The 55,138-nt window shown below is 67.2% G+C and carries 56 protein-coding genes (2 of these 56 running past the window's edge); 36 read left to right on the top strand and 20 right to left on the bottom strand.

Going from position 1 to position 55,138, the window contains the following annotated elements; genetic code table 11:
• From RDCOP1_RS13505 to RDCOP1_RS13470, 8 genes are all read left to right on the top strand, one after another.
• Window positions 1–96: the 3' portion of a DUF2470 domain-containing protein gene (locus RDCOP1_RS13505; RefSeq protein ID WP_072701289.1), read on the top strand. It extends 672 nt beyond the left edge of the window; only the last 96 of its 768 coding nucleotides appear in the window; the start codon falls outside the window, past its left edge; the stop codon is at window positions 94–96.
• 153 nt (window positions 97–249) lie between these two features.
• Complete coding sequence (locus RDCOP1_RS13500; RefSeq protein WP_072701287.1) at window positions 250–1,302, top strand: ABC transporter substrate-binding protein; 1,053 nt, start codon at window positions 250–252, stop codon at window positions 1,300–1,302.
• Between the two features lie 20 nt (window positions 1,303–1,322).
• The gene (locus RDCOP1_RS13495; RefSeq protein WP_072701285.1) at window positions 1,323–2,675 is read left to right on the top strand and encodes an LLM class flavin-dependent oxidoreductase; all 1,353 of its coding nucleotides are present in this window, start codon (window positions 1,323–1,325) and stop codon (window positions 2,673–2,675) included.
• A 25-nt stretch (window positions 2,676–2,700) separates the two neighbouring features.
• The gene (locus RDCOP1_RS13490; protein WP_072701283.1) at window positions 2,701–3,591 is read left to right on the top strand and encodes an ABC transporter permease; all 891 of its coding nucleotides are present in this window, start codon (window positions 2,701–2,703) and stop codon (window positions 3,589–3,591) included.
• Window positions 3,567–4,289 (top strand): ABC transporter ATP-binding protein, encoded by a 723-nt coding sequence (locus tag RDCOP1_RS13485; RefSeq protein WP_072701281.1) that lies wholly within the window; start codon window positions 3,567–3,569, stop codon window positions 4,287–4,289. The genes RDCOP1_RS13490 and RDCOP1_RS13485 overlap by 25 nt, the downstream gene beginning before the upstream one ends.
• Window positions 4,290–4,326: 37 nt before the next feature.
• The gene (locus RDCOP1_RS13480; RefSeq protein ID WP_072701279.1) at window positions 4,327–5,142 is read left to right on the top strand and encodes a CPBP family intramembrane glutamic endopeptidase; all 816 of its coding nucleotides are present in this window, start codon (window positions 4,327–4,329) and stop codon (window positions 5,140–5,142) included.
• A gap of 160 nt (window positions 5,143–5,302) precedes the next feature.
• On the top strand, window positions 5,303–6,547 hold the full coding sequence (locus RDCOP1_RS13475; RefSeq protein WP_231922859.1) for an LCP family protein: 1,245 nt from the start codon (window positions 5,303–5,305) through the stop codon (window positions 6,545–6,547).
• A gap of 157 nt (window positions 6,548–6,704) precedes the next feature.
• The gene (locus RDCOP1_RS13470; protein WP_072701275.1) at window positions 6,705–7,259 is read left to right on the top strand and encodes a ferritin; all 555 of its coding nucleotides are present in this window, start codon (window positions 6,705–6,707) and stop codon (window positions 7,257–7,259) included.
• Between the two features lie 94 nt (window positions 7,260–7,353).
• Here RDCOP1_RS13470 and RDCOP1_RS13465 read toward each other — a convergent pair whose 3' ends face one another.
• From RDCOP1_RS13465 to RDCOP1_RS13450, 4 genes are read right to left on the bottom strand one after another with little or no spacing between them, the layout of a single operon-like run.
• On the bottom strand, window positions 7,354–8,271 hold the full coding sequence (locus tag RDCOP1_RS13465) for a DUF5926 family protein (protein WP_072701273.1): 918 nt from the start codon (window positions 8,269–8,271) through the stop codon (window positions 7,354–7,356).
• Window positions 8,272–8,306: 35 nt separating this feature from the next.
• Window positions 8,307–9,080 (bottom strand): glycerophosphodiester phosphodiesterase family protein, encoded by a 774-nt coding sequence (locus RDCOP1_RS13460; protein ID WP_072701510.1) that lies wholly within the window; start codon window positions 9,078–9,080, stop codon window positions 8,307–8,309.
• Complete coding sequence (locus RDCOP1_RS13455) at window positions 9,077–10,126, bottom strand: DUF4328 domain-containing protein (RefSeq protein ID WP_072701271.1); 1,050 nt, start codon at window positions 10,124–10,126, stop codon at window positions 9,077–9,079. The genes RDCOP1_RS13460 and RDCOP1_RS13455 overlap by 4 nt, the downstream gene beginning before the upstream one ends.
• On the bottom strand, window positions 10,126–10,473 hold the full coding sequence (locus tag RDCOP1_RS13450; protein ID WP_072701269.1) for a rhodanese-like domain-containing protein: 348 nt from the start codon (window positions 10,471–10,473) through the stop codon (window positions 10,126–10,128). The genes RDCOP1_RS13455 and RDCOP1_RS13450 overlap by 1 nt, the downstream gene beginning before the upstream one ends.
• Before the next feature lie 218 nt (window positions 10,474–10,691).
• On the opposite strand from RDCOP1_RS13450, the gene RDCOP1_RS13445 reads away from it, so the two are divergent.
• Entirely contained in the window at window positions 10,692–11,627 is a 936-nt protein-coding gene (locus tag RDCOP1_RS13445) for an LLM class F420-dependent oxidoreductase (RefSeq protein ID WP_072701267.1), read from the top strand.
• A gap of 87 nt (window positions 11,628–11,714) precedes the next feature.
• On the opposite strand, the gene msrA is transcribed toward RDCOP1_RS13445, so the two are convergent.
• Complete coding sequence (gene msrA, locus RDCOP1_RS13440; RefSeq protein ID WP_072701265.1) at window positions 11,715–12,383, bottom strand: peptide-methionine (S)-S-oxide reductase MsrA; 669 nt, start codon at window positions 12,381–12,383, stop codon at window positions 11,715–11,717.
• Between the two features lie 9 nt (window positions 12,384–12,392).
• Window positions 12,393–13,487: an acyltransferase family protein gene (locus RDCOP1_RS13435; protein WP_072701508.1), complete on the bottom strand. Its 1,095-nt coding sequence runs from the start codon at window positions 13,485–13,487 to the stop codon at window positions 12,393–12,395.
• A 349-nt stretch (window positions 13,488–13,836) separates the two neighbouring features.
• Here RDCOP1_RS13435 and RDCOP1_RS13430 point away from each other — a divergent pair, with 349 nt between their 5' ends.
• From RDCOP1_RS13430 to RDCOP1_RS13405, 6 genes are all read left to right on the top strand, one after another.
• Window positions 13,837–14,460, top strand: coding sequence for a superoxide dismutase (locus tag RDCOP1_RS13430; protein ID WP_072701263.1), 624 nt, complete (start codon window positions 13,837–13,839; stop codon window positions 14,458–14,460).
• Window positions 14,461–14,684: 224 nt separating this feature from the next.
• Window positions 14,685–15,218: a peptidase gene (locus RDCOP1_RS13425; RefSeq protein ID WP_072701506.1), complete on the top strand. Its 534-nt coding sequence runs from the start codon at window positions 14,685–14,687 to the stop codon at window positions 15,216–15,218.
• Window positions 15,219–15,481: 263 nt separating this feature from the next.
• Window positions 15,482–16,180, top strand: coding sequence for a TMEM165/GDT1 family protein (locus RDCOP1_RS13420; RefSeq protein ID WP_072701504.1), 699 nt, complete (start codon window positions 15,482–15,484; stop codon window positions 16,178–16,180).
• Between the two features lie 96 nt (window positions 16,181–16,276).
• Window positions 16,277–16,747, top strand: coding sequence for a MarR family winged helix-turn-helix transcriptional regulator (locus RDCOP1_RS13415; protein WP_174555811.1), 471 nt, complete (start codon window positions 16,277–16,279; stop codon window positions 16,745–16,747).
• Window positions 16,744–17,982 carry an MFS transporter gene (locus tag RDCOP1_RS13410; RefSeq protein WP_072701261.1) on the top strand — a complete coding sequence of 413 codons (1,239 nt, stop codon included), beginning with the start codon at window positions 16,744–16,746 and terminating at the stop codon, window positions 17,980–17,982. Before RDCOP1_RS13415 ends, RDCOP1_RS13410 begins: the two co-directional genes overlap by 4 nt.
• A gap of 56 nt (window positions 17,983–18,038) precedes the next feature.
• Window positions 18,039–18,806, top strand: coding sequence for an SDR family NAD(P)-dependent oxidoreductase (locus tag RDCOP1_RS13405; protein ID WP_072701259.1), 768 nt, complete (start codon window positions 18,039–18,041; stop codon window positions 18,804–18,806).
• 75 nt (window positions 18,807–18,881) lie between these two features.
• Here RDCOP1_RS13405 and RDCOP1_RS13400 read toward each other — a convergent pair whose 3' ends face one another.
• Window positions 18,882–20,474 (bottom strand): TM0106 family RecB-like putative nuclease, encoded by a 1,593-nt coding sequence (locus tag RDCOP1_RS13400; protein ID WP_072701257.1) that lies wholly within the window; start codon window positions 20,472–20,474, stop codon window positions 18,882–18,884.
• 110 nt (window positions 20,475–20,584) lie between these two features.
• On the opposite strand from RDCOP1_RS13400, the gene RDCOP1_RS13395 reads away from it, so the two are divergent.
• From RDCOP1_RS13395 to RDCOP1_RS13380, 4 genes are all read left to right on the top strand, one after another.
• Complete coding sequence (locus tag RDCOP1_RS13395; RefSeq protein WP_072701255.1) at window positions 20,585–21,268, top strand: DUF6474 family protein; 684 nt, start codon at window positions 20,585–20,587, stop codon at window positions 21,266–21,268.
• A gap of 7 nt (window positions 21,269–21,275) precedes the next feature.
• Window positions 21,276–21,758 (top strand): hypothetical protein, encoded by a 483-nt coding sequence (locus RDCOP1_RS13390; protein WP_072701254.1) that lies wholly within the window; start codon window positions 21,276–21,278, stop codon window positions 21,756–21,758.
• Window positions 21,759–21,848: 90 nt separating this feature from the next.
• Window positions 21,849–22,430: a copper resistance CopC family protein gene (locus RDCOP1_RS13385; protein ID WP_072701500.1), complete on the top strand. Its 582-nt coding sequence runs from the start codon at window positions 21,849–21,851 to the stop codon at window positions 22,428–22,430.
• 4 nt (window positions 22,431–22,434) lie between these two features.
• Window positions 22,435–23,376: a CopD family protein gene (locus RDCOP1_RS13380; protein ID WP_072701253.1), complete on the top strand. Its 942-nt coding sequence runs from the start codon at window positions 22,435–22,437 to the stop codon at window positions 23,374–23,376.
• Between the two features lie 38 nt (window positions 23,377–23,414).
• On the opposite strand, the gene RDCOP1_RS13375 is transcribed toward RDCOP1_RS13380, so the two are convergent.
• Entirely contained in the window at window positions 23,415–24,065 is a 651-nt protein-coding gene (locus RDCOP1_RS13375) for a UdgX family uracil-DNA binding protein (RefSeq protein WP_072701252.1), read from the bottom strand.
• 88 nt (window positions 24,066–24,153) lie between these two features.
• Window positions 24,154–24,909, bottom strand: a complete 756-nt coding sequence (locus RDCOP1_RS13370; protein WP_072701251.1) for an ABC transporter permease — start codon at window positions 24,907–24,909, stop codon at window positions 24,154–24,156.
• A 61-nt stretch (window positions 24,910–24,970) separates the two neighbouring features.
• On the opposite strand from RDCOP1_RS13370, the gene RDCOP1_RS13365 reads away from it, so the two are divergent.
• From RDCOP1_RS13365 to RDCOP1_RS13355, 3 genes are all read left to right on the top strand, one after another.
• Window positions 24,971–25,741 carry a DUF427 domain-containing protein gene (locus RDCOP1_RS13365; RefSeq protein ID WP_072701250.1) on the top strand — a complete coding sequence of 257 codons (771 nt, stop codon included), beginning with the start codon at window positions 24,971–24,973 and terminating at the stop codon, window positions 25,739–25,741.
• A gap of 80 nt (window positions 25,742–25,821) precedes the next feature.
• Window positions 25,822–26,487, top strand: coding sequence for a TetR/AcrR family transcriptional regulator (locus tag RDCOP1_RS13360; RefSeq protein WP_084722604.1), 666 nt, complete (start codon window positions 25,822–25,824; stop codon window positions 26,485–26,487).
• Window positions 26,484–28,055, top strand: coding sequence for an MDR family MFS transporter (locus RDCOP1_RS13355; protein WP_072701248.1), 1,572 nt, complete (start codon window positions 26,484–26,486; stop codon window positions 28,053–28,055). Before RDCOP1_RS13360 ends, RDCOP1_RS13355 begins: the two co-directional genes overlap by 4 nt.
• Here RDCOP1_RS13355 and RDCOP1_RS13350 read toward each other — a convergent pair.
• Window positions 28,024–29,577 (bottom strand): succinic semialdehyde dehydrogenase, encoded by a 1,554-nt coding sequence (locus RDCOP1_RS13350; RefSeq protein WP_072701246.1) that lies wholly within the window; start codon window positions 29,575–29,577, stop codon window positions 28,024–28,026. The two genes, RDCOP1_RS13355 and RDCOP1_RS13350, sit on opposite strands and share 32 nt — an antisense overlap.
• A gap of 151 nt (window positions 29,578–29,728) precedes the next feature.
• Here RDCOP1_RS13350 and RDCOP1_RS13345 point away from each other — a divergent pair, with 151 nt between their 5' ends.
• Complete coding sequence (locus RDCOP1_RS13345; RefSeq protein WP_072701498.1) at window positions 29,729–31,570, top strand: AMP-dependent synthetase/ligase; 1,842 nt, start codon at window positions 29,729–29,731, stop codon at window positions 31,568–31,570.
• Window positions 31,571–31,587: 17 nt separating this feature from the next.
• The gene (locus RDCOP1_RS13340; RefSeq protein WP_072701244.1) at window positions 31,588–31,968 is read left to right on the top strand and encodes a DUF5313 family protein; all 381 of its coding nucleotides are present in this window, start codon (window positions 31,588–31,590) and stop codon (window positions 31,966–31,968) included.
• Between the two features lie 30 nt (window positions 31,969–31,998).
• Here RDCOP1_RS13340 and RDCOP1_RS13335 read toward each other — a convergent pair whose 3' ends face one another.
• Window positions 31,999–32,748: a FadR/GntR family transcriptional regulator gene (locus tag RDCOP1_RS13335; protein WP_072701242.1), complete on the bottom strand. Its 750-nt coding sequence runs from the start codon at window positions 32,746–32,748 to the stop codon at window positions 31,999–32,001.
• A gap of 170 nt (window positions 32,749–32,918) precedes the next feature.
• Here RDCOP1_RS13335 and rraA point away from each other — a divergent pair, with 170 nt between their 5' ends.
• Window positions 32,919–33,413 (top strand): ribonuclease E activity regulator RraA, encoded by a 495-nt coding sequence (rraA, locus tag RDCOP1_RS13330; RefSeq protein WP_072701496.1) that lies wholly within the window; start codon window positions 32,919–32,921, stop codon window positions 33,411–33,413.
• Window positions 33,414–33,430: 17 nt separating this feature from the next.
• Here the strand turns inward: rraA and RDCOP1_RS13325 are convergent, their stop codons facing one another.
• Entirely contained in the window at window positions 33,431–33,655 is a 225-nt protein-coding gene (locus tag RDCOP1_RS13325) for an RNA-binding S4 domain-containing protein (RefSeq protein ID WP_072701494.1), read from the bottom strand.
• Window positions 33,656–33,683: 28 nt separating this feature from the next.
• Here RDCOP1_RS13325 and RDCOP1_RS13320 point away from each other — a divergent pair, with 28 nt between their 5' ends.
• From RDCOP1_RS13320 to RDCOP1_RS13310, 3 genes are all read left to right on the top strand, one after another.
• Window positions 33,684–35,069 carry a cryptochrome/photolyase family protein gene (locus RDCOP1_RS13320; protein WP_072701240.1) on the top strand — a complete coding sequence of 462 codons (1,386 nt, stop codon included), beginning with the start codon at window positions 33,684–33,686 and terminating at the stop codon, window positions 35,067–35,069.
• Window positions 35,070–35,310: 241 nt separating this feature from the next.
• The gene (locus RDCOP1_RS13315) at window positions 35,311–36,693 is read left to right on the top strand and encodes a TIGR01777 family oxidoreductase (protein ID WP_072701238.1); all 1,383 of its coding nucleotides are present in this window, start codon (window positions 35,311–35,313) and stop codon (window positions 36,691–36,693) included.
• An 8-nt stretch (window positions 36,694–36,701) separates the two neighbouring features.
• Entirely contained in the window at window positions 36,702–38,174 is a 1,473-nt protein-coding gene (locus RDCOP1_RS13310) for an SDR family oxidoreductase (protein WP_072701236.1), read from the top strand.
• Between the two features lie 86 nt (window positions 38,175–38,260).
• Here the strand turns inward: RDCOP1_RS13310 and RDCOP1_RS13305 are convergent, their stop codons facing one another.
• Both RDCOP1_RS13305 and RDCOP1_RS13300 read right to left on the bottom strand, forming a co-directional pair.
• On the bottom strand, window positions 38,261–38,851 hold the full coding sequence (locus tag RDCOP1_RS13305) for a lipocalin family protein (protein WP_072701234.1): 591 nt from the start codon (window positions 38,849–38,851) through the stop codon (window positions 38,261–38,263).
• Between the two features lie 39 nt (window positions 38,852–38,890).
• Window positions 38,891–39,559 carry a fasciclin domain-containing protein gene (locus RDCOP1_RS13300; RefSeq protein ID WP_072701232.1) on the bottom strand — a complete coding sequence of 223 codons (669 nt, stop codon included), beginning with the start codon at window positions 39,557–39,559 and terminating at the stop codon, window positions 38,891–38,893.
• A gap of 159 nt (window positions 39,560–39,718) precedes the next feature.
• Between RDCOP1_RS13300 and RDCOP1_RS13295 the strand changes: the two genes are divergently transcribed.
• From RDCOP1_RS13295 to RDCOP1_RS13285, 3 genes are all read left to right on the top strand, one after another.
• The gene (locus tag RDCOP1_RS13295) at window positions 39,719–40,351 is read left to right on the top strand and encodes an alpha/beta hydrolase (protein WP_072701230.1); all 633 of its coding nucleotides are present in this window, start codon (window positions 39,719–39,721) and stop codon (window positions 40,349–40,351) included.
• A gap of 171 nt (window positions 40,352–40,522) precedes the next feature.
• Window positions 40,523–41,098 carry a sigma-70 family RNA polymerase sigma factor gene (locus RDCOP1_RS13290; RefSeq protein ID WP_072701228.1) on the top strand — a complete coding sequence of 192 codons (576 nt, stop codon included), beginning with the start codon at window positions 40,523–40,525 and terminating at the stop codon, window positions 41,096–41,098.
• The gene (locus RDCOP1_RS13285; RefSeq protein WP_072701226.1) at window positions 41,088–41,873 is read left to right on the top strand and encodes an anti-sigma factor; all 786 of its coding nucleotides are present in this window, start codon (window positions 41,088–41,090) and stop codon (window positions 41,871–41,873) included. Before RDCOP1_RS13290 ends, RDCOP1_RS13285 begins: the two co-directional genes overlap by 11 nt.
• A 7-nt stretch (window positions 41,874–41,880) precedes the next feature.
• On the opposite strand, the gene RDCOP1_RS13280 is transcribed toward RDCOP1_RS13285, so the two are convergent.
• Together RDCOP1_RS13280 and RDCOP1_RS13275 are read right to left on the bottom strand one after the other, a co-directional pair.
• The gene (locus RDCOP1_RS13280; RefSeq protein WP_084722603.1) at window positions 41,881–42,690 is read right to left on the bottom strand and encodes a putative protein N(5)-glutamine methyltransferase; all 810 of its coding nucleotides are present in this window, start codon (window positions 42,688–42,690) and stop codon (window positions 41,881–41,883) included.
• Window positions 42,691–42,711: 21 nt separating this feature from the next.
• Window positions 42,712–43,221: a MarR family winged helix-turn-helix transcriptional regulator gene (locus RDCOP1_RS13275; protein ID WP_072701224.1), complete on the bottom strand. Its 510-nt coding sequence runs from the start codon at window positions 43,219–43,221 to the stop codon at window positions 42,712–42,714.
• Between the two features lie 46 nt (window positions 43,222–43,267).
• Between RDCOP1_RS13275 and RDCOP1_RS13270 the strand changes: the two genes are divergently transcribed.
• The 4 genes from RDCOP1_RS13270 (at window position 43,268) to RDCOP1_RS13255 (ending at window position 50,253) form a co-directional block, all read left to right on the top strand.
• Window positions 43,268–45,400 (top strand): MMPL family transporter, encoded by a 2,133-nt coding sequence (locus tag RDCOP1_RS13270; protein WP_084722602.1) that lies wholly within the window; start codon window positions 43,268–43,270, stop codon window positions 45,398–45,400.
• Between the two features lie 86 nt (window positions 45,401–45,486).
• Window positions 45,487–48,822, top strand: coding sequence for a bifunctional lysylphosphatidylglycerol synthetase/lysine--tRNA ligase LysX (lysX, locus tag RDCOP1_RS13265; RefSeq protein ID WP_072701222.1), 3,336 nt, complete (start codon window positions 45,487–45,489; stop codon window positions 48,820–48,822).
• Window positions 48,823–48,866: 44 nt separating this feature from the next.
• Entirely contained in the window at window positions 48,867–49,469 is a 603-nt protein-coding gene (locus tag RDCOP1_RS13260) for a histidine phosphatase family protein (protein ID WP_072701488.1), read from the top strand.
• Between the two features lie 142 nt (window positions 49,470–49,611).
• The gene (locus RDCOP1_RS13255) at window positions 49,612–50,253 is read left to right on the top strand and encodes an MSMEG_1061 family FMN-dependent PPOX-type flavoprotein (RefSeq protein WP_072701220.1); all 642 of its coding nucleotides are present in this window, start codon (window positions 49,612–49,614) and stop codon (window positions 50,251–50,253) included.
• A gap of 23 nt (window positions 50,254–50,276) precedes the next feature.
• Here RDCOP1_RS13255 and RDCOP1_RS13250 read toward each other — a convergent pair whose 3' ends face one another.
• The 4 genes from RDCOP1_RS13250 to RDCOP1_RS13235 all read right to left on the bottom strand — a co-directional run bounded on the left by RDCOP1_RS13250 (window position 50,277) and on the right by RDCOP1_RS13235 (window position 54,877).
• Window positions 50,277–51,188, bottom strand: coding sequence for a cutinase family protein (locus RDCOP1_RS13250; RefSeq protein ID WP_072701218.1), 912 nt, complete (start codon window positions 51,186–51,188; stop codon window positions 50,277–50,279).
• 121 nt (window positions 51,189–51,309) lie between these two features.
• Window positions 51,310–52,071: a hypothetical protein gene (locus tag RDCOP1_RS13245; protein WP_072701216.1), complete on the bottom strand. Its 762-nt coding sequence runs from the start codon at window positions 52,069–52,071 to the stop codon at window positions 51,310–51,312.
• Window positions 52,072–52,123: 52 nt separating this feature from the next.
• Window positions 52,124–53,641: a carotenoid oxygenase family protein gene (locus RDCOP1_RS13240; protein WP_072701214.1), complete on the bottom strand. Its 1,518-nt coding sequence runs from the start codon at window positions 53,639–53,641 to the stop codon at window positions 52,124–52,126.
• Window positions 53,642–53,656: 15 nt separating this feature from the next.
• A complete protein-coding gene (locus RDCOP1_RS13235) occupies window positions 53,657–54,877 on the bottom strand; it encodes an acetyl-CoA acetyltransferase (RefSeq protein ID WP_072701212.1) in 1,221 nt (406 codons plus the stop codon).
• A 156-nt stretch (window positions 54,878–55,033) separates the two neighbouring features.
• Here RDCOP1_RS13235 and RDCOP1_RS13230 point away from each other — a divergent pair, with 156 nt between their 5' ends.
• Window positions 55,034–55,138 carry the 5' end (the start) of a winged helix-turn-helix transcriptional regulator gene (locus RDCOP1_RS13230; RefSeq protein ID WP_072701486.1) on the top strand. It continues 834 nt past the right edge of the window, so only the first 105 of its 939 coding nucleotides appear in the window; the start codon lies at window positions 55,034–55,036; its stop codon lies off the right edge, out of view.

Below are 55,138 nucleotides of genomic sequence, written 5' to 3'. Positions count from 1 at the left end.
TTCGGCGAACCCGTCGCCGACCCGTCCGCGCTGAGCCGGGCATTGCGCCTGCTTGCCGGATGCCCGTTCCGGAACGGACTGCACATGCGGTCCTGAACGAAGAAACCCGCCCGGGAACTCCGGCGGAGGACTTCCGATCACGCTGACGCAAACTGTGGTTACCCACGCGCCCGAACTCGATGATGATCCACAGCCCCCGGCACCGGCCGGCCGGCATCAGCATCGATTCTCCGAGCCCGAGGGAAGTACATGTTCCGCCTACGTCACGCCGGATTCACCACCGCCGCCGCATTCGTCCTGACAGCGGTCGTTGCGTGTGGGTCGGGGCCCACGGGCGGCGGCCTCACCGCAGACAGCCCGCTTCCGACCGGCATCCCGGCCGGGACGAAGATCGTCATCGCCGACCAGAGCGAACGGCAACAGGTCGCACTGGCTGCGGCCGGACAACTCGACTCGCTTCCGTTCGACTACGAGTTCGCGACCTTCCAGGGCGCACCGTCGATTCTCGAGGCGTTTCGTGCCGACGCCGTCGACGTCGCCTGGGCCGGCGAGATCATGGCCGTGCAGTCGCTCGTCGCGGGAGACGACGTGCGGGTCGTCGCCGCGGTGCAGACCGACAACAGCCTCAACCTGGGTATCGCGCCGGGCGCCGACATCGCGTCGCTCGCAGACCTGTCGGGCAAGCGGATCGGTTACGCCGAGGGCACCTCCCAGCAGGCCTTCGTCCTGCGCGCGCTCGACAAGGCGGGCCTCGAGGTCGACGACGTGGAACTCACGCCGATGGCATTGGCCGACTTCCCCGACGCACTGCGATCCGACCAGATCGACGCCGCCCCGATGAGCGAACCGGTGTTCTCCCGGTACATGCAGACCGACGGCGCCACCGCACTGCCCCGCGAGGAAATCGCCGACCTCAGTGACGGCATCTCCTACCTGTACTCGAGCGTGAGGGCACTCTCCGATCCCGCGACGGCAGCCGCGATCCGCGCCTATGTCGGTGCCTACATCACCTCGGTGGACTGGGCGAACGACAACCGCGACGCCTGGATCGACGAATACTTCGTCAAAAGCCAGGGCCTCACAGCCGAAGACGGGCACCGGATCCTGGACGCCAACGGGCCGACGACCTTTCCGCGACTCGACGAGAACCTCGTCGCCACCCAGCAGCACACCATCGACGTGATCGACGCCGCCGGCGAACTGCCGCGCCCCGTCGAAGCCGCCGAAGCGTTCGACCTGCGCTTCGACGAAGTCGTCCAGGCCGCGGTAGCCGAAGCCGGCGCCGGACACGTTCGCAACTGATCTCTCGAGGGGACCTTCTCATGACGCACCGCCAGCTCAATCTCAACGCCTTCATCTACCCGACCGGCCACCACGAAGCGTCGTGGCGGCACCGCGACAGCACACCCGAACGCATCTACGACGTGCGCTACTTCCAGGAACTCGCCCGTGCCGCCGAAGCCGCCAAACTCGATGCGGTGTTCTTCGCCGACGGCCCCGCGCTGCGCACGGAAGTGCGGTACCGGCCGGACTACGGCCTCGAACCGATCACCACGCTCGTCGCGATGGCCACGGTCACCACGCATCTCGGCCTGATCGCCACAGCCTCGACCACGTACTACGAGCCCTACAATCTCGCCCGGCTCTTCTCGTCGCTCGACCACATCTCCACCGGTCGCGCCGGATGGAACATCGTCACCACCGCATCGGACGCCGCAGCCGCGAACTTCGGTCTCACCGACCATCCCGACGTACAGCAGCGGTATGCACGCGCACGTGAATTCGTCGACGCCACAGTGAAACTGTGGGATTCGTGGGAGGACGATGCCGTGGTCGCAGACAAGGCCGCGGGAGTGTATGCCGACCCGGACAAGATCCACCGCGTCGACGTGGAGGGTGAATACGTCAGCGTACGCGGCCCGTTCAACTCCGCACGCTCCCCTCAGGGTCGTCCCGTCCTGGTCCAGGCCGGATCGTCGAACGACGGACGCGATTTCGCAGCGCACTACGCCGAGGCCATTTTCACCGCGCACCAGAGGATCTCGGACGCGCAGACGTTCTACACCGATATCAAGTCCCGTGCCGCCGACGCCGGACGCAACCCCGGCCATGTCAAGATCCTGCCCGGCCTGAGCCCGTTCCTCGGAGCGACCGAAGCCGAGGCGCGGGAACTGCAACAGGAATTCAACGAGCTCACCATCGTCGAGTACGGGCTCGGGCAACTGCAGAAGATGGGCCGGATCGACGTGTCCGGGCTCGACCTCGACACGCGAGTGCCGCCCGAACTGTTCGCGGGGGCCGGAGACATCACCGACAACGACAACAGCAGGCGTCTCGTGTTCGCCAAGATCGTCGAGCGTGAACAGCCGACACTGCGTCGACTACTGCACAAACTTGCCGGCGCGCGCGGGCACAACGTCGTGGCCGGAACGCCCGTGCAGGTGGCCGACATCATCGAAGAATGGTTCACCCGCGGCGCCGCCGACGGGTTCAACATCATGCCTCCGCAGTACCCGCAGGGACTCGAGGCGTTCACCACCACCGTCGTCCCGATCCTTCAGGAACGGGGCCTGTTCCGAACCGAATACACCGGAACCACCCTGCGCGATCACTACGGTCTGCCCCGGCCCGAGAGTCAGTACGCACGCACTCTCGCGACCGCCGGCACCGCCTGACCCCTTCCGACGAAAGGACAAGCTCATGAGCGTGCCCACCGTCGACGCGCGGCGATTCGGCAGCGGTCTCGCCGGGGACGGCGCCACCGACCAGAAACCGGACCGCAGGGGTGCGCCCGATCTGCCTCCGCGGCGCGGTCGCAGTCGTCTCGCACCCGGACGGCCGATCAAGTTCGGCCTCGCCATCGGGCCCTCGATCCTGCTCATCGCCTGGGTCGTGGCGTCGGCGACCGGGCAACTCGATCCGAAGACACTGTCCGCGCCGTGGACCGTGGTGACCACGGCGTGGGATCTGATCGGCGACGGACGTCTGCAGAGCAATCTGTTCACCTCCGTACAGCGCGCGGTCCTCGGCGGTGTGATCGGTGTCTTCGTCGGCGTCGTGCTCGCACTGATCTCGGGTCTGTCCCGGATCGGGGAGGCACTCGTCGACGGTCCGGTGCAGATCAAGCGGTCGATCCCGACACTCGCACTGATGCCACTGGCGATCCTGTGGTTCGGCATCGGCGAGGAGATGAAGGTCCTTCTCATCGCCCTGTCGGTGTTCGTTCCCGTCTACATCAACACCTACTCCGCGCTGCGCGGCATCGATTCCCGATACGTCGAACTCGCCGAGACGTTGGATCTGTCTCGCGCGCAGTTCGTCCGGCGGGTCGCACTGCCGGGCGCACTCCCCGGATTCTTCACCGGCCTCCGTATGGCAGTGACGGTGGCGTGGCTCGCCCTCGTCGTCGTGGAGCAGGTGAACGCGACGAGCGGGATCGGGTTCCTGATGTTCCAGGCCCGCACCTATGGGCTCACCGACATCATCATCGTCGGTCTCGTGGTCTACGCAATCCTCGGCTTCGGCAGTGATCTGCTGGTCCGTTCGGCGGAAAGGAAGGCGCTGGCATGGCGCAAGACGATCGGAAGCTGACCGTCCGCACCTCGGGTCTGAGCCGGGGATTCGACGGGCGCGCGGTTCTGCGCGATGTGAATCTCGAGATCCGCGAAGGCGAGTTCGTCGCGTTGCTCGGGCGCAGCGGATCCGGCAAGAGCACGTTGCTGCGCGCCCTCGCCGAACTCGACCACGGCGTACCCGGAGCCGGGGAGATCGAGGTGCCCCGCAACCGGGCAGTGGTGTTCCAGGATTCGCGGCTGCTGCCGTGGGCCCGGGTGCTCGACAACGTCATCCTCGGACTCGGTGGTTCCGACGCGACGGAACGCGGCCGGAAGGCACTCGCCGAAGTGGGGCTCGCCGGTCGCGAAGCGGCGTGGCCCAACGAACTGTCCGGTGGTGAACAACAACGTGTTTCGCTCGCACGGTCGCTCGTCCGGGAACCCGCACTGCTGCTCGCCGACGAACCCTTCGGTGCACTCGACGCTCTGACGAAGATCAAGATGCACGCGCTGCTCCAGGAATTGTGCGCGGTCCACCGGCCGGCGGTTCTGCTGGTCACCCACGACGTCGACGAGGCAATCGCCCTCGCCGACCGCGTGCTGGTGCTCGATCACGGGTCGCCGGCTGTCGAACTGTCGATCGAGCTGTCCCACCCCCGAGCGGCACACCCGCTGCAGACAGCCGACTACCGGAGGATCCTGCTCGAAGCGCTCGGCGTCGAGGTCGCAGCCTGAGCTTCCGGCACAGTGACACCGCCGGGGGTCCGGCACAATGACACCGGTGACGACGCTTCGTTCCTGGCTCAGCCCGCCTGCGCAGAACCCCGCCACGCCGCTCGACGCACCTGCACGCCGCGCGCTGTGGATCGAAATCACGATCGTTCTGCTCGTCACGTTCGGGCTGAGCGGTATCTCGTCGATCCTGTCGCTTCTCGAGGCCGCCCTCGCGCCGGAGCCTTTGGCGGACCAGACGATCGCACTGAATGCCCCGCGGTCGTCCCAGGAGTTCATCGATCTCGCACGTCAGCTACTCGGCATCCTCCGACTGGCGGCGTGGGGAGCGCTCGGGATGTATCTGCTGTGGCGAAGCGGCTTCGGCCCGAAGGTGGTGGGGCTGGCCCGGCCGTATCTCCGTCGGGACGTACTGCCGGGTGTGGGGCTCGCCGCCCTGATCGGCGTCCCGGGACTGCTCTTCTACCTCGCCTCGCGCGCGGTGGGCGTGAATCTGACGGTCGCGCCCAGTGTGCTCGAGGACTATTGGTGGCGGCTGCCGACGGAGGTGCTGTGGGCGATCGCCAACTCCGGTGCCGAGGAGATTCTCGTCGTCGCGTACCTCATCACCCGGCTGAGGCAACTCGGCTGGTCGGAGAACGGTTCGCTGGTCGCGTCCGCCCTCCTGCGTGGCAGTTATCACCTGTACCAGGGGCTCGGCGGCGGGGTCGGCAACGTCGTGATGGGCTTGGTCTTCGGGCGGTTCTGGCAGCGCACGGGCAAGTTGTGGCCCCTCGTGATCGCCCACGCACTGATCGACACCGTCGCATTCGTGGGATACCAGGCACTCCGAGGACAGGTGTCCTGGCTGCCGTGACCGTACAGTTGTGCGAGTGAACGGCGATCCTCGCGACTCTCGGAACCGGCCGCGGCCACCGCAGGGACTCCCCCCGCAGGGACCTCCCCCTCAGCGGCCCGCGCCGCTCCGGCGTCCCGCCCCTCCGCCCCGGGCGACGCCGCCTCCCGAGGGTCCCCAGGTGATCCGCCGCAACGGACGGGCCGCGCCGCCGCCGCAGGCATGGTCGCAGGCCCCCACTCCCACCTACCGTCCACCCGCCGGATCGCCTCCTCCGCGTCGGCAACCTCCACCTCCACGCGAGGTCGCGCCGCAGCGGGACGCGGCCCGCAACCGCGACTGGGCGCCGACGCAACGCCCGGAACGGTTCGCCGACGAACGCTCGCGCGGCGGCACTCCGCCGCCGCCCGTCGTTCCCCCCGTCCGGCGCAAGCCCGCCGCACAACCGGAACCGCGACGGCCACGCCCCGGTGGCGGGCGACGTGCGATGCGCCGGCTGGGCGCGGTGCTGGCAATACTCCTCGTCGCGGTGATCGGCGGAACGATCTACCTCGACGGCACGCTCGACCGGGTCGACGCGCTCTCCGCGTACGACGGGCGCGGGGGTGACACCCCGGGCACCAACTGGTTGCTGGTGGGCTCCGACAGTCGCGTCGGGCTCACTCCGGAACAGGAACAGGAACTCGCAACCGGTGGCGACGTGGGCACCGACCGGACCGACACCATCCTGCTCATCCACGTGCCGAGCGGCGGTGGTGAGACCACCATGGTGTCGTTGCCGCGCGATTCGTACGTGAACGTGCCCGGCTTCGGCCAGGACAAACTCAATGCGTCGTTCGCGCTCGGCGGTCCCCAGCTGCTCGTAGAAACCGTCGAGAGCGCCACCGGCGTGCACATCGACCACTACATCGAGATCGGGTTCGGCGGTTTCGCGTCGATCGTCGACGCGGTAGGCGGCGTCGACATCTGCATCCCCTACCCGATCGACGATCCGCTGGCCGGCTTGCGCCTCGAGGCAGGCTGCCAGGAATTGAGCGGGCCCGAGGCCCTCGGGTTCGTGCGTACCCGCGCCACTCCGCTCGCCGACCTGGACCGGATGAACAACCAGCGGTTGTTCCTGTCTGCCCTGCTGGGCAAGGCGACCAGCCCGTCCACGTTCCTCAACCCGTTCCGTTCGGTGCCTCTCGCCACCGGCGCGGCCGGCTCGGTGCAGGTCGACGAGGACGATCACCTCTGGGATCTCGCGCGACTGGCGTGGGCGATGCGCGGCGAGACGTTGACGGCGACGGTGCCGGTCGGCGGCTTCGAGGACGTCTACGGCATCGGCAACGTGCTGTTGTGGGACCGTGCCCGCGCGGTGCCGTTCTTCGATGCGCTGGCGAACGATCAGCAGATCCCCCCGGAATTGCTGACGCCGGGACCCTGATGAATCGGGGTTCCGGAGGAGGATATTCCCGTCCGTCGTTTCGGGGATTTATTCGGCGAGGCAACCCTGAATTGACCAAGGCAAGCCGAAGCTCCGAAGAGTCAGCCTAGCCAAAGCTTGGATGAATTATCGCCTGACCTGCATTAACGTCTTGATCATGACGACAATGGGTGAAACGCACAAGACCAAGTTCCATTCGCTGCTGCACGACCAGATCCGCAACGAATTCAATGCGTCGCACCAGTACATCGCCATTGCGATTTTCTACGACAACACCGATCTTCCCCAGCTCGCGAAGCACTTCTATGCGCAGGCGGTCGAAGAACGCAATCACGCCATGATGATCGTCCAGTACTTCCTGGACCGGGACATGGCCGTCGATCTCACCGGGGTCGACGCCGCCCAGTCGATGTTCGACAATGCGCGCGAACCGATCGCGCTGGCTCTCCGTCAGGAGCGGTCGGTGACCGACCAGATCGTCGAGCTGGCCCGCACCGCGCGCGACGAGGGCGACTACCTCGGCGAGCAGTTCATGCAGTGGTTCCTGCAGGAGCAGGTCGAGGAGGTCGCCACGATGACGACGCTGCTCACCGTCGCCGACCGCGCCGGATCCAACCTGTTCAACCTCGAGGACTTCGTTGCGCGCGAGCTCAACTCGAAGGCCCGCGACTTGCGCGGTAATGCGCCGACCGTCGCAGGTGGCAGCATCTGACCTGTAGCCCTCAGGACCGAATGCCACAGTTCGCCGGATCGCTCCGGCGGCTGTGGCATTCGGCTTCTTCGGGACAAATCAGCCGGTAGACAGATCAGCGCAGTGTGATCTGGCGGCTGCGGATGCCGTCGCGCGAGCGGAGTTCGGCCGACGTCAGCGGTTCGTCCACGGCGAGGGCCTCATCGAGGCGCGCCCCCAGTTCGAGGACCGGTGTCACCCACTCGTCGGGGTGCTTCTCCCGGTCGAGGTCGAACACCGGGACCAGCAGGCCGTGGGTGCGGAACGATCCGGCGAAGCGCGATCCCTCACCGAGGTGCAGGCCACCTGCCGCATGCACCCGCGACATCGCCGCCATGAGTGCGTCCTCGTCCTCGGGCCGAACCCACCGCAGGTGCGCCTTCTCCCCGGGGTCGACCCACCACGCGCCGACCAGGCCTTCGCCCTCGAGACGGGCGGACGGCAGTACCGCACTGTTGGCGTGCTGCACGGTGTGGGCGATGTCCTGGCTCGGCTCGACGCCGGCCGGAATCCACCAGTTGAAGTCGTTGTGCACTGTGATCGGCGGAACGACGGTCGCGTCGAGCAGATCGACCAGCGACGGGGTGTCGTCGTCCACCGTCGCCGTCTGCAGGGAGTTTCCGGGCTCGGCGGTGCGCGCCCACTCGATCGCCGCGGCGAGTTCTCCGGCCGGATCGGGGCCGTACCCGCCGGCGAGTTGCAGGCCGACGTACGCGACCGTCTCGTCACCTTCTTCACGGACCAGCGCCGCGACGCCGCCCGGGAGGATGGTCGCGCCGACGATCTTGCGTCCCGTTTCCGTCAGCGGGAGGTCGACCAGGGCGGACGGGACGAACTCGCGCAGCGCCACCAGGTCGCATTCGAATGCGAGGCCCTCGAACGGCCGCGCGGTCGCGGCAGCGGCCGCTTCTCGCTCCAGGCGTCGCTGTTCGAGCTTGGCGGCGCGGTTGGCGCCGGGCTTGGGTCCGCTGTTTCTCTTGCTCTTCTTGGCCACGGCGCCAAACTACACGCCCGGCAATTTCCCCCGGGCTATACGCCGTGAGCAGCCTCGAGTTGCAACCTCGTACGCCCCGGGTGGTTGGTGGCCACCCATCCGACGCCGAGTTCCCGGCACAGTTCGACGTCGGCGGGGTCGTCGACGGTCCAGCAATACGTCGCGCGGCCGGACGCTGCCGCGCGGTCGACGAGATCGTGGTGTTCCCGCAGCGTCATGATCGACGGTCCGATCGCGGTGGCCCCGACCGTGGTGGCGGCACTGCCCCGGAGGTATCGGGACGTCTCGCCGAGCAACACCGTGGGCAGCAGCGGAGCGGCGCGCCGGACCCGCCAGACCGCGCTGCCGGCGAACGACATCACCACCACGCGGGAGAAGTCGGCAGACGCCGGCGTCGCGAGTCCGAAGCTCGCCAGGGCGTCGAGCAGTTTCGCCTCGACGAGGGCGCCATAGCGGACGGGATGCTTCGTCTCGACGAACAGTTTGACCGGCACACTCGTCCAGTCCATGACAAGTTCGAGCAGTCGGTGCAGGGTCAGCAGTTCCGCCGGTTCACCGGGCTTGCCGTAGTCGAACTGGGACAGCTCGGCGAGGGTCATCTCGCTCACCGCGCCCGTCCCGTTCGACGTGCGGTCGATGGTGCGGTCGTGGATGCACACGAGGTGGCCGTCGCTGGTGAGCCGCACGTCGCATTCGAGGCCGTCGGCACCTTCCGCGAGCGCAAGTTCGTACGCGGCGAGGGTGTGCTCCGCCTTTGCGGCGGACGAGCCACGATGCGCCACGACCCGGGGACGGTCCACGGTGCTCACCTGCTCGCCACCGTTTCCGGTGCGCCGGCGTCCTCGTTCGGAGAGCATTCCGGAGCGGCGGCGGCAGCATTGTCTTCTTCGACGGGTGCGGATGCTGCGCGTGGCACGATCGGGGCGATGGGTGCGTACACGGGGCCGGTGGCGGGCGTGAATCTGCGATGACGCAGCGGCCGACCCCAGAGGTCGGTTTCGTCGAGCAACCGCACCACATACAGGGTTGTCGACGCGACGACCGCGGCCAGCGCCGCAGCGCACGCGGCGAGCAGCACGCCGTCGGCACGGGCCTGCAGCGTGTCGAGCTGACGCCACAACACCATCACCACGAACAGCACCGCGTCGAGCGCCCACAGCGACCACCAGATCCGGATCGCCCGCAGCAGCCGGGGGTCGCGGCCGGCGACCTCGGTGAGAAACACGCCCGGCATCGCGAGGTTGACTCCCGGCACCACGACACCGAGCAGGAGCGCGAGCGGTGGCCGGGGATCCGTCTCTCCACGTTCGGCGAAGATGTATTGACGCAGATAGATCAGCCTCAGAGCGCACGCGACGGCTGCGGCCAGTGCGATGAGCGGTGCAGCCACCTGCGTCGCCCAGACCGCGGCGTCGGATACCGCCAGAGCGAGCGGATCGACGAGCCGGGTCCGGTTGAAGACCAGCAACCCGTAACGGAACGCTTCGGCGAGAGCAGCCAGCCCGAACACGACCGCCGCCCCGACGAGGAGCGTGGGCGCGAGATCGGCGATCGCCTCGCTACGGCTCGGTTCGTCCTCGTCATCGACAGGCACCGGATCGGTCAGACCCCATCGCGGTATCTCGCGGTACGCGGGCGTGGGTCCCATCGGCCGGGTGCGTGTCGAACGTTTGCCTGCGCCGAGCGGCACGGCCGGGCGCGCGACCCAACGGAAGTTGCGGCGCGACGGAGGAACCGGGGCATCCGCCGGGACGGGTGAGAGGAGGACACCGCGGCAGGACGGGCACCACTGCCGGGGTTGGTAGGTCACCGGCCAGCGGTTCTCACAGCGAACGCAGATCTGGTAGGCAGCCATCAATAGATCTTCGCGGGTTCGTCACCGTCGGAAACCAAGGGCAGACCGCTCTTCTGCCACGCCACCATGCCACCGTCGACCTGGATGGCGTCGTAGCCGATGCGGTTGAGGTATTCGACGGCGCCGAGCGAACGTCCGCCCTGGCGGCACACCACGTACACCTCGGCGTCGATATCGATGTCGTCGAGTCGCGCCGGAACGTCGGCCAGGGGAATGTGCACTGCACCCGGGGCATGTCCGAGGGCCCATTCGTCGTCTTCGCGTACGTCGAGGAGCACGGCGTCGGCGCTCGTCTCGGGCACCTCGTCCACAGACACAGACACAGAGGGGACGTCGCAAAAGCTCACGTTCCCAATAGTGGCACGTGCCGTAGGGCGATGCAGCCAAGGACACCACCCCGTGCACTCCCGTCACTTTCCCATGCGGCGTGTGCTGGAGTTATCCACAGTTTCCACAGGTTCATCCCCAGGCTCCACGCCGGGTGGGGATGCCGACTTGGGGTAGGTCACAGGTCGATCGATCGTCGGGACGCCGCGGAAACCGAGGCGCCTGAAATGATGGATCCATGGAACTACGAATCTTCACCGAACCTCAGCAGGGCGCCACGTACGACGACCTTCTTACCGTCGCACAGACAGCCGAACGCCTCGGGTACGGCGCGTTCTTCCGTTCCGACCACTACCTGGCCATGAACGCCGACGGCCTGCCGGGACCCACGGATGCGTGGATCACTCTGGCCGGTCTCGCACGCGACACGTCGACGATCCGGCTCGGCACCCTCGTCACCTCGGCGACGTTCCGTTATCCCGGTCCACTCGCGATCGCCGTCGCACAGGTCGATGCCATGAGCGGTGGCCGTGTCGACTTCGGTTTCGGTGCAGGATGGTTCGAGGAAGAGCACCTCGCCTACGGAATCCCGTTCCCCGCGCTGAAAGACCGTTTCGATCGCCTCGAGGAGTCGCTGGCCGTGATCACCGGCCTGTGGGACACCCCGGTCGGTGAGTCCTTCTCCTACGAGGGCGAGCACGTCCGGATCGAGAACTCGCCGGCGTTGCCGAAGCCGCAGCAGCACCCCCACCCGCCGATCGTGATGGGCGGCGCCGGAAAGAAGCGCACCCCCGCCCTCGCGGCCCGGTACGCCGACGAATTCAACGTCCCGTTCATGTCGGTCGGCGACACCTCGATGTTGTTCGAACGCGTCGCAGGTGCCTGCCGGGACGCCGACCGCGATCCGGCCGAGCTGACGTACTCGAATGCACTGGTGCTGTGCTGTGGCCGCGACGAGGCCGAGATCGCCCGGCGCGCCGAGCGGATCGGACGGGACGTCGCCGAACTGCGGGAGAACGGTCTCGCGGGCACCCCCGAGGAGGTCGTCGAGAAGATCCGGGCCTACGCGGCCGTCGGCTCGCAGCGCATCTACCTGCAGATGCTCGACCTCGCCGATCTCGAACACCTCGAGCTGGTCGCGCAGGAGGTCATGCCGGCGGTGCGCGACCTGTAGTCGCCAACAGCTGCTCGGCCACCGCCGAACTTCAAGACGCGATACGCCCGGCCGCGACTCGCAGCCGGGCGTATCGGGCCGAGCGGATCAGGCTCCGAGGCCGACCGGGCAGCTCACCCCGGTCGCGTGCACGGGGCAGTATCCGTTGGGGTTCTTGGCGAGGTACTGCTGGTGGTAGTCCTCGGCGTGGTAGAAGTCGGTCAGCGGCGCGATTTCCGTGGTGACGGCGCCGTATCCGGCCGCAGCGAGGCGCTCGCCGTACGCTTCGGCCGTCGATTCGGCCAGTTCGATCTGGTTCTCGTCGTACGTGTAGATCGCCGAGCGGTATTGGGTTCCCTGGTCGTTGCCCTGCCGCATTCCCTGCGTCGGGTCGTGGTTCTCCCAGAACTCCTGCAGGATGCGCGCGTACCCGATCACCTTCGGATCGAAGACGACGAGCACCACCTCGGTGTGGCCGGTCCGACCGGAGCACACCTCTTCGTAGGTGGGATTCGGGGTGTAGCCGCCTGCGTAACCGGCGGCTGTGGAATAGACGCCTTCGAGCTGCCAGAACTCCTTCTCGGCACCCCAGAAGCAACCCATTCCGAGCACCGCGGTCTGCAACCCGTCGGGGAACGGAGGCACGATGCGGTTGCCGTTGACGTAATGGGTTTCGGGAACGGCCACGGGCTCGGCTCGCCCGGGTAATGCGTCCTCGCGAGCCACCATCTGCGACTTGGAACCTGCACGGGCCAGAATCTCTTCGAACCAGGACATGTCCCGATGCTACGCGCGAGGTCCCGTGGTGGCCGGTTGCGCAACCACCGCGCGACTCCGGTTGAGCCACCGGGTGCTGATCCATCGTGCTGCGGGGAGTTCCACAGCCCGGTAGACCACCTCGGCGACGAGCCCGCAGCCGATGAGCAGACACACGATCGCTGCGGTCTGCCCGACCACACCGACGGTGTTCTCGTAGATCCGGTACATCACGAGGGTGTGGGTGAGATAGATGGCGTAGCTGCGCGTCGCCACCCAATTGACGGACCGCAGGTGCGCGAGGCGGCCGTCGTAGCGGGAGACCAGCACGACGCAAGCGAAGACCACTGTGATCGTCCACAGGTAGCGGGTTCCGGCCCAGTAGACCTGGGTGTCGGTGGCGAGCACGATCACGTGCACCTGCGCCAGCAACGCCAGGACAAGCCCCCGCCCCGAGATCAGCCCCGCCCACCCGAGGTAGGCGATCTGCCCGAGGAACACCGTCGGAAGCGTCGCGGCGATCCTCGACAGGAACGGCACGCTGTACGGCTCGGGGATGTACAGGTTGTAGACGAGCACCAGCATGCACAGCACAGCCCCGAGCACGGGGATGATGACCGGGTTGGCTCGCAGGAGCGATCGGCCGGCGACGCAGTACAGATAGAAGGTGATCTGAACGGCGAGCGTCCACGTCACCCCGAGCACGGCGACCTGTGGTTGCAGGAAGAATGCGCCGAGGACGAAGCTCAGCGCCGCCTCCGAGTTCGAGATGCCGGTGTGGCCGCTGAACATCCCGTTGATGCCGAGGCGGACCAGGACGATCGCGGCGAGGATGCACACCCAGAACGCCGGGAGCAGGCGCGCGGCGCGGGCGATGAGGAAATGCCGGGGCGACTGCCGCATCGCCGAGCGGGTGATGAGCAGACCGGTGAGCATCATGAACGCCGCGACCCCGACGAAGGACAGGTGCTGGTTGAGCCCCGCTCCCTCGACCAGGACCCGGTACACCACGTCGATCCCCCACCAACCGGTCCCGAGATCGTCGATCAGGTAAAAGGAAATGTGTGAATACACGACCGCGAGCACTGCCGCGAAGCGCAGCAGATTGACGCCTGGCAGATCCACGCGCGGTGCGTCGACCCCGCTCGCGGGTTCGTTCAGGAAGGGCCGATACACCGCCCAATGCTAAGGTTCGGCCCGCCGGCGCCGGCAATCGGTCCAGGTCGACCGAGGTTTCTGCTGGTAGCAGGACTGGTAGCAGAGCTCCCCCGCCCGAAATCTCCGATTCTCGCACCGCGGGTCCGGAGCCGCCTTCGCGCGCGTCCGGGTGACACCCGACGTTGCGGGAGGTGTACTTATGAGTTGGGGTGGAAACCCACACAGTGTTGGGAAACCACACAGTGTTGTGGTGACACCCGCAAAGGCACGGAAACAACCGCACGGGCCCTACCGGGCTCGCAGAGAAGGGACCCTCGTGGCTGAGTACACACTTCCGGAACTGCCCTACGACTACGCTGCGCTCGAGCCGCACATCTCGGCAAAGATCATGGAGCTGCATCACGACAAGCACCACGCGACGTACGTCGCCGGTGCCAACACCGCGCTCGAGAAGCTGGCCGAGGCTCGTGAGAACGGCACGCTGGCGGCTCAGGCAACCAAGCTCGAGAAGGATCTCGCCTTCCACCTCGGTGGCCACACCAACCACTCGGTGTTCTGGCAGAACCTGTCGCCCGAGGGTGGCGACAAGCCCGAGGGTGAGCTGGCCGCCGCGATCGACGACGCGTTCGGTTCGTTCGACAAGTTCCGCGATCACTTCTCGGCGAACGCGAACTCCATCCAGGGCTCCGGCTGGTCCATCCTGGCCTGGGACTCCATCGGGCAGCGCCTGCTCATCGTCCAGCTGTACGACCAGCAGGGCAACATCCCGATCGGCCTGACCCCGCTGCTCATGCTCGACATGTGGGAGCACGCCTTCTACCTGCAGTACCAGAACGTGAAGGCTGATTACGTCAAGGCGTTCTGGAACATCGTCAACTGGGCGGACGTGCAGGCTCGCTTCGCACGCGCACGCACCCAGACGGCCGGTCTGATCGTCTAGACCCCGCAACGCAGGACGGTACGAACCAACGGTTCTGCCACACGAACGGAGGGACGCCGCGTCGCGGCGTCCCTCTTGTCGTTTCGGCACGACCGGCACGCTGGCACTCGGCGCCTCTTGTGTGCCAGCACGAAAAGTCGGCATTCTTCGTCTACCGGCCGAAGGGCCGGAACCGGCTGCAACGGCGCGACCGGACCAGCTCTACCGGCTCAGGAGTGGGTTCGATGACGGATTATGCGAGCGGCCACATCGGTCTCGCCGCCTTCCACACGGCGGGAGCACTACGCGGATTCGTCGTGTCGGGCAGGTGGCCCGAGACGACACGGGAGTGGGCGCAGGTGCTGGCGCTGACGGTGCGGGTGGCGTCGTTACCCGGGTTGCTGCCCACGTCGACCGTTTTCGGGGTCAAGGAGGAGTTGCCGGAGGATCCGGAGCCCGGGACGGTCGGGTTGCTGGTAGCCGAGGGCCCTGTCATCGGGGTCGACGCCGTGACGCCGGAGCGCTTTGCGGACAGGCAGCCGTCGGCGCTGATCATGTTGCATCCACCGTCGGAGACGACGCCGACGCTGCCCGAGAATTCGGGTGCCGCATCCGGGTGTGTACTGCTGCCGGGACTGCCGCATCTCGGTCTCGATCACCGCGCAGCGTGGGTGGAGGCCGAGCCGGACGGAACGGTGACGTCGCTGGTGAGCAGGGTGGGAGTCGATCCGGGCAGCGATCCCGACACTGCAATTCTGGCGATGCTGCTCGCTGCGTGAAGCCCAGCCGCACAGGAGAGTTCGGTTCTCCGAAACCAAGCACGGCCTTTACCGACGGGGTTTGTGTCCGTATCGTTTGCCGTGCGAAGGGGAGTAGCCCCCAATCGCCGAGTCGACATACTGGCTGTCCCGCGTGAGCGGACCGCCCGGCACGGCGAACCGGACCATCGTCCGGTGGGCGAGACCTTCGGCCGTCGGCGCACCGTGCGCTCGGCGTCCGGAGGAAGCCCCATTTTCCTCCAGCGAGTGAGGAGGGAATGCCGATGTGGTCCGCCGTCGTACTGAGCTTCGCGGTCATCTTCGTCGCCGAACTCGGTGACAAATCCCAGTTGATGGCGATGACGTTCGCCTTGCGCTATCGCTGGTGGGTCGTGCTGTCGGGCATCCTGTTCGCCACCACCGCGGTACATCTCGTGTCCGTCGGGGTCGGCCATTATCTCGGCGTCGCCATCCCGTCCGTGGCGATGTCGATCGTCGGGGGCATCGCGTTCCTGTTCTTCGGTTTCTGGACGTTGCGCGGGGATTCACTCGACGACGGCGAGCAGTCCAAGGCCGGGCGGGTCGTGCGTTCCGCATTCCTGGCCGTGGTCTCGGCCTTCTTCCTTGCCGAACTCGGCGACAAGACGATGCTCGCGACCATCACCCTCGCCGCCGACAACGACTGGGTGGGGGTGTGGATCGGATCGACCGTCGGCATGGTTGCGGCGGACGCGCTCGCAATCGTCGCCGGTGTCGTGCTCGGCCGTCACCTGCCGGAGAACGCGATCCGGCTCGGGGCGTCGGCACTGTTCTTCGGTTTCGGCGCGTGGATGCTCGGTGACGGACTCGCCCCGGACTCGCCTGCGATCGGTCCGGTCGCCGGCGTCGTCACCCTGGTGGTGGCCGCGGTGGTCCTCGTCTTCGTCGGTAAGCGCACAACCCGGCGGACCCCCACGGACATTCCGACGCACGTCGAACCCTGATTCGGGGCAGGACGCCCCGAGCGGGCTCGGCGACCCTCTGATCGCTTACGCTCCGAAGAGTATGCTTGCCGATAGGCAAATACTTCGAGGAGCTGAATGACACCACCGACGGGAAACAACCGCTTCGACGACGAAGACCTCCACGGCCTGCGGATCGCCGTGGGCCGGATCGCCCGGAACGTCGGGCGCTCAGCCGCCGACGAGGGGCTCACCCGCTCCCAGTCGCTGCTGCTCACGACAGTCGCGCGACACGAAACCATCGGAGTGCGCGAACTCGCGGAGTTCGAGGGACTCAACCCCACGATGTGCTCACGGATGGTCGGAAAACTCGAAGAGGCCGGCCTCGTCACGCGGTCTTCCGACGCCGACGACAAGCGCGTCGTCCGCATCCACATCACCGCAGCCGGTGCTCGCCTCTCCGACCAGTTGCGCGCGCGACGGACAGCGATGTTCGCCCGGCACCTGGGTGAACTGGACGACGACCGTCTCGACGCGCTCCACGACGCCCTGCCCGCACTCGAAGCACTCGGCGAGCTGATGTGCCGGAGCAGGGAGGTACGTGAGTGACTGTCCTCGACGACATCCGCGGACAGACGTTCGCCGCACTGCGCGGCCCCAACTTCCGTCGCTACATCAGTGGCCAGGCCGTCTCGCTCGTCGGCACCTGGATGCAGATCATCGCCCAGTCCTGGCTCGTCCTCGAGCTCACCGGCTCGGCGACGGCCATCGGCATCGTCCTCGCGCTGCAAACCGTCCCGATGCTCCTGCTCGGTCCGTACGGCGGCGTCGTCGCCGACCGCACCGACAAACGCAGGCTCATGATCGGACTCCAGAGCCTCATGGGCGTCCAGGCGCTCGTGCTGGGCGTGCTCGTCGTCACGGGCACCGTCGAGTTGTGGCACGTCTACGTGCTCGCCGTCCTGCTCGGGCTCAATCAGTGCTTCGAAAACCCCGCCCGGCAGTCGTTCATGCTCGAGATGGTCGGCCCCGACGACCTGCGCAACGCCGTCAGTCTGCAGTCGGTTCTCGCATCGTGCTCCCGCATGATCGGCCCGGCCGTCGCGGGAGTCGTGATCGCCGCCGGCGGTATCGGCCTGTGCTTCCTGCTCAATGCCGCGAGTTTCGTCGCCGTCGTGGCGTCACTGCTGACTCTCGACGTCTCCAAGCTGGTTCCGTCGCCACCCGCCGCCCGGGCTCGGGGGCAGCTACGCGAGGGACTGGCGTACGTGCGCAGCACACCCGACCTCGCCGTGCCGCTGCTGATGATGGCGCTGGTCGGCTGCCTCGCCTTCGAGTTCCAGGTGGTACTTCCCGTCCTCGCCGACCAGACCTTCGACGCGGGCGCCGAGGCGTACGGCCTGCTCACCGCCGCGATGGGTGCCGGCTCGGTGGTCGGCGGGCTTCTCGTCGCAACCTGGGGCCGCACGGGCACCAAACCCCTCGTCGTCACGTCGCTCGCCTTCGGTATCGCCCTGACCGTGGCCGCAGCAGCCCCGACCATGCCCGTCCTGGTGGCGACGATGGTGATCGTCGGCGCTCTGAGCGTGACGTTCACGTCCACCACCAACAGTTCACTTCAGCTCACGGCCGCACCGACGATGCGTGGCCGCGTGATGGCTCTCTGGTCGGTCGCCTTCCTCGGCTCCACCGCCATCGGCGGACCGATCGCCGGCTGGGTCTGCGAGCAGGGCGGTGGACGAGCGGGCCTGCTGCTGGGCGCCGCCGCATGTCTCGTCGCCGCGGCGATGGGCGGCGCGGTGCTGCGCCGACGGGTTGCGCCCGAGCCGACACCTGCACGCTAGGGTTCGTGACGGACCACACACGCGTGCCGCAAGGCCCGGACGAGGAGTTACGAACAGTGGAAATTCAGGGATCTGCCGCACTGGTGACCGGCGCCGCATCCGGCCTCGGCGCAGCCACCGCCCGCCGCCTCACCGCAGCCGGAGCGACCGTCTTCGGTCTCGATCTCGAGCAGTCCATCGAGCGCGTCGGCGATGCGGCGCCCGAGGGCGTCACGCTCATCCCCACCGACGTGACCAGCGGCGAGGAAGTCCAGTCCGCGGTCGACCGCATCGTCGAGTCGGGTCTGCCGCTGCGCACCGTCGTCAACTGCGCCGGCGTCGGCTGGGCCGGCCGGATCCTGTCGAAGAACGGCCCGCACGACCTCGAGCTGTTCCGCACGGTCATCACCGTGAACCTGCTCGGCACCTTCAACGTCATGCGCCTGGCCGCCGACGCGATCGCCAAGACCGAACCTGTCGACGAGGCAGGACAGCGGGGCGTGGTCATCAACACCGCCTCCGTCGCCGCGTTCGAGGGCCAGGTCGGGCAGATTGCCTACTCCGCGTCGAAAGGTGGCGTGCACGGCATGACCGTCCCCGCCGCGCGCGACCTCGCGCAGTACGGCATCCGCGTCGTCACCATCGCGCCGGGCATCGTCGACACCCCGATGCTCGCGGGAGTCACCGAGGAGTACCGCAAGGGCCTCGAGGCCGGTGTGCCGTTCCCGTCGCGCCTCGCACAGCCCGCCGAGTACGCCCAGCTCGTGCAGATGATCGTCGAGCACGACTACCTCAACGGCGAGACGATCCGCATGGACGGCGCACTGCGCATGGCGCCGCGCTGATCTGCTGCGCACTGCACCCTCCGACGACGCGGTGAGGTCACGTTCCGGCGTGGCCCGCCGCGTCGTCGCGTCGGGTCACAGATCGTCGATGTGCGGAATCTCCAGCACCGCTCGATCGGTCATCCACTCCCGCAGGATCTTCGTCGCGATCACATCGTCCTCGTTGTACTCGAGCAGTCGCGTCCGCTGACTCGGATCCGGTTCGCCGTCCAGCCCGGCGGCCTCGCGGTACCAGCTCATCGAGGCCTCTCCCCCGGCCTCGTCGTCACGCCAGTGGTGGCCGGCGATCGGGGCTACCTTCTTCAGTCCCTTGCCGTTGGGGCACACGAACTGGTCGGTGACGGCCTGGTAGACGTCCACCCATTCGGGTGATCCGATGAACGCCTTGATCTCCGACTCCGGCGGTACGCCCGGGAACCCGCGGAACCTCCGTGCCGACGACAGCAGCCACTTGTCCTCGGCCGACCTCGAATAGCAGTACGCGGCGAACGTCTTGCCGCGACGCTCGGCGGTCCGCCGCTGATCCGAAAGCCACGTCCAGAATTCGGCGAACGACCGCGCTTCGTCGTCGGTGGGTACCGGGTCCCAGGTCACGAACGGCCGGTACTCCGACTCCGGCCCGGAGTTGAGCAGCGTTCCCCACAGGTACGCGCCGTGCTCATGGAAGCTCTCCATGTCGATGTCGACCTCGATGTCGGCGCGGTGCACGTGCACGTGCCGGTAACGGCGGACCAGCGGGGCGTCGGCGAGCCACGCCTTCGCGATGACCACAGCATCCTCGAACGGGCCCTGCGGCCAGACTTCCGGCGGTGCGCCCTCCCAGCCGGCGAGACCGTCGATGGTGTGGACCCCGAGTTCGCGCAGCACCTCGGCGCGTTGTCCCGACGCCACCAGCGACACGTCGCGTTCCCGGGTGAGTTCGGCGCGGCAGCGATCCCACCACGGGCAGGTCCGGCATTCCCCGATCTGCGACGGTTTCGTCGGCGTCCGGCCGCGAGCGATCTCCACCCGGTCGGTCAGCCGCGCGTCGTATTCGTCGAGCACGGCGGTGAGGTCGTGCACCAGAATGCAGTCGCCGCCGTACCCGATCGCCCCCGCGACCTGCGCGGGACTGGCGAGACCGTGACGCTCGAGCATCCGGAAGAGATGCGCCACACGCATCTGGTCGCGGACCTGGCTGCGCACCTTGCGGGTCTCGTCCACAGCAGGCTTCCACTCGAACAATCCGCTGGTCGTAGCGCCCTGGCCCGGATCGGTGACCTTGTGGTTCACGACGATCACCGGGATGTAACCGCCGCGGACGGTGTCGCGCAGGAGAATCTCCGACCGGCCCCGGCGTCCGGTGTCGACCTCGACGGGCAGGACCGCGCCCCAGATCCGGTCCGCGCCTGCGCGGCAGGCCGCGAGTGTCTGTTCGGCGCGTTGCGACATCGAGCCGTCCGGGCCGATCAGCACCCACCCCTCCGGATCGGCCTCGAACAAGCGTTGACGGATCGCTTCCCGATGCGCGGTCGCGGCTTCCTGCCGCTGGCGCGCGCCCGAGTTCTCGGCAGCACCTGCCAGCTCGTACGGGTACGTCGCGTCGAGGTACACCCGGTGCCTGCACCGCGTCAGCGCACTCGCTTCGACAGAAACGGGTGTTCGCCGCAATTCACCGGTTGGCTCCACAACGCTCCAGGGTATTCGCTGCGCACGGATCCCCTCGCACCAGCACCGTCACGTTAGGCTGACGCGGGGCGCCGGAGCGTCGTGTCGTACCGAATGGAGGGTGCTGTTCGATGGGGTTGTTCACACGGAAACGTCGCGCCACTCGCAAGGCGGAAGCGAAAGCTCTCAAGCACAGGGCCAAGCTCGAAGCGAAGCTGGTGGCGAAGAACCAGCTCAAGAACGACCGGCGGGCAGCGAAAGCACAGCAGAAGCTGAGCAAGAAACTCGCGAAGTCGCAGGTCAAGCTCGATCAGGAATTGCTGAACTCGCAGTCCAAGATCGAGAAGGAACAGATTGCAACGCTCAAGGCGCAGAAGAAGGCCGCGGAGAGTCAGGGCCTGAACGCCGCCAAGGTGCGCCGGTACCTGGGGGTCGCGCGTCTGCTCGCGCCGGTGCTCGTGCCCATCGTCTATCAGGCTGTGACGGCGTTGCGCGGTCAGCTCGACGCGCGACGCGCCCAGCAACTCGGTGTACCCATCGACGCGCTCGGCACGTACACGGGACACGGTGCGCGCCTCAGTGCCCGCATCGCCGGAGCCGAGCAGTCCCTCACCAAGATCGAATCCCTGCATCAGAAGGATGCCGAGACGCAGAAGTTCGCGACGGCGATCCGCGGTCGTCTCACCGACCTGACCGCAGCGGTGCAGGCGGCCGAACAGATGCCCGGTGCGCGTCGCAAGTCGGCTCACGCCGCGATCTCGTCCGAGCTCGACGGCATCGAGGCCGATCTGCTCGCCCGGCTCGGGGTCCGCTGATCCAGAAGTGAACACGAACCCGGCCCTTCTCGGCAGCACCGCGGGCATCACGACCGCGGCGCTGGCGGTGGCTGCGCACGGTACGGCAGGAGGCGGGGTGCCTTCCGGCCCCGCCTCCGCGCTGCTGATCGCCGTGGCCGCGGGGGTCGGGGTCGTGGGAGCGCAGGTTCCGGCGTTGCCGCCCGTCGCACTTCTCGCTCTCGGGCAGCTCGGCACCCACGCGGTTCTCTCCGCGCTGACGGAAGGCCACCCGCACACGTCGGGGTCGATGTTCGTCGCACACCTCGTCGCCGTCGCCGGTTGCGCGATGCTGATGGTCGCCGCGTCCCGGCTCTTCGGCGCGTGCAGCACCGCCATTCACGCCGTGACGCTACGGCTCGGGGGTGTGCGGGTACCGGCGTCCCTCGTTCCGACGAGGACCACCGGACCGCTGGTCTGGGGCCGCGCTCCCCCGGCCATTTCCCGGAGGGGACCACCGGTCACGGGGTAATGCCCGGCCGTATTCCCTCTCGAGAAAGCTCTACCTATGAAGAATTCTTTCACCCGCGCCATCACCGGCGCGGGCGACACCGCTGCTCCGATGCTCGCGAGTTCCGGCGTCCGCGCAGGTCGGCGCCGTGCTCCGGGGACGGCGCTCACGAAACGCCTTCTCGTACTTCTGGCGACCTTCGTTGCCGCGCTGTCGCTCGCGGCCGGTCCCGCAGCGGCGCATTCCGTCGTGCTGTCGAGTTCGCCGGAGGACGGCGAGCAGATCGCGCAGGCACCCGAGCGGGTCAGCGTGACGTTCAACGAGACCATCCAGGAGCAGTTCGCGAGCATCACCGTCGTCGGTCCGGACGGCAACCTGTGGTCCGAAGGCGACCCGATCGTCGAAGGCTCCACGGTGAGCATCGCAGTGGACGGCCTCGGTCCCGCCGGCGAGTACACGATCGCATTCCGGGTGACCTCCACAGACGGACATCCCGTCAGCGGCACCCGCACCTTCGTCCTCACCCAGGAAGGCACCGGAACCGCCGGTGAACCTGCCTCGGGAGTGGCTGCCGACACCGCCGAGGCCGACGACAGCGACACGGGCGGACCCGCGGTGTGGTGGTTCGTCGTCGCCGGTGCGGTCGTGATCGCCGCCGGACTGGGCTTCGCCCTTCGCAAGCCGAAGGCATGATCGGATGATCTCGGTGCGCCGGCGGTGGCTTCTCGGTGCCGCCGTCGGCGTACTCGCCGGCACCGTCGCCGGAGTGGCATGCGGCTGGATGCTCGCGACCCCGGAGGCGTCCAGCTGGGTTCGGGCGCTGTCGGTGGGCACAGGATCGACCGTGCTCGGCATCGCGGTCCTCGCCGCGATGATCCGCGGTGAACGCCGACCCGGAATCGAACCCGACGACGTGTGGCGCGCGATCGCGGCACTGAGCGGAGCATGGCTCGCGCTCGAATCCGTCCAGCTCGTCCGGGAGGCCGCGTCCGCAGTCGCCGTTCCGGTGGGCGACCTGCGCGCCGGCTTGTTCGCCGAATACGTGGCGACCGCCGGTTCCGGGCGCGTCGAAGCGGCCGCCTGGCTGTGCGTCGCCGCGTGCTGCATCGTCGCGGTAGTGGCGTACCGGCGGTCGGCGTCGTGGTCCACCGCTCCGGTACTGGTCTGCGCGGCGCTGGCGCTGATCGCGCGGCCCGCGACCGGGCACATGGCTCAGCAGACGCTGGGTTCCCTGCTCAATGCCGCGCATGTCCTGGCTGCCGCCGTCTGGTTCGGGGTCCTGGCCGCGCTGGCCCTCCTCGTGCGTAGACGCGGCTCGTGGGCGCAGCTTCTACCGCGCTACTCGTCGCTCGCACTGCGGTGTGTGGCAGTCCTCGCGGCGACGGGCGTCATCGACGCCGCGGTCCGGCTCGGCTCGTTCACCGCGCTGTTCGGCACGGGTTACGGCCGCATCGTGCTGGCGAAGGCCGCTGTACTCGCGACGCTACTGGTGGTGGCGTGGACCTGGCGCCGCACGTGGGTGCCGGCCGCTGCGTCACATCGCGCCACCGCCGACGTGTCGCTGCGCAACGCGGTCGTGGAAGTGTGCGGCATCGCCGTGGCCTTCGGACTGGCCGCCGCCCTCGCCACCGCACCGTGATCCGTACGCCCCGATCACATCCCACAGGTTCACTCAGGTCACTTTCCCCGGGTCGATGCCGCAGCCCGTCGCAGGTCACCGACGAGTGACCGCAGGGCATCGTCACGGCCCGAGCGGGCGCGGAGAACCGCCGACGGATGGATGGTGACAACCACCGCCGGGTCCCCGTTCTCGCGGAATTCGTCGGGCAGGCGCAGTACCTCGCCGCGATGTTCGGTGAGCTTGAAACCGGTGCCCAGGAGCGCCTGCGCCGCACTTGCCCCCAGGCACACCACGACCTCGGGGCGTATCGCTTCGAGTTCTGCCAGCAGCCAGGGCCTGCACGCCGCGATCTGTCCACCGGACGGCCTCTTGTGGATCCGGCGTCGGCCGTTCGCCGAGCGGTCGAAGCGGAAGTGCTTGACGGCATTGGTGGTGTAGACCGACTCGCGGTCGATGCCGGCCTGCTCGAGTGCCTTGTCCAGCAGATACCCTGCCGGTCCGACGAACGGCTCCCCGGCTCGATCCTCCTGGTCTCCGGGTTGCTCACCCACGAGAAGTATTCGCGCGCTCTCGGGCCCGGCACCGAAGACGGTGCGGCCGGCCGCCTTGTACAGATCGCATCCGCGGCAAGTGCGTGCCGCCGCCGCGAGGGCGGGCACGTCGCGGGTATCGGGAAGGTACTCCTCGGCACCTGGATAAATCACCACGCCGACGGAATACCCCCTTCCTCTGCCGACCCGCCACCGCCACCGTCACCGGAGGCGGGTGCGACGTGCGGTCTTCCGGTCGGACCCATCAGGCGGGCACGACCGGTCGATGTCCGACGGTGCGACCCAGACCGACAGCGACCAGAACGGCGGTGATCGATCCTGCCGCCATGATGGCGGCGAGCACCACCACCTGGAATCGTCCTGCCTCCACGGGTGACAGTCCCCCGAAGATCGCGCCGACAAAGGCGCCCGGGAGGGTCACCAGGCCGGTCGTCTTGGTCTGGTCGGTCGGCGGAATCATCGCCGCGTGCACCGCAAGTCGCGCATGCTCGGCGGTGGCCTGTCGCATCGTCGCGCCCAGCGCGAGCCACCCCTCCACTTCGAGCCATCGGTCGGCGACGATCTCATGGAAACGTCGTCCCGCGAGACTCGCGACGGTCATCGCGTTGCCGATGACGATTCCGCCCAACGCCAGCGCGTAGCGGGGCGTGGCCTCCACCGCGCCGCTGACGAAGATCACCACGAGGGCGACACCGACCCCCAGCAGCATGGATCCTGCGACGATGGCGCCGATGCGCACACTGCTCCCGACGCGGCGCGCTGCGGTCCATCCTCCGACCGAGAACATGACGAGGAGAACGACGCCGACCCATCTCGCGTCGGTGATGACTCCGGTGAGCACGACGCTGATGACGGCGAGCTGGAGTCCACCCCGCGCGAGGGCGTACAGGGACGAGAACTTGTGCGGCACCCCGAACAGCCACAACACCGAGGTTGCCACCGCGGCCAGCGCGATGACACCGATCAGTGTGCGGAGCAGCACCTCGGGGTCGTCGATCATCGGGAATGAGCGTATCGACCCGGGCATGCCGGAGGGGCGCCATGCGCGATACGGTCGAAGTATGGCACGCAAGACCGCTGTCCGCCGTCAGGAACCCGGGTCCGACGACTACCTCTACGAGCCCACCGAACGCAGGATCCGGGGGCAATGGTTCGACCGGACGATCGTCGACAGCGAACGCGCATTGCTGGTCTGGGCGCCGGGGAAGCCGGTGCCGTTCTACGCGTTTCCCCGCGACGACGTCCGTCTCGATCTGATCGCGGCGTCGCTGTCCCCGAGTCGTAGTCGACCGGACGTGTGGCAGTGGTACGACGTGACGGTCGGTGACCGTCGTGCGTACGCGGCGGTCTATCAACTCGATGTCGAGGGCCTCGACGATCGTCTGGTGTTCCAGTGGTTCCGCCACGGCGAGACCGGACCGGGCGACGAGGTCGACGAGGGCGAACGCTGGTTCGAGGAGGAATCCGAAGTGTTCACTCATCCACGCGATCCGCATCATCGGGTCGATGCCCTGCGCAGCGGACGCCACGTGCGTGTCGAGATCGGCGGTACCACCGTCGGTGACACGCGCAACCCGGTGCTCGTCTTCGAGACGGGCCTGCCGACCCGCTACTACCTGCCGCCCGGCGACGTCGACTTCTCGGTCCTCGAGGAGTCCGACCGGCGAACGAGTTGCCCCTACAAGGGGACCGCCCGGTACTGGTCGTTCGTCGGACAGCCTCGGGCGGAGAACGTCGCGTGGTCGTATCCCGAACCGTTCGCCGCCGTCGCGGACATCGAGGGCTACCTGTGCTTCTACGACGACGCGGCGGACATCACCGTCGAGGACTGAACCGGACCTTCGGTAATAACGTTCTTATTGGGAGAGAGCTTGGATTGCATCCGAGAATATTTGCACTAATGTAAATCTTCATGACTGCAGTGGGGCCTCGGGCCGTGGAAGCGAAAGGCTCCCATCGCGAGCGCAAGCGAGCACGTACCTGGGCTGCGATCCATCTCGCCGCAGCCGAAGCCGCGGCGCTGCACGACCGCCTCGCAGACGTCACCGTGGAAGCCGTGGCCGAGCAGGCCGAGATCTCCCCACGCACCTTCTTCAACTATTTCAAGTCCAAGGAAGACGCCGTCCTCGGCCAGCAGTCACCGGTGATCCACGACGAGATCGCGGACAGCTTCCACATCGAGGCGGGCGACGACCTCGTCGAGAAGGTCGCGTTCTTGCTGCTCGCCGTGTTCCGCACCTCGGTCCACCGGCTCATCACCTACAGCGACTACGTCGCGCTGCTCGATCGCCATCCCGAACTGTCGCGCCGCCGGCTCCAGCACATCGATGCCGTGGAGGCCCTCGTCGCCGATCTCGTCACCGCCCGGCTCGCCGAGTCACAGGTTCAGGACATCCCCCTTGCCGGGCACGAACGGCACACCGTCGAGGAGACCGCGCTTCTGATCGTGACGGTCGCGGGTGCCGTGATGCGCACCGCAATGCGACCCGTGCTCGACCTCCAGGGCGGCACGGGAGGCGACGCCGATTCGATCCTGCGTCGCACCTGCGCGCTGTTCAGGGAGGTCACGCGCCCATGAGAGCCGACACCGCACCGTCGCGAAACGGCATCGAATTCGACCGCCGGACGATAACTTTCATCTTCGCCGGACTGATGGCGACCATGCTCGTCGCTTCGCTCAACCAGACGGTCCTCAACCCCGCGCTTCCCACCATCGTCGGTGAACTCCACGGGGTCGACAAGATGCTGTGGATCGTCACGGCATACATCCTCGCGTCCACCGTCACGATGCCGATCTACGGAAAACTCGGAGATCTGTTCGGCCGCAAGCCACTTCTGATGACGGCCCTGGCGATCTTCTTGGTGGGTTCGACGATCAGCGCGTTCGCCGGAGACATCACGTGGCTGATCGTCGGCCGCGCAGTCCAGGGCGCAGGCGGTGGCGGGCTCATGGTGTTGTCGCAGGCCACTGTCGCCGACGTCATTCCGGCGCGGCAACGCGGCAAATACCTGGGCATCATGAGCAGTGTCTTCGCGGTGTCCTCTGTCGGCGGCCCCCTGCTCGGCGGGTGGTTCACCGAGGGACCGGGATGGCGGTGGGTGTTCTACATCAACCTCCCGCTCGGCATTCTCGCCCTCATCGCGGTGGCCTTGTTCCTCCGGTTGCCGTCCGGTCGCAGTTCGCGTCCCCGCATCGACGTCGCCGGGATGACCGTACTGTCGCTCGCCACGACGCTTCTCGTGCTCGTCGCTACGTGGGGCGGGTCCAGGTATCCGTGGACTTCTCCGGTGCTGCTCGGTCTCATCGCGGCAACTCTCGCCACCGCGGTTCTGTTCCTGTTCATCGAGAGCCGGGTACCGGAACCCATCCTGCCGCTGCATCTGTTCCGGGACCGCAACTTCGACGTCACCACGCTCGCCGGACTCCTCAACAGCGTCGCGCTGTTCGGCGTCGCGGCCTACATGCCGACCTACCTGCAGATGGTCGCGGGCCGCAGCGCGACGGTCGCGGGCCTGCTGATGTTCTCGATGATGGGTGCGATGCTGTTCACGTCGACTCTGACGGGTCGCCTGGTGAGCCGGACGGGACGGTACAAGGTGACCCCCATCGTCGGCTCCGTGCTGGTCTCGGCGGCGATGCTGTTGCTGTCCCTGCTCACCGTCGACACCCCGATCTGGGTGCTCTGCTGCTTCCTCGCAGTACTCGGAATCGGGCTGGGCGCTTCCATGCAGATCATGGTGCTCGTTGTGCAGAACTCGTTCCCGGTGGAAGAGGTCGGTACCGCGACGGCGGGCAACAACTACTTCCGGCAGATCGGCGCGACTCTCGGCTCGGCGGTGGTCGGCAGTGTGTTCGCGAGCCGGCTGAGTGTCCTTCTCCTCGAGCGCGTCCCGGAAGGGCAGCTCTCGGGAGAAGGCGCCAATTCCCTCACGCCCACCGCCGTGCAGGCGTTGCCCGACGCCGTGAAACAGCCGATCGTCGAGTCCTACAACGATGCTCTGACGCCGATCTACCTGGTAATCAGCCCGCTGGCGATGGTCGCGGCGATACTGCTGTGCTTCGTCGTCGAGAAGCCCCTCGCGACGACCATCACGCGGCGTGCGGACCGGGCCGTCAGCGACCCGGCAGCCAGCCCATCGCTTTGACGAGCGGGGGCAGCATCTTGGCCCAGACCCGCCTCGGAAGACCCCTCGGCCCGTCGAGGTTCAGGATCCGGGTGACGGCCACGGTCTGCGACTCCGTGTACTTCAGCAAGCCTTCGGCACCGTGCCGGCGTCCCACACCGGAGATCCCCATGCCGCCCATCGGAGCATCCATGCTCCCCCACGCGGGTGCGTAACCCTCGTCGACGTTGACGGTGCCGGCACGGACCTTCGCCGCGATCGCCTCGCCCTGCGCCTTGGACGCCGCCCAGACCGAGGCATTGAGTCCGTACTCGGTGTCGTTGGCACGCCGGATCGCGTCGTCGACGTCGTCCACCGGATACACCGACACGACGGGACCGAAGGTCTCGTCGCGGTAGCAGTCGGCGTCCTCGGGGACGTCGGTGAGCACGGTCGGTTCGTAGAACAGCGGACCGAGGTCCGGGCGGGCCTTTCCTCCTGCCACCAGCGTCGCACCCTTGGCCACCGCGTCGTCGACGTGGCCGGAAACCGTCTTGACCTGGGTTTCGTTGACGAGGCAGCCCATCTCGGTGTCGAAGTCGTAGGACGGTCCGAGTGTTATCGCGCGCACCCGGTCACCGAACATGCGCAGGAACTCCGGCGCGATCGACTTCTCGACGTAGATGCGCTCGATGGAGATGCACAGCTGCCCGGAGTTCGAGTAGCACGCGCGCACTGCCGCGTCGGTGACCTTGCGCAGGTTCGCTCCCGCGGTGACGATCATCGGGTTCTTGCCACCGAGTTCGGCGGAGAACCCGATCAGGCGCCGGCCGGCCTGTTCTGCCAGCAGCCGGCCCGTCTGCGACGAACCCGTGAACATCAGGTAATCGGTGTTCTCGACGATCGCCGTACCCACGACCGATCCGGGTCCGGGCACCACCGCGAACACGTCGCGTGGCACGCCTGCCTCGTACAGCAGTTCGGCGACTGCGAGCGCGCAGTAGGGCGTCTGGCTGTCGGGCTTGAGCACCACAGCGTTGCCCGCGAGCAGCGCAGGAATCGCATCGGACACCGCAAGGGTCATCGGGTAGTTCCACGGCGCAATGACGCCGATGACACCCTTCGGATGGTGCAGCACCGTGGTCTTCGTCAGGCCGGGGAGCATGCCGGTCGCGCGCCGGGGCTCGAGAAGTTTCGGGGCGACCCGCGCGTAGTGGCGCGCGGTCATCGAGATGTCGAGCACTTCCTCCTGCGCGGAGGTGCGGGACTTGCCGGTTTCCGCCTGCGCCATGTCCATCAGCTGGGCGCGCCGCTCGTAGACCAGTTCGCGATAACGCAGGATGATCTCCGCGCGCTCGGCGACGGGCACCCGCGCCCATGCCGTCTGCGCTACGCGGGCACGCGCGATCGCGGCCTTCGCATCGTCGGCCGTCCCGATGGGAACAGTCGCGATCTCCCGTCCCGTGAACGCTTCGACGACGGGCCGGGTGGGCCGGTCTGCCGCGTCGGGAATGGCGATCAGGTCGGCGAGCCGTGCGAAGGTCGCAGCGCTCGGAGCAGGCATAAGACACCCCTACCGGTGAGTAGTTCTCGGAGTTACACCAAACGTACCCCTGCACGGTGGTCCCTGTCACAACCGCCGGCCTCGCGCCGAGGCTGTAGGCGTGCCCCGAAATCGGGCATGTTTCCCGACCCGGCTTCCTAGACTGATGAATATGACCACATCACAGGGCATATCCGATGAGAAGGTCGATTGGGGCAAGATCGAGAAGCGGGCGTCGTCGGTAGCCCGGTTGTTTCTCGACCGCGTCACCTCCTCTCCCGACGCGGAGGCGTTCCGATTCCCGATGGGTGCGGACGAATGGATCGGGGTCACGTGGAAAGAGACCGGCGATCGTGTGCGTCTGCTGGCGGCCGGTCTCGTCGCACTCGGCATCGAACCCGAGGACCGGGTCGCCCTCGTCTCGGCGACACGATACGAGTGGGTACTCACCGATCTCGCCGTGATGTGCGCCGGTGCCGCCACGACCGCGGTCTACCCCACGACGAAGGCACCGGATGTCACGTTCATCGTGGCGGATTCGGGAAGCCGCATCGTGATCGCCGAGGACACCACGCAGGTCGACAAGCTGATCCGGCACCGGGACGAACTGCCCGACGTCTCCAAAGTGGTGGTCGTCGACGGCCACGGGGACGGCGACTGGATCATCGGCTACGACGACCTCGAGGACCTCGGACGGGCGTTGCTCGCCGAGAATCCGGATGTGGTGTCCGAGCGCATGGCGAGTATCCGCCCGGACCACCTCGCGACGCTCATCTACACGTCGGGCACCACGGGAAAGCCCAAGGGGGTTCGGCTGCCCCACTCCGCGTGGACGTACGAGGCCGCCGCGATCGACGCCATCGGGATTCTCGGTCCCGACGATCTCCAGTATCTGTGGCTGCCGCTTTCCCACGTGTTCGGGAAGGTGCTGCTCACGCTCCCGCTGCAGATCGGTTTTCCCACCGTGGTGGACGGCCGCGTCGACAAGATCGTCGAGAACCTCGCGGTCGTGCACCCCACGTTCATGGGCGCTGCGCCACGGATCTTCGAAAAGGCTTATGCCCGAATCGAGTCGATGATGGAGGACGAGGGCGGGGCGAAGAAGAGGATCTTCGATTGGGCCGTCGGTGTCGGATCGAGGGTGGGACAGGCACGTCGGGACGGTACGACGCCGGGCAGGCGCGACAAGCTCATGCATCCTCTCGCCGATCGACTGGTCTTTTCCACCGTCCGCGAACGGTTCGGCGGCCGGTTGCGGTTCTTCATCTCGGGCTCCGCTCGCCTGAACCCCAATATCGGGAAGTGGTTCGACGCGATCGGCATTCCGGTGCTCGAGGGATACGGCCTCACCGAAACCGCGGCCGCGTCGTGCGTCAACCGGCCGCACTCCAACCGCATCGGCACGGTGGGCCGCCCGGTTCCCGGCACCGAGGTCGCGATCGCCGCAGACGGCGAGGTGCTCATCAAAGGTCCCGGCGTCATGACCGGCTATCACAACCGGCCCGATGCGACCGCCGAAGCGTTGACCGACGACGGCTGGTTCCGCACCGGCGACATCGGCAACCTCGACGACGGGTACCTGACGATCACTGATCGCAAGAAGGACATCTTCAAGACGTCGCAGGGCAAGTACGTCGCTCCGTCCGCGACCGCCGCGACGTTCAAGGGAATCTGCCCGTACGCGGCGGAGTTCGTCGTGTACGGCGAAGGCCGGCCGTATTGCGTCGCACTGGTGGGCCTGGACCCGGAGACGATCACCGAGTGGGCTGGAAGAAACGGTCTCGAGCACGCGAGTTTCGCCGAGATCTCGCAGGACGGCAAGACAAACGGCCTCATCTCGACGTACATCGATGAGCTGAACCTTCAGCTCAACCGCTGGGAGCAGGTCAAGAAGTTCACGATCGTCGACCGCGAACTGTCGGTGGAGTCCGGTGACCTGACGCCGAGCATGAAGTTGCGCCGGAAGGTGGTGGTGGACACCTTCTCGGACAGCCTGGCGGGTCTCTACGACTGAAGGCTTATGCTGTCGATATGAGTAGCGCACGACCTAATTTGTTTCAGCGTGTCGGATACATGGTCGGCCGCACGCTGCCGCCCGAGATGCGGGAGTGGGTACGCGACGACATCCTCGGACCCGGAGGCGCGCGCCGCTATCTTCTCCGGTGGAATCTGCCGGCCATCCCGCCGCTGATGCTGTTCTTGCTCATCCCCGGTCCGGTGTGGATCCCCTTCGCGATGATGCTGCTGTTGTTCCTCCCGTGGATCTACTTCTCGGCTGCACTCATGCCCGTGTGGCAACAACATCGCCTGCAGCAACACGGAATCGACCCCGAACTGCTGAGCGCGAAGGCCCGCGACCGGGCAGCACGGGAACGCGAGGACTACGAGCGTCGCATGGGCCGGGCGGTCTGAGGCTTCGTCCTCCGAGTCCGGTTCACCGGCTCAGGACAGGACCTCGACGAGTGTGGTCTCGCTGTTGCCCGTCATGAACTTTTCGACGCTGTCGAGGTGGCGGCGCCAGAAAACTTGTGCCGCACCCGGTTCGCCCTTGCGTAGCAATCCGACGAGCTTTCGGCTCGCGCGCAGTGCGGTGGCCGCTCCTGGCCGGTCGGGCTCGGTGCGCGAAGAGATGTACAGGGCCGCGTGCGCGTCCATGATGTCGAGGAGCATCCCGGCGAGGGTTTGCAGCGTCTCGTTGCCGCCGAGTTCCATGACCGTGCGGTGCACCTCGGTGTTCGCCTTCGCGAAGGCGTGCGGGTCGTCGAATACGGCCTCCGCCTTTTCGACGACGCCGGCGAGACGGTCGATCTTCCCCGCCGGGTCGGCCGCGATCAATCCCACCGCCGCGACTTCGATTTCGGTGCGCGCGCGGTAGACATCGGCGAGCGGAACGCCGCGGTACTGCAGTAACAGACCGGCGTAACGGGCGGCAGTCGACCTGTCCGGCGCCTGGACGCGGGCCCCGCCGTGGGCACCGCGCAGAACGGTGATGATGCCCTCCGACTCGAGGATCCTGAACGCTTCCCGCAACGTGGGACGCGACACCCCGAAACGCTCCATGAGCGCGGCCTCGTTGGGGAGAGGTTCCCCGGCCTCGAGTTCGCCGGTGATGATCTGGCGGCGCAGATTCGCCGCGATCAATTCACCGGCTTTGGGCACACGCACAATCGTCGAACGTCCGTCGAGTGGCATGTCCCCGTCCTGTACTCCCGTAGCTGCGTTCACCGGCGAACGTGAACCTGCGTGAAGGATACAAGGATCTACCGAATTGCCTCTCCGAAGAGATCAATCATCCACCTGTTTCGATCGCCGCGACGCATGCTCTCCGGACGGGGCGCGAGGCGTCCAATTATCCTCACCACATGAGCGAAGCCACTGCACACGAATTCACCGCAACCGCCGACCTCGCCGACGAGATCGGCCCGGACATCCGTAGCTGCGACACGCAGTTCATCCAGTTCGGCGGGCGCGCCGAGTTCGCCGGACCCGTCACCACCATCCGGTGCTTCCAGGACAACCTGCTCGTCAAGCAGACGCTGTCCGAGCCCGGAAACGGCGGAGTGCTCGTCGTCGACGGTGGCGCGAGCATCCATACGGCGCTCGTCGGCGACATCATCGCCGGCCGAGGGGTCGACAACGGGTGGGCCGGGGTCATCGTCAACGGCGCCGTCCGCGACTCCGCGATCCTGCGCACCCTCGACATCGGGGTCAAGGCGCTCGGCACCAACCCCCGCAAGAGCACCCAGACCGGATCCGGCGAGAAGAACGTGCCGGTCGAGATCGGTGGCGTGACCTTCAACCCCGGCGAGATCGTCTACAGCGACCACGACGGCGTGGTCGTGCGCGCCGAGAACTGACGACGCCGGGGCGATCGTCAGGCGTCGCGCGCGACCCGCGCGCTCGCCCCGCCGATCTCCACCACATCGCCGACGTGCAGTTGACGGCCACGTCGCACGTCGACCTCGCCGTTCACCGACACCAGACCGTCGGCGATGACCTCCTTCGCCTCGGCACCCGACTCGATCAGGCTCGACAGCTTGAGGAACTGGCCGAGTCTGATCGACTCGTCACGGATCGGTACATCGAAGACATCGGACATGCCGACCATTGTCCCGCACACTTGTTTGATGAGCCGTCCCGCCATCGTCTGGTTCCGCCGCGACCTCCGGCTACGCGACCTTCCCGCCCTGCTCTCCGCCGCAGCCACCGCTCCTCGGGGTGTGGCGTTGTTCGTCCTCGACGATGCTCTGCTCCGCCCCGCCGGGCCGCGTCGGCGCTCGTACCTGATGCGTTGCCTCCACGCCCTCGACGACGACTTGTCCGGGCGTCTTGTCGTCGTACGAGGCGATCCCGCGGACGCGGTGCCGGCGGTGGCCCGCGAGTTCGACGCGTCCGAGGTGCACGTCAGCGAGGACTTCGGCCCGTACGGCAGGCAGCGCGATGCGCGGGTGGCCGAGGCACTCGGAGATGTGCCACTGGTGGCAAGCGGCTCGCCGTACGCGGTCTCGCCGGGCCGCATCGTGAAGGCCGACGGCACGCCCTACAAGGTGTTCTCCGCGTACCGGCGCGCCTGGTTCGATCACGGCACACGTCCTCCCGCTCACACCGGCGCGGAAACGGTGGAATGGCTCGATTCGGCAGGTGTGAAGTCCCGCGTGCCGATTCCCGAACCCGAAGACGTCACGCTTCCGCCCGCGGGTGAGCGGGCCGCGCTCGCTCGCTGGCGAGAGTTCGTCGCCGACGGCCTCGGGCGTTATGCGACCGACCGGGACCGGCCCGCCCTCGACGGCACAAGCCGGCTGTCGGCGCACCTGAAGTTCGGGTGCATTCATCCCCGCACACTGCTCCACGACCTGCGCGACCACAGGGGAGACGGGGCAGCCACGTTCCGCAGCGAACTCGCCTGGCGCGACTTCTACGCCGACGTCCTGCACCACCGCCCCGACACCGCGCGCAAGAACTACAACCGGACGTTCGACGCAATCGAATACGACACCGGTCCCGACGCCGACGCGCTTTTCACCGCGTGGTGCGAAGGGCGGACCGGGTTTCCGATCGTCGACGCCGGTATGCGCCAACTCCTGGAGGAAGGCTTCGTCCCCAACCGGGTGCGAATGATCGTCGCGTCGTTCCTTACCAAGGATCTGCATATTCCGTGGTGGCGCGGCGCCCGGCACTTCATGAGGTATCTCGCGGACGGAGATCTCGCCTCGAATCAGCACAACTGGCAGTGGACCGCGGGGAGCGGTACGGATGCGGCACCGTACTTCCGGATCTTCAATCCCACTACACAAGGCGAAAAATTCGATCCGAAGGGTGATTACGTCCGTCGCTGGGTACCCGAACTCCGGAGTGTCGTGGGCAGACGGGTGCATACGCTGCCGGACGGTCCACCCACGGGATATCCCGCGCCGGTGGTGGACCACGCTCACGAACGCCGAACAGCACTCGAACGGTACGGGCGAATTCGGACGACGAATCGACCCATCCGCCGGTCGGGTGGCTCCGAATGAGAAACGGGCGGACCGTCCGCCTCCGAGGATAAGGAGAGACACCGTGGTGCGAGAATTCGTCGAAGCTGCATTCATGGCCATCCACACCCCGCTGGTCGAGGGATACATGCTCCTCCTCAGCGTGCTTCCTGCCTGACCGGAATGCGGCGCCGGGAGTGCCGGCGCCGCACACCGGATCCCGACAATCGCGGCGCCACAACGGCGGACACCGCGCGCGGGAACGACACCGTTTGGAGGAACAATGGGCATCGAGTACAGCAGTATCGTCGACGCCCCTCGCGACGAGGTGTTCGCGTGGCACACTCGCCCCGGCGCGATCCACCGGCTGATCCCGCCGTGGCAACCGATGAGCGTGGAGTCGGAAGCCGATTCGCTCGCTGACGGACGCGCCGTCCTCCGCCTTCCAGGCGGTCTGCGCTGGGTCTCCGACCACCAGCCCGATTCGTACGATCCGCCCGCCCGATTCGCCGACGCCCTCGGGCACGACGGGCTGACGTCTCTGCCGCCCAACCTGATTCGTTCGTGGCGGCACGAGCACCTGTTCGACGTAGTAGACGAATTCCGCACCCGCGTCACCGATCGGGTGGACACCCCGATCCCGGAACGCGCACTCACCCAGACATTTCGGTACCGGCACCGCCAGCTCGCCGACGACCTCGCGAGCCATCGCCGGGCCCACACCGACGGGGTCTGTCCCCGTACGGTCGCGGTGACCGGCGCCCACGGCCTCGTGGGCAGCGCCCTCACCGCATTCCTGAGCACCGGCGGCTACCGGGTGGTGCGCCTCGTCCGGCACCCCGTCGACGACCCCCGCGAAAAGCAACTGGACCAGGAAAGATACTGGGATCCGATGGATCCCGCCCCAGACCTTCTCGAAGGGGTCGATGCGGTCGTCCATCTCGCAGGTGCCTCGATCGCCGGCCGGTTCACCGAAGCTCACAAAGCGGCGATCCGCGACAGCAGGGTCGCACCGACCTGGCGGCTCGCCGAACTCGCGGCAGGCACCAGCAACGGCCCCGCGAGTTTCGTGTGCGCCTCCGCCATCGGTCTCTACGGCTACGATCGCGGTGACGCCGCACTCGACGAAGGTTCGTCGCGCGGTGCGGGTTTCCTCGCCGGTGTCGTCGCGGACTGGGAAGCGGCGACGCAGCCCGCCGAGAAGGGCGGAATCCGGGTCGTGCAGGTCCGGACCGGAATCGTCCAGACACCGCGAGGCGGCACTCTCCAACTGATGCGACCGCTCTTCGCCGCCGGTCTCGGCGGGAAGCTGGGGAACGGGCGGCAGTGGCTGTCGTGGATCGACATCGACGATCTGGTCGACGTCTACCATCGCGCGCTGACCGATCCGTCCCTTTCCGGTCCGGTGAATGCGGTGGCGCCGCACCCGGTTCGCAACGACGAGTACACCCGTGTTCTCGCGAGCATGCTCCACCGCCCCGCGCTGCTGTCCGTGCCCGGCTTCGGGCCACGGATGCTCCTCGGCGACGAAGGTGCCCGCGAAATCGCCGAAGCGAGCCAATTCGTCGTACCCAAGGCACTCCTCGACGCCGGGCACCGCTTCCGCCGGCCAGATCTCGAGGCGTCGCTGCGGCATCAGCTAGGCCATATCGTGAACGGGAAGTGACGGCCGATATGACCGGCGGACGCGTCCTCGTCACCGGTGCGACCGGATACATCGGCGGGCGGCTCACGCCACGCCTTCTCGACGCCGGATACCAGGTCCGGGTGCTCGCACGCAGCCCGGACAAGCTCCGGGACGTGCCGTGGGCAGACGATGTGGAGATCGTGCGTGGCGATCTCACCGACATCGAGTCGCTCCGCACGGCATGCAAGGACGTCGACGTCCTCTACTACCTGGTCCATTCGATGGGCGGCCGGGACGAATTCGTCGAAGCGGAACGGCGGGCGGCGGAGAACGTGGCGACCGTGGCACGGGAGTCCGGAGTGTCGCGTCTGGTCTACCTCGGAGGGCTGCACCCCGAATCGGGCCGACTGTCACCACATCTGAGTTCTCGCGCGCAGGTCGGACGGATTCTTCTCGAATCGGGCGTTCCCACTCTGGTTCTCCAGGCCGGCGTCGTGATCGGTTCGGGCTCGGCCTCGTTCGAGATGATCCGGCACCTGAGCAACCGGCTTCCGGTGATGACCACACCGCGCTGGGTGAACAACCGGATCCAGCCGATCGCGGTCCGCGACGTCCTGCACTATCTCGTCGCCGCCGCCGACGCCCCCCTCGCCCGCAGCGGTGCCTACGACATCGGCGGGCCCGACGTGCTGCGCTACGGCGAGATGATGCAGGTGTATTCGGAGGTCGCGGGTCTGGCCAGGCGTCGTATCGTCGTGCTGCCCGTACTGACGCCGCGGCTCGCGGGCCTGTGGATCGGGCTCGTCACCCCGATCCCGCCCGGGCTCGGCAGAGCGCTCATCGAATCGCTGGGATCGGACGCGGTGATGCGCAACCACGACATCGACGACGTGATCCCTCCCCCGCCGGAGGGACTCACCGGTTACCGGGATGCCGTACGTCTCGCCCTGAACCGTCTCGAACACGGCGAGGTCGAAACCACCTGGTCGAGCGCCTCCCCCGTCGGCGCGCCGGCTGATGCGTTGCCGTCCGATCCCGATTGGGCAGGCGAGGTGGTCTACATCGACGAGCGTTCGGCCGAGTCGGACACGTCGGCCGATCGGGTGTTCGCCGTGGTCGAGAGCATCGGCGGCGAAAACGGCTGGTATTCCTTCCCGCTCGCGTGGACCGTGCGCGGCTGGCTCGACCGGTTCGCCGGCGGCGTGGGATTGAACCGGGGCCGCCGCGATCCGCGGACGCTCCACACCGGCGACGCACTCGACTTCTGGCGCGTCGAACGCATCGAGCGACCCGAACTGCTCCGGTTGCGCGCCGAGATGCGAGCGCCGGGTGGCGCGTGGCTGGAGTGGCGGATCGAGCGACTCGCGGCCGACCGGACGCGACTGACGCAACGAGCGATCTTCTTCCCCAGGGGGATCGCCGGACGGCTCTACTGGTACTCGTTGTTGCCGTTCCACGGCATAATCTTCCGCGGCATGCTCGAGAACATCGCCGGCAAGGCGTCGCGCTCGGAATCCTGACCGTCGAAACGCACGGAAGGAGGGCCCGCCGTACGGCGGGCCCTCCTCCTCCCCGACCGGAATCAGACGGTGCAGATGGGTCTGGATCAGACGGTGCAGAGTGGCCTGATGTCCTGCATCCCCTCGGTCGTCGGCGAGGTCAGCATCAGGCACGCGTTGTACCCGCTGTTCTCGACGACCCGCCGGATCTCCTGCCATGCAGCAGGATCGACAACCGGAGACCGCGACAGCACGAACCCCGAAAGGCGTGTCGAGTCACCGACGAAGGCCCACGAATAATCGTCTGCCAGATAGGTGACGATGTAGTTCGTCGGTCCGTCCAACGAGTCCTGGAACGGCACACCGGGGAACGACACATGGAGTTGCGCGGTGTCGTTGACCCTGGCATTCCCGACGATCCCGCGACGTTCACCGGTGACCGTGGTGCACGAGTTCTCGACCCGGACATTGCGTTCGTCGAGCAACGTGTAGTTCGCCGTGGTGTCACGTACGCAGTCGATGTTGAACGGTGCCGGATTGGCAGCGAGCTGATACCACTGGCCGACATACCTGTTCACGTCCAGTTGTGGAACGGGCGTGAGCGGAGCAGCCTGCGCCGGTGCTGCGAAAGCGAACGCACCCGCGGCGGCGATGAACGCCGCCGCGAGTCCCCGAACGCCGTTGCGGATTTTCCGCATCGAAACCTGACCTTCCCTAGACGTGTCGGAGGGTGGTGCCTACTGCGGCGGAGTCAGGACACCGTCGATGAGGTAGACGACGCCGTTCTCGGTCTCGATACCGCCACAGATGACGTTGGCGCCGTTGACCGTCCACATATCGCCGGAGCCGGTGACCTCGACGGTCCCGCCCTCGACCGTGGTCTGGGTACCCGCCACGTCATCGATGGTGAGCTCACCCGGAACCACGTGGTAGGTGAGGATGTCCGTCAGCATTCCCGAGTCGGTCTTCAGCGTTTCGATCGTCGCGGGGTCGAGTGCGGCGAAGGCATCGTCGACCGGTGCGAAGACGGTGTATTCGCCGCCGTCCAGCGTTTCGACAAGGTTGACGTCGGGGTTGAGCTGACCGGAGACCGCCTGCGTCAGCGTGGTAAGGACCGGCACGTTGCCCGCGGCCTCGGTGATCGTCTGCGTCGACAGTTCTTCGACGGACGCGGGACCGGTCGGGTTCGCCTCGACGTACGCGGCGCAACCGGGACCGACAGGACCCGCTGCCGCGGCCTGAGCCGAGGTGCTTTCCGTGGTCTCCATTGCAGAACTGGTCGTCGTGGTTGCTGCCGAGGTGTCCGACGAAGAGCCGGAATCGTCGGACGAACAGGCCGCGACACCGAAGGCGGACATCGCACCGATTCCGATGATCGCCAGGCTCTTACGTGTAGCAATCTTCATGACTGAAATTCCCTTCGTAAGCCGTGGCCTGGACGACCACGCCGATCGATGTGTCAGGGGTCATTCGGTACCAGTGTGAAGGCGGATGGGTCGGTGCGTGGAGTTTTTCATCCGACACATCGGACCCATCCATGTTGCGGGCTGCAACGAACAACGGTCATGGAGATTCCTCCGGGCCTCTCGCGAGCCCACGTGCTGGTGTTGCCGGGTGGCCTGCCCGTCGGTACCGAACCGGCGCGTCCGTGGCATCTACCGCAGCTTCGGATGTCCGCGTTCACGCGCACGCTGGCCTCACGCCTTCGCCCGCATCACATCAGCGTGGAGCAGGTGCACTACCGCTACCGCGGGTGGAACGGGACCCATATGAGTCCTGTCCGCGACGCGCTCGAGGCGCTCGACCGCGCGGCCCGGCGAGGACAGACCCGGATCGGGCTCGTGGGCCATTCGATGGGTGGACGGGTAGCGGCGCACCTCGCGTCGCAGGACGGTGTGGAATCCGTCGTCGCGCTCGCGCCGTGGTGGCCGGAGAACGATGCGGAGCAGGTACCCGCCGGCCGGCATCTGCTGGTCGCCCACGGCACCGAAGACCACGCGACCGATCCGCGGGCAGCGCAGAGCCAGGCGATGGCCGCCCGCGACCGCGGTGTGAAGGCACGCTGGCGTCCGCTGCCCGGAGGCGGACATTTCATGCTCACCGACCCCGGCTGGTGGGCGACCACGACCGTCGACTTCCTGGTGTGCACCCTCGCCACCGAACCGTCGACCTGGCCCGGAGACGATCATGCTTCCTGATCTGCGACGATTCCTTCCCTCGTCGTGCGGCGACACGGCCGTCGGCGAGACCGTCGAATCCGTGCTCCGTAGTCCCTGTAATTCACGGAGGTGGCCGTGGTGCTGTACACGGATGTCTTGAGCCGCCGGTTTCGTCCGGCTAGGCTTTCCATCGATGAGCGGACTGAGCCGATGACCGGCGTCGGTAGGGACACCGACACTCTGGGGGCGCTGCTCACGCGTGTAGCCGCGCAGGACCAGGACGCGTTCGCCGAACTCTACGACGCCACTCGTGCCCGCGTTTTCGGCATGGTGCTGCGAGTTCTTCGCGATCCCGGTTACAGCGAGGAGACGACGCAGGAGGTCTACCTCCAGGTGTGGCGGTCGGCCGGAAGCTTCGACGAGAGCCAGGGATCGGCTTTGTCGTGGATCATCACGCTCGCGCACCGGCGGGCGGTCGATCGGGTGCGCAGCGAACAGTCCGGCGCCGACCGTGAGTCTCGATACGGCTCGTCGAGCGTAGATTCGGCTTTCGACTCCGTGAGCGAAGAGGTCACCCAGCGCGACGATCGCCGGCGTGTGACGGACTGTCTGGGCTCGCTCACCGACCTCCAGCGCAAATCCGTCGAACTCGCGTATTACGGCGGATACACATATCGAGAAGTCGCAGAAGAACTTTCATCGACTCTACCGACCGTCAAGTCGCGCATCCGCGACGGACTACTCCGACTGAAGACCTGTTTGGGGGTGACTTCTGATGGCGCTTGAAGACGAACGTGATCTGCTCGAGATGGCGCCCGTGATCGCTCTCGATGCGGTCGCGCCCGATGAGCGGGACGAGGTTTCCGCACAGTTGGACGACGCCACGCCCGAAACTGCGGCCCGTTTCGCCGCCGACGTACGCGATATCCGGGAGACTCTCGCCGCGATGTCCGCCGCGACCGCAACCGAGCCGCCGGCCGGACTCCGGAGCCGGTTGCTCGATCTGGTCGCCGCGGAGACGTCCACGGGCCGTGCCCCGGAACCCGGCGTCCAGGTGAACGCGGAGCGACCGGTCGAGGGTTCGTCCGACGTCGTCTCGCTCGACGAACGTCGCCGGCAGAGCAGGCGACGGAACTTCCTGCTCGCCGCGGCGGTGGCCGTCGTCGTCGCGCTCGGCGGTGTCGTCGTCGCGAACCAGTGGTCGCAGACGACGGACCGCCCGCTCGCCGAGCAGGTGCTCGCGGCAGACGATGTGCGCACCACCACCGGCGTCCTCGAGGGAGGCGGCGCGGTAACGGTCGTCTTCTCCAAGGAAGCCGACGCCGGCGTGCTCGTGATGAACAACGTGGCGCCGCCTGCAGACGGGACCGTCTATCAGATGTGGCTGATGGGGCCGGAGGGTCCGCAGTCCGCGGGCACGATGTCCCCGGCCGATGTGGCCCCGTCGACCACCGCGCTGCTGGAGGACATCTCCGGTGCCACGGCCCTCGGATTCAGCGTGGAACCCGCAGGTGGATCTACCGCGCCGACGTCGATATTCGCCGAACTGCCACTGGGCTGACGACATGTCACCGACGGTCACCGACGACGACCGTGGCGTCGGACTCGTCCGAGAATCGTGTTCGCGCGCGGAAGCCGGCGTGCGCCAGCATCTTTTCCGCGACAGGCGCCTGACTCGCTGCAGTCTCGATCAGCAGATGTCCTCCGGGACCGAGCCATCGATCCGCCTCGGCAGCGAGACGGCGGTGGATGTCGAGTCCGTCCTCACCGCCGTCCAGCGCGACGCGCGGTTCGGAGCACCGTGCCTCGCGCGGCATCGACCCGATCGCGGCCGACGGCACGTACGGGGCGTTCGCGACCAGCACGTCGACACGGCCGCGCAACGAATCGGGCAGCGCCTCGAACAGATCACCCTCGAAGACCCGATCGGGCGGCAGGTTGAGCCGCGCGCATCGTACGGCGACGGGATCGATGTCCGTCGCGTACACCTCGGCCCCGTCGAGCGTCGCGGCGAGCACCGTCGCTACCGCACCGCACCCGCAGCACACGTCCACGACCACCGGATTCGCGGGCGCCGACCGGGCGGCGCATCCGGTCAGGAACTCCGTACGACGCCGCGGGACGAACACGCCGGGCGTCACCGCGATGCGCATGTCGCAGAACTGCACCCATCCGAGGAGATGCTCGAGAGGCTCCCCCGCGATCCGTCTCGCGACGAGAACGTCCAGCTCCCGCTCGGAGTCTGCGGCTTCGGTGAGCAGGAGCGCTTCTTCCTCCGCGAAGACGCATACGCCGCGACGCAGCGCCGTGACGACGGCGGGCGACGGTACGGGCTCGGGCAGGTGCGCCCGAGGTCGATCCGGCTGCGCGAAAGCCATGGTCAACCCTATCGCGCGGCGTCAACCCGTTTCCGGGGGTGGCCCGTGGCCGTCGTGGGTACTCCCGCTCACGTGAGGCGACATGTCCCGGTGCGCGAGGACGATTTCGATGAGAAGTCGGCGCAGCGTTTCGGGGTCGGAGACCGGAACCGGCGATCCAGCGTCGTCGCCGGCGAGACCGTCCCGCTCGAGTTCGAGGACACGCCGGTATTCGGTCGCTCCGGAGTCGGTGATCCGGACGCGCATTCGGCGCTCGTCCTCCGGATCGACCGAGCGGGTGGCGAATCCGCCGCGCACGAGATGATCGACGGTGCGGCTCATCGTCTGATCTGTCACACGACACGCCCGCGCCATTTCTCGCTGCGACATCGGTTGTGCCGCAATCGAATGCAAAGCGATCACGCCGGCATGGGTGAGTCCCCGCCTGCGAAGCCGCTGTTCCCACGCGCGCTCGACGAGCCGGGCGGCGGTCGAGAGCAACCGTCCGGTGGGCCATGCCCCCAGATCGTCGGGTCCTCCATCGTTCAGCACGCTGAATAATTTAGTATTCGATTATTCGTTCACGCCAGGAGGAATCTTGAGCACTGCAACCGCACCACCACGCAAGACCGGTCGTTGGAGGTGGCTGCTGCCCGCGCTCCTCCTCATAGCGTGGCTCGTAGCCGCAGGTGGAGGCGGGCCGTTCGCCGGCAAGCTCAGCGAGGTCGCGTCCACCGACGCGAGCTCGTTCCTCCCGGCCTCCGCCGAGTCCACCCAGGCCGACGAACTGTACGCACAGTTCAGCAGCAGCGACTTCATCCCGGCGATCGTGGTGGCCGAACGCGACGGAGGGATCACCCCGCAGGACATCGAGTTCATCGCCACCGAATCGGCCGGTCCGCCGCCGATCCCGTCCGAGGACGGCGACGCGGTCCAGATGATCGTCCCGATCGACGCCTCGGGTGAGGTCGGGGACGCGGTCGAGGAACTCCGCGGAGCCTTCGAGAACGCTCCGGAAGGACTCACCGTCCATGTGACAGGCCCGGCCGGCCAGGCCGCCGACCTGTCGTCGGCCTTCGCGGGTATCGACGGTCTGCTGTTGCTCGTCGCAGGTGGCGTCGTCCTGGTCATCCTCGTGGTGGTCTACCGGAGTCCCATCCTGCCGTTCGTCGTCATCATTTCGGCGGTCTTCGCGCTCGCCCTCGCGAGCCTGGTCGTCTACCTGCTCGCGGACGCCGACATCATCGCGCTCAACGGGCAGAGCCAGGGCATCATGTTCATCCTGGTGTTCGGCGCCGCGACGGACTACGCGCTGCTGCTCGTCTCCCGCTACCGCGAAGAACTGCGGATGGAACAGGACAAATACACGGCCATGCGGAGTGCGCTTCGAGGCGCGATCGAGCCGATCGCCGCGTCGGCGGGCACCGTCATCCTCGGTGTGCTGTGCCTTCTGCTTTCGGATCTGAACTCCAATCGCGGTCTCGGCCCGGTCGCGGCGATCGGCATCGCCGCCTCGTTCCTCGCCTCCGTCACCTTCCTGCCCGCCGCTCTCGTGTTGCTCGGCCGGGTTGCCTTCTGGCCCACCCGGCCGAAGTACGAACCCGGCATCGACCACAGCGACATCGAGAGCGGTCACCGCTTCTGGGGCCGTGTCGCACAATGGGTGGGATCCAAGCCCCGCCCCATCTGGATCGTGTGCACGCTCGTACTCGTGGCCTTCGCCCTGTTCGCACCCCAGTTCAAGGCCAGCGGAGTCGCATCGTCCGACGTGTTCCTTCTGCAGACCGATTCGAAGTCCGGCCAGGAAGTCCTCGGCGAGCACTTCGACGCCGGAACCGGCTCGCCCACGACCATCGTCGCGCGCGAAGACTCGCTGGACGCGGTCGTCGACGCTACCGCCGGCGTCGAGGGTGTCACCGAAGCCCGCCCCGTCACCGGTCCCGACAACGCGCCTGTCGTCATCGACGGACTCGTCGCGGTGCAGGCCACCCTGTCGGATCCGGCCGACTCGCTCGCCGCAGAGCAGACCGTCGAACGGATCCGTGAGGCGACGCACGCCGTAGAGGGCGCCGAAGCACTCGTCGGTGGTCCCACGGCGGTCGATCTGGACACCAAGGACACCGCGACTCGCGACCGCACCCTCATCATTCCGGTGGTGACGCTCGTGGTGCTGCTCGTGCTCATCGTGCTGTTGCGCGCCCTCGTCGTACCGATCCTGCTGATGCTCACGGTCATCCTGTCGTTCGCAGCGACACTCGGCGTCTCCTCGCTGTTGTTCAACCACGTATTCGGTTTCCCCGGTGCGGATCCGGTTGTGCCGTTGTTCGGCTTCGTGTTCCTCGTCGCGCTGGGCATCGACTACAACATCTTCCTGATGACCCGGGTAAGAGAGGAGACGAAGAAGGTCGGCACCCGGCAGGGCGTGTTGCGCGGCCTGACGGTCACCGGCGGCGTCATTACTTCCGCGGGAGTCGTTCTGGCCGCGACGTTCTCGGCACTCGCAGTGATTCCGTTGCTGTTCCTCGCGCAGTTGGCGTTCATCGTCGCATTCGGCGTATTGCTCGACGCCCTGCTGGTGCGAGCACTCCTCGTGCCCGCACTGTCCATCGACCTCGGCAAGAAGATCTGGTGGCCGAGTGCGCTGTCCAAGCACGAGGCGAACGAAAACACCGACACCGAGGCCGACACGCCCGGGGTGACACCCGCACCCGATACCAGCCGAATCCGATAGGGATGCACTCCAAGTGGCCGCACCTCTGTTCGGTCACTTGGAGGGGTTCCGCCGACGTTCCCGCACCGTAGCGTTACGGTCGGTGCATGTCTGCGGATCCCACCGCGCCGCCCTCGCCGTCGCCCTCCGCGACCGAGGTGCGGCGCCCCCAGGAGCCCCATCGTTCGCTGTCGGCACGCGTGAGCAGCCACCTCACCGCCGTTCCGCACATCGCCGGTCTCGTCCTCGGCGTGTACGCGGCCGCGATGGCCTTGTGGTCGATCTCCCCCACCCTCCGGTTCCTGATCCGCACTCCGCGGGAGTACATCGACGAGTACTACTTCGACGCTCCCGACACCAGCGTCTCGCTCGCGCTGGTCATCGGTCTGCTCGCCGGAGCCGTTGCGGGACGCAAACGTATCGCCTGGTGGATCCTCACGATCTACCTGGGCGGATTCACGATCACCAATCTCGTCACGGCCGTCGTCGACCGCGACGCAGCCCACCTCGTGGCAATGGTTGTGCATCTCGCAGCCGTGGCGGTACTGCTTCTCGCCTACCCCGAGTTCTACACCCGGGTACGACGGGGTGCGGTGTGGACTTCCGGCGCCGTCCTCCTCGCGGGACTGGCCGCCGGCACGCTCGCCGGGTGGGGCCTCGTCGAACTCTTTCCCGGTACCCTCCCGCCCGCCGACCGCTTCCTCTGGGCTTTGAATCGCGTCGTCGCTTTCGGTTTCATCGACAACGATCAGTTCACCGGCCGGCCACACGGATTCGTCAACACCGTCCTGGGTCTGTTCGGCGCGTTGGCCCTGCTCGCCGCCCTCGTGGTGTTGTTCCGGTCGCAGCGATCCGCCAACGCACTCACCGGGACCGACGAATCCGCGATCCGGGGCCTGCTCTCCCACAGCGACGACTCGCTCGGCTACTTCGCTACCCGGCGCGACAAGGCGGTCGAGTTCGCGCCGAGCGGCAAGGCCGCGGTGACGTACCGCGTCGAACTCGGGGTGTGTCTGGCGAGCGGTGATCCCGTCGGAGATCCGGAAGCGTGGCCTCACGCGATCGACGAATGGCTCGACCTTGCGCGTGCCTACGGCTGGACTCCCGCCGTACTCGGTGCGAGTGAAGGAGGAGCAACGGCGTATCACCGTGCGGGGCTGACCGTTTTGGAACTCGGCGACGAGGCCGTGTTGTCCACGGACAGCTTCACACTCGCCGGACGAGATATGCGGCCGGTCCGTCAAGCCGTCAACCGAGCACGCAAAAACGGTGTGACGGTGCGGATGACACGGCACCGCGACCTGTCACCGATCGAGCTGTCCGCGGCAGCAGGCCGCGCCGACGCATGGCGCGACACCGAAACCGAGCGTGGATTCTCGATGGCCCTCGGACGTCTCGGCGATCCGCTCGACGGCGACTGCCTGCTCGTCGAGGCACTCGTCGACGGATCGGTCGTCGCGATGCTGTCATTGGTGCCCTGGGGTTCCGACGGGGTCTCGCTCGACCTCATGCGACGCGACCCGCACGCCCCCAACGGCGTGGTCGAAATGATGGTGTCCGAATTGTGTTCGCGTTCGGACGAATTCGGAATACGCCGGATCTCGTTGAACTTCGCGGTGTTCCGATCGGCATTCGAGGAAGGGGCGCGACTCGGCGCCGGGCCGATCATGCGGCTGTGGCGCTCGATCCTGCTGTTCTTCTCGCGGTGGTGGCAACTCGAGGCCCTCTACCGATCCAACGTGAAATACCGGCCCGAGTGGATACCTCGGTACCTGTGCTTCCGCGAGACCAGAGAGATTCCTCGGGTGGCGCTCGCCGCGGCGGTCGCCGAAGGATTCCTCACCCTTCCCAGCTTCGGCCGTCGTACCAAACGCAGGCACACCGGCACCCATTCGGCGTTCCCGCACGGCGTGGACTCCGGAGAAGCACTGCACGACGACGGAAGTGCGCCCGACACAGCGCCCCAAGCCGAGCCGGCCGACGACCGCGCCGCGAAGGGGCACGAACAGGACCGCGTGCGCCGGGCGACGCTCGAACGCATCATCGAGCACGGGGTGGACCCGTACCCCGTCGCGATCGCCCCGACGCACACGGCAGCCGAAGCCCATGCCGCCCGCGGCGGCACATCCGTCGTCGTCGCCGGGCGGTTGATGCTCATCCGGGATTTCGGAGATGTGCTGTTCGCGGTTCTGCGGGACTGGTCGGGCGACATCCAGATCCTCGTCGACAGCAGGCGCGTCGACGGGCAGCGCTTCCTGTTCGACCTCGGTGACCTCGTGGAAGTGACCGGCCGGATGGGACGCAGCCACAGCGGAGAGATCTCGGTACTGGCCGAATCGTGGCGGATCGACGGCAAGTGCCTGCACCCGCTGCCCGACAAGTGGCGCGGGCTCGTCGACCCCGAAACCAAAGTGCGGCAACGGTATCTCGATCTCGCGATCGACATGCGTGCGCGCGAACACCTCTCCGCACGCAGTGCGATCGTAAGGTCGTTGCGCGAAGAGCTCGAGGCTCGCGGGTACCTCGAGGTCGAGACGCCCATCCTGCAGGCGGTGCACGGTGGTGCCAACGCGGCACCGTTCGTCACCCATATCAACGCCTACGACACCGACCTCTACCTCCGCATCGCTCCCGAGCTCTACCTCAAGCGACTCTGCGTGGCGGGCATGACGAAAGTGTTCGAGATCGGACGCGTGTTCCGCAACGAAGGGGCGGACTTCAAGCACAATCCCGAGTTCACGATCCTCGAGGCCTACGAGGCGCACAGCGACTACGAGAAGATGCGGGTCGTGGCCCGGGAGCTGATCCAGGCCGCGGCGAGCGCGGCCCACGGACGCGAAATCGTCGTTCGCCCAGGGCCGGACGGCACACCGGCCGAGGTCGACATCTCGGGAGAGTGGCCTGTCAAAACGTTCCACGACGCCCTCTCCGAAGCTCTCGGCACGTTCGTCGACGCACAGACACCCGTCGACGTCCTGCGGCGTCTCTGCGACGAACACCGCATCGCCTACAACCCGTCCTGGGACGCGGGAGCGACCGCCCAGGAGATGTACGAGCACCTCGTGGAAGCGCGCACCGAGTTCCCGACGTTCTATACCGACTTCCCGGCATCGGTGTCGCCCCTGACGCGCCCCCACCCGCGGAAACCGGGTGTGGCCGCCAAGTGGGACCTCGTGGCCTGGGGAGTCGAACTCGGCACGGCCTACAGCGAACTCACCGACCCGGTCGAGCAGCGGGCCCGGCTCACCAGGCAGTCCTTGCTCGCGGCCGGTGGTGACGAAGAGGCGATGGAACTCGACGAGGACTTTCTGGAAGCCCTCGAATACGCGATGCCGCCGACCGGCGGACTCGGTATGGGTGTCGACCGGATCGTGATGCTCGTGCTGGGTGGCAGCATCCACGAGTCGCTCGCCTTCCCGTTCGCCAAGCCGCGGCGGTCCTGACAGGCGGTTTCACGTGAAACGGCTGTACCTGGCATCGTGTGGTCGTGCAGCTACTCCTGATCCGCCACGCAGAGCCCGACAACGCGCGCTCGGGGTCCGGCCTTCCGGTCGACCCCCCGCTGACGGACGGTGGGCGCCGGCAAGCCGACCGCCTGCCGGACGCACTCGCCCCGTACCGGATCACCCGGCTGTTCTCGAGCCCGCAACGACGCGCGGCGCAGACCGCCGAACCGGTCGCGGCGGCGCGTCGGCTGGCGGTCGAAGAGGTGGAGGATCTCGCCGAGTACGACTACGGACTCGACCACTACTTCACCATCGAGACGGCGAAGACCGCCGCGTCCGACGCCTACGAGCGCATCCGTGCCGGCCTGCTGCCGGAATTCGTCGACGCGGAACTCTTCCGCACCCGGGTGCTCCGAGGGCTCGACCACGTCGTGGCGTCGTGCGAGCATCCCGACACCGCGGCGGTCTTCGTGCACGGCGGAGTGATCAATGTGGTGCTTGAGCACCTGCTCGATCTTCCCCGACCTCTCACGTTTCCCATCGAGTACACGTCGGTGACTCGCATCCTGGTATCTCGCAGCGGTGCGCGTCGTGTCGCGTCGGTCAACGAGACCGGTCACGTGAGGGACACCCTCCGGGTGTGAATCGGGGCTGCCCGGCGACCGGCTACTGCCCGGTACCGCGCGTCTCCAGGCCCGGCCGCACCGATGGCATCGCTGACCGGCTCGTTCCGGTTGCGGTCGCCGCGAGCGCGGTTGGTACGGTCACCGCCGGAGGTGGCACCGGATGGATGTGGACAGAATCGACGAACTCGTGCAGAACGGGATCGGAACGAAGGAAGAACTCGAAGCGGTCCTCGGGATACCGCATCCGGCGATCGTCGATAAAGCCCGTCCTCATCTGACGCCGCTCATCCGGGACTTCCTGTCCCTCGCCCGCTTCTTCACTCTCGCGACGGCCGATGCCGCGGGTAACTGCGACTGCTCACCGCGTGGCGACATCACATCTTCGGTTCTGGTCCTGGACGATCACACCATCGTCCTGCCCGACCGCCCGGGCAACAGGCGAGCCGATTCCTACCGCAACATCCTGGAGAACCCTCACGTCGGCTTGTTGTTCTTCGTTCCCGGGGACGAAGAGGTCCTCCGGGTGAACGGCCGGGCCACCCTTTCCACCGACGCCGAACTCCTCGAGAAGCTGTCGTTGCACGGGAAGCCGGCCCAGCTCGCGGTGATCGTCAGGATCGACGAAGTGTTCCTGCACTGTGCCCGCGCACTGCTACGTGCAAAGCTCTGGGACTCGTCGGCCTACCCTGCCCGCCGGCTCGTCCCGAGCATGCGCGACATGCACGCCGAACTCGTCTCCATCGAAGTACCTGCCGACGCCGAGCCCGGCAAGGGCGAACTGTATCGCGAGTACCTGTACTGATCTCGGGCCGGAAAGCCGACCGCTCAGCCCTTGGACGCGATCCAGTCCCGAAGCCACCGCGTGGCGGTGGTGCCCCGATCGTCGACGAAATAGTTCGAATAGTCCTGGTGGACTTGTGATTCGTAGAATGCGCGGATCTGCGCTTCCCGGCGCCCGTTGGCGTCGGGCGCGATCTGTAGCTGCAACATGGGGAGGCCTCCCGCGGTCATGATCTCGGCGTAGAGCAGCGCGGCCTCGTCCCGGTAGTTCTCGAGTTGCTCGGGCGGACTGCCCGCCGACATCGCCAGGAAGCCCGCCGCACGCGTCACGAAATCGTCGGGGGGCGTCGAACAGTAGAGATCTCCCACCGCACAGATCGTGCGCACGTTCGGTGACACGAGCCCGAACCCGCCTGCGCGCGCACCACCGGCGCCGTTGCCCGCCACCGGAGCTCCGACAAGCGGATCGAGTTCCGAGCGCCGCGGATCCGACAGCAATCCCACCGCGACGAGCCGGTGCGGACCGACCACATCGAGTCCGGTACCGATGGCGGCGGCGAGATCGCCCGCGGCATCGGCACCTTGGCTGTATCCGACGAGGGCGAAGTTCGTCAGCGGGCATCGTGCGGCGGTGCCGGCGATGATGTCTCGTGCGTTGTCGACCGCGCGATTGCGCGAGGCCGCGTACACGTCGCCCTCCCAGGGAAACGCGGTCGCGGGGTACCGCACATAATCCACCCGCGTCCCGGCGGGCAGGCCGCTCGTGACCTGGGCGAGCATGCCGTTGCCACGCCCGGGTTCGGGAGTACTCGAGGTTTCCCACGTGCCCGGAACCGCGACCACATGGAGTGTCGGACATCCGGACGGATTCGCCGGTGCCGCAGGCGCTGTCACGACGACAGCCGCACATGCCGCGACGACGGTGACTGCCGCCGCCCACCACTTCTTGATCCCCATCGACCCGCCCCCGCTGCCGTCGTACCCGTGCCGTTGCCCCACTCTTGATCATGAGAATGACATACTCGTGAAGCCGACGTGATCTTTCGGCGTCGTGCAGCGATCGGACCGGCAGCACCTGTCACCGGACGACGGTGACGCGACCCCCTCCGATATTGGTGACGAAGACGTTGCCGGTGCCGTAGTCCACGGTGGTGCCCGGCACCGATCGGTCCACGACACTCTGCCCCGTCCCGGCCGGGGGATCGACGACGGTGATGTCGGGGCCGAACAGGTTGGTGACGTACACATTTCCCGTGACCGGATCGGTGACGACTGCGCCCGGCGCCGGAGGAATCGGCGGGGGCAACGGCCCCGGATCTCCGTCCGTCACGGTCACCACGCCGGTACCCACATTCGTCACGAACACACCGTCGGTACCGGCATCGACCGAGATCTCCGGCATTCCAGGCTCCGGTTGGACCTGTTCCGGCGCGACGGGTTCTTCCGTGACCGAGCGACGGTCCACGGCCACCGCGCCCGTCCCGACGTTCGTCACCGCGACGTTCCCTACCCCACCGTCGACCCGCATCTCGACGAAGGCCGTCGAGACATCGTTACGCCCAGGTACCCGGCCCTCCGGGTGACTGACGCTCACCGCACCGGGGCCCACATTGGTGATGCATGCATTGCCGGTGCCGCCCTCGACGCCGAGCAAGCGCGCGCCGTCGAAACCGAACACCGCCGGGACGGGATCTGCGCCGTCCACCGAAACGATGCCGCCGGCGTTCTGGATGCAGGGCCCGCCGGGGTCGGCCGCCGCACTCGGTGCCGTTGCCAGGGCCACCCCGGCGATGCACGCACCCGCTCCGATGAGCACTGAACCCCGCCGCGAAACATTCATGGCCAGAACGCTAAACCGTTCGACCCCTGCCCGAGCGGCAAACGACGGTAACTCAGAGACCCACTGCGTCCTCGGGACGATCGGCGGTTCGCCACCCGGGGATCTCCGCACCCGACGCCCACGTGGAGTGCGTACCGGAGCTGACTCGCTCCGGTAGACGGATCCGGGTGACCGGGCCGTCGGCGAGGCGTTGTGCGTCGAAGACGAGGCACTCGGACAGGTCGCGATTCATGTCGACGGTCATGGTGACGAGGTACCCGTCGTCTTCTCCCGCCGACCCGATCCGCGGCGCCATCACCGTTTCGCTTCCGAACACACCTTCGCCCAGCGGGTAACGCTCCTCCACGCCGGTCAGCGAATCGTGCTTGACGAGGCCGTCGAACAGGAACCAGCCGGGCAGCCCGGTCGCCGCGTACGTGTACCGGTGCGGCACTCCCGTGTGCGCGGGACTGATCATGCCGAATTCCGTGATCCGTTCGGAAAGGCGCTCTTCCGTCACACCGCCGGTGCGCAGGTTCAGGCGCCACCGATGCAGGTGGGTTCCCATCCTGTCGAGTGCCAGGAATCGGAACATGCGCTGGTAGAGCGATCCGTCCCCGGTGTCCTCCGGCTCCGGTGTCTCCTGGTGGAACCCTTCCAGGACGATCTCCTCGCCGTCCTCGTAGGCGTTCGTCCAGTGCAGGACGTAGGTGGGGGCGGCGTCGAACCACATGATCTCGTTTCCACCGCCACGCCGTGGGAGGACGCCGAGACGCATCGGCAGATCGGGATGGAAGCGCGAGACGTACTTGCCGGCCGCGAGGGCCTCCGGCAGCCAGAAGAGCGGGCAGTCGTTGAGGATGGAGTAGTTCTCTGTGAACGCCATGTCGTGGGGCAACCGCGGACCGGGCAACTCGATATCGGTGTAGTGGACGAGCTTGTCGGACGAGTCGACGACGCCGTAGTGCATGTACGGTGCGTCGGTTCCGTAATTGAAGAAGAGCATCTCACCGGTGCGGTGATCGACCTTGGGATGCGCCGAAACTCCGAGGTTCGACGGAAAGTCCCCGCCCCACTCGGCTTTCCCGAGTGTTTCGAGAGACATCGGGTCGACCCGGTAGAGGTCTCCGCACTGCCAGAAACTCGTGAGGGCCACCCCATTGTGCACGGTGACGTCCGTGCTCGAACCGTCCTTCATCCTCCCGCGCGCACCCCAGCCGTCCGTGCGTTCCGACTTCACCGGATTCTCGGCGATGCCCGCCCACAGGGCGCGACCGGCTTCCTGCTCGGCGACGAACCCGTCGGTCCTGACGAAGCGGTTGCGGTAGAACGCTTTCCCGTCCCGGAATCCGACGACGTGCACCATGCCGTCGCCGTCGAACGGGTGGTAGCGGCCCTGCTGCGCAGGGTGTACCGGGTTCTCGGTGTTCCTGATGTAGACGCCGTCGAGGTCGGTGGGCAGATCGCCGATGATCTCGAGGTCGTCGGCACGGTGCTCGGTGGTCTGGGGCCGCCACGGACCGGTGCGGTACGGGTGGTCGTCGTCGGCAGGCAGCGTCGACAATGCGCGGCCGAGAATTTCGAGGTCCATCGATGCTCCTTCGGCTCAGCCGATGATGAGGGAAACGGAAGTGGTGGTGCTTCCACCGAAGTTGAACGTGGCGGCGCGCCGGGCGCCCTCGACCTGATAGGCACCGGCAGCCCCGGTGACCTGACGATGGCCGTCCAGTGCCATGCGGACGCCTGTGGCTCCCACCGGGTGTCCTCCGCCGAGAAGGCCGCCGCTCGGATTCACGGGCATCCGGCCACCGATCCCCAGGTCGCCTGCTTCCACGGCGCGCCAGCTCTCACCAGGTGCCGTGAGCCCGAAGTGGTCGATCGCGACGTACTCGCTGATGCTGAAGCAGTCGTGCGTTTCGATGAGGTCCAGATCGTCGACACCGTCGAGTCCGGCGCGCCCGTACGCGTCGGCGATGGTGCCCGCCAGGTGCGGAAACATCAGGCCGCCACCCGAACTGCGGGCAAGCTTGTCCTCGAGCGAAAGTCCGACGGTGCGGTGACCCCAGCCGAGGATCCGGGACCGGGGCTGCGAATCGAAGTCCGGATGCCGCGCGATGTACCGGTCGCTCACGAGGACCACACCTGCTCCCCCGTCGGTGAGGGGACCGCAGTCGATCTTGCGCAGGTTTCCTTCCACCAGCGGATTCGCGTCGTCGTCCGCCGTGAACGACGCGGGCGAATACGTCCGCGTGCGGGTCTGCGCGCGGGGATTGCTGCGCGCATTGCGGATGTTCAGCTCCGAGATGGCCCACAGGTGCGCCGGGTCGAGCCCGTACCGCGTCGTGTACTCATCGGCGATGCGATCGAACATGTAGGGCCACATGTACTTTGCATCCTGACCCTCGTGGCCCACCCATGCGGCCGGGCTCATGTAGTTGGTGCCGATGTCGCCGGGCACCGTCTTCTCGAGTTCGACGCCGACGACGAGGGCAACGTCGTACCGTCCCGATTCGAGGTCGGACATCGCGGCGAGGATCGCCAGGGAACCCGACGCGCATGCGCCCTCGTGCCGGCTCGCCGGTACCTCCCACAGTTCGGGGATCATCGATGCCGGCATCGCCCCGAGGTGGCCCTGCCCGGTGTAGAGCTGGCCGAACGCATTGCCCACGTGGACGACGTCGACATCACTCGCGGCAATTCCGGCATCCTCGAGCGTGCCTACCGCGACCTCGGCGGTGAGGTCGCCGATGTCGAAGCCCTCCTTGGTGACGTTGCGGGCGAAGTCGCTCTGGTAGCCGCCGGCGATCCACACCTTCGTCGGTGCCATGTCGTCTCGCTTTCGGGGATCGGTTCGACGGGGCGACGGAGGTCTTGCGAGAGTAGGTCCGCGACGGCCGAGCCCGCAGGCCCCGTTTAGTACAGTTATTGAAGCATCTTGGTGTGAGCCACGCAACGGCGAATGCGCACCGGAGGAGGTTGGCTCATGGCCCGACGCGACACGGCGGAGCGCGACCCTTCGTCGACCGTCAACCCGGTTGCCGCCACGCTCGACCTGCTCGGAGACCGGCTCACGCTCGCGCTGCTCGGC

It is taken from the genome of Rhodococcus coprophilus NBRC 100603 (assembly GCF_001895045.1).
Classification (GTDB): domain Bacteria; phylum Actinomycetota; class Actinomycetes; order Mycobacteriales; family Mycobacteriaceae; genus Rhodococcus; species Rhodococcus coprophilus.
Note: the sequence above shows the minus strand (reverse complement) of the source record. Positions and strands in the feature narration are given on the sequence as shown.

What these genes read in the sequence shown, in the direction of transcription:
- RDCOP1_RS13500 (WP_072701287.1), top strand. Translation starts at nt 250, where the DNA reads ATGTTCCGCCTACGTCACGCCGGATTCACCACCGCCGCCGCATTCGTC.
- RDCOP1_RS13495 (WP_072701285.1), top strand. Translation starts at nt 1,323, where the DNA reads ATGACGCACCGCCAGCTCAATCTCAACGCCTTCATCTACCCGACCGGC.
- RDCOP1_RS13490 (WP_072701283.1), top strand. Translation starts at nt 2,701, where the DNA reads ATGAGCGTGCCCACCGTCGACGCGCGGCGATTCGGCAGCGGTCTCGCC.
- RDCOP1_RS13485 (WP_072701281.1), top strand. Translation starts at nt 3,567, where the DNA reads ATGGCGCAAGACGATCGGAAGCTGACCGTCCGCACCTCGGGTCTGAGC.
- RDCOP1_RS13480 (WP_072701279.1), top strand. Translation starts at nt 4,327, where the DNA reads ATGACACCGGTGACGACGCTTCGTTCCTGGCTCAGCCCGCCTGCGCAG.
- RDCOP1_RS13470 (WP_072701275.1), top strand. Translation starts at nt 6,705, where the DNA reads ATGACGACAATGGGTGAAACGCACAAGACCAAGTTCCATTCGCTGCTG.
- RDCOP1_RS13455 (WP_072701271.1), bottom strand. Translation starts at nt 10,126, where the DNA reads ATGGCTGCCTACCAGATCTGCGTTCGCTGTGAGAACCGCTGGCCGGTG.
- RDCOP1_RS13445 (WP_072701267.1), top strand. Translation starts at nt 10,692, where the DNA reads ATGGAACTACGAATCTTCACCGAACCTCAGCAGGGCGCCACGTACGAC.
- msrA (WP_072701265.1), bottom strand. Translation starts at nt 12,383, where the DNA reads ATGTCCTGGTTCGAAGAGATTCTGGCCCGTGCAGGTTCCAAGTCGCAG.
- RDCOP1_RS13425 (WP_072701506.1), top strand. Translation starts at nt 14,685, where the DNA reads ATGACGGATTATGCGAGCGGCCACATCGGTCTCGCCGCCTTCCACACG.
- RDCOP1_RS13420 (WP_072701504.1), top strand. Translation starts at nt 15,482, where the DNA reads ATGTGGTCCGCCGTCGTACTGAGCTTCGCGGTCATCTTCGTCGCCGAA.
- RDCOP1_RS13415 (WP_174555811.1), top strand. Translation starts at nt 16,277, where the DNA reads ATGACACCACCGACGGGAAACAACCGCTTCGACGACGAAGACCTCCAC.
- RDCOP1_RS13395 (WP_072701255.1), top strand. Translation starts at nt 20,585, where the DNA reads ATGGGGTTGTTCACACGGAAACGTCGCGCCACTCGCAAGGCGGAAGCG.
- RDCOP1_RS13385 (WP_072701500.1), top strand. Translation starts at nt 21,849, where the DNA reads ATGCTCGCGAGTTCCGGCGTCCGCGCAGGTCGGCGCCGTGCTCCGGGG.
- RDCOP1_RS13380 (WP_072701253.1), top strand. Translation starts at nt 22,435, where the DNA reads ATGATCTCGGTGCGCCGGCGGTGGCTTCTCGGTGCCGCCGTCGGCGTA.
- RDCOP1_RS13370 (WP_072701251.1), bottom strand. Translation starts at nt 24,909, where the DNA reads ATGATCGACGACCCCGAGGTGCTGCTCCGCACACTGATCGGTGTCATC.
- RDCOP1_RS13365 (WP_072701250.1), top strand. Translation starts at nt 24,971, where the DNA reads ATGGCACGCAAGACCGCTGTCCGCCGTCAGGAACCCGGGTCCGACGAC.
- RDCOP1_RS13360 (WP_084722604.1), top strand. Translation starts at nt 25,822, where the DNA reads ATGACTGCAGTGGGGCCTCGGGCCGTGGAAGCGAAAGGCTCCCATCGC.
- RDCOP1_RS13355 (WP_072701248.1), top strand. Translation starts at nt 26,484, where the DNA reads ATGAGAGCCGACACCGCACCGTCGCGAAACGGCATCGAATTCGACCGC.
- RDCOP1_RS13350 (WP_072701246.1), bottom strand. Translation starts at nt 29,577, where the DNA reads ATGCCTGCTCCGAGCGCTGCGACCTTCGCACGGCTCGCCGACCTGATC.
- RDCOP1_RS13345 (WP_072701498.1), top strand. Translation starts at nt 29,729, where the DNA reads ATGACCACATCACAGGGCATATCCGATGAGAAGGTCGATTGGGGCAAG.
- RDCOP1_RS13340 (WP_072701244.1), top strand. Translation starts at nt 31,588, where the DNA reads ATGAGTAGCGCACGACCTAATTTGTTTCAGCGTGTCGGATACATGGTC.
- RDCOP1_RS13335 (WP_072701242.1), bottom strand. Translation starts at nt 32,748, where the DNA reads ATGCCACTCGACGGACGTTCGACGATTGTGCGTGTGCCCAAAGCCGGT.
- rraA (WP_072701496.1), top strand. Translation starts at nt 32,919, where the DNA reads ATGAGCGAAGCCACTGCACACGAATTCACCGCAACCGCCGACCTCGCC.
- RDCOP1_RS13325 (WP_072701494.1), bottom strand. Translation starts at nt 33,655, where the DNA reads ATGTCCGATGTCTTCGATGTACCGATCCGTGACGAGTCGATCAGACTC.
- RDCOP1_RS13320 (WP_072701240.1), top strand. Translation starts at nt 33,684, where the DNA reads ATGAGCCGTCCCGCCATCGTCTGGTTCCGCCGCGACCTCCGGCTACGC.
- RDCOP1_RS13315 (WP_072701238.1), top strand. Translation starts at nt 35,311, where the DNA reads ATGGGCATCGAGTACAGCAGTATCGTCGACGCCCCTCGCGACGAGGTG.
- RDCOP1_RS13310 (WP_072701236.1), top strand. Translation starts at nt 36,702, where the DNA reads ATGACCGGCGGACGCGTCCTCGTCACCGGTGCGACCGGATACATCGGC.
- RDCOP1_RS13305 (WP_072701234.1), bottom strand. Translation starts at nt 38,851, where the DNA reads ATGCGGAAAATCCGCAACGGCGTTCGGGGACTCGCGGCGGCGTTCATC.
- RDCOP1_RS13300 (WP_072701232.1), bottom strand. Translation starts at nt 39,559, where the DNA reads ATGAAGATTGCTACACGTAAGAGCCTGGCGATCATCGGAATCGGTGCG.
- RDCOP1_RS13295 (WP_072701230.1), top strand. Translation starts at nt 39,719, where the DNA reads ATGGAGATTCCTCCGGGCCTCTCGCGAGCCCACGTGCTGGTGTTGCCG.
- RDCOP1_RS13290 (WP_072701228.1), top strand. Translation starts at nt 40,523, where the DNA reads ATGACCGGCGTCGGTAGGGACACCGACACTCTGGGGGCGCTGCTCACG.
- RDCOP1_RS13285 (WP_072701226.1), top strand. Translation starts at nt 41,088, where the DNA reads ATGGCGCTTGAAGACGAACGTGATCTGCTCGAGATGGCGCCCGTGATC.
- RDCOP1_RS13280 (WP_084722603.1), bottom strand. Translation starts at nt 42,690, where the DNA reads ATGGCTTTCGCGCAGCCGGATCGACCTCGGGCGCACCTGCCCGAGCCC.
- lysX (WP_072701222.1), top strand. Translation starts at nt 45,487, where the DNA reads ATGTCTGCGGATCCCACCGCGCCGCCCTCGCCGTCGCCCTCCGCGACC.
- RDCOP1_RS13255 (WP_072701220.1), top strand. Translation starts at nt 49,612, where the DNA reads ATGGATGTGGACAGAATCGACGAACTCGTGCAGAACGGGATCGGAACG.
- RDCOP1_RS13250 (WP_072701218.1), bottom strand. Translation starts at nt 51,188, where the DNA reads ATGGGGATCAAGAAGTGGTGGGCGGCGGCAGTCACCGTCGTCGCGGCA.
- RDCOP1_RS13245 (WP_072701216.1), bottom strand. Translation starts at nt 52,071, where the DNA reads ATGAATGTTTCGCGGCGGGGTTCAGTGCTCATCGGAGCGGGTGCGTGC.
- RDCOP1_RS13240 (WP_072701214.1), bottom strand. Translation starts at nt 53,641, where the DNA reads ATGGACCTCGAAATTCTCGGCCGCGCATTGTCGACGCTGCCTGCCGAC.
- RDCOP1_RS13235 (WP_072701212.1), bottom strand. Translation starts at nt 54,877, where the DNA reads ATGGCACCGACGAAGGTGTGGATCGCCGGCGGCTACCAGAGCGACTTC.